The following is a 56,852-nucleotide window of genomic DNA, read 5'->3' as shown; positions in this document are numbered from 1 at the left end:
GTGCCGAGCCAGTTGCGCAGCAACGCCGCGCCGGTGTCGGCCGACTTCTCCGGGTGGAACTGGGCGGCCGACAACGCGCCCCGCTCGACCGCCGCGACGAAGTCGGCACCGTGGTGCGCGGTGGTCACCGCGGCGCCGGCGGCGGCCAGCGCCGCCGGGTCGGTGACCCCGTAGGAGTGCACGAAGTAGAACCGGGCGTCGGCCGGCAGGCCGGCGAAGAGCACCGAGCCGTCCGGGGCGTGCACCGTGTTCCAGCCCATGTGCGGCAGGCGCGGCGCCGGCAGCCGGGTCACCCCGCCGGGCAGCAGCCCCAGCCCCTTGGTGACCACGCCGTGCTCCTCGCCGTGCCCGAAGAGCACCTGCATGCCGACGCAGATCCCGAGCACCGGACGCCCGGCGGCGACCCGTTCGGCGATCACCGGCCCGGCGCCCAACTCCTCGATCCCGGCCATGCACGCGGCGAACGCGCCGACACCCGGCACCACCAGGCCGTCGGCGGCCGCGGCGGCGGCCAGGTCGGCGGTGACCGTCACGTCGGCGCCGGCCCGTTCCAGCGCGCGCTCGGCCGAGCGCAGGTTGCCCGAGCCGTAGTCGAGCACCACCACCCGCCGACCCATCAGCTCTCCCCCGGCAGCAGCCACAGCACGCCGCCGGCGGTGGCCAGCAGCGCCAGCAGGCCGGTGAGCACCACGGCGGCGCGGGGCGCGCCCTGCTTGTGCAGCGACCACGTCCCGCCGACCAGCACGCCGGCCAGGATCAGCAGCAGCGTCGGCAACACCCGCATCAGAGCCGCCCTCCCTTCGCGACCGCGGGACTCCGCTGCGCCGCGTTCCTCGCGCCCATCAGAGGGCGCCCTTCGTGGAGGGCACCACGCCGGCGCTGCGCGGGTCGATCGCGGTGGCCTCGCGCAACGCGCGGGAGACCGCCTTGAACTGGGCCTCGACCACGTGGTGCGCGTCCGGGTGACCGCCGGGACGGGCCGCCCGCAGCACGTCGACGTGCAGCGTGACCCGGGCCGACTGGCCGAACGACTCCCAGATGTGCCGGGTCATGCTGGTCGGGTAGACCGGCCCGATGTACGGCGACAGCGCCGGCTCGTCGTGCACCACGTAGGGCCGGCCGGACAGGTCGACCGCGGCGCGGACCAGCACCTCGTCCATCGGGACGGTGGCCGAGCCGTACCGCCGGATGCCGGCCTTGTCGCCCAGCGCCCGGTCGAAGGCCGCGCCCAGCGCGAGCGCGGTGTCCTCCATCGTGTGGTGCGCGTCGATCTCCAGGTCGCCGACCGTGTGCACGGTCAGGTCGAAGCCGCCGTGCCGGGCGATCTGGTGGAGCATGTGGTCGTAGAAGCCGACGCCGGTCTCGATGTCGGCCTTGCCGGTGCCGTCCAGGTCGATCTCGACAAGCACCTTGGTCTCGTTGGTGACCCGCTCGATCCGGGCGGTGCGGTTCATGGCAGCTTCTCCATCGCGGACAGGAAGGCGTCAATCTCGGCCGGGGTTCCGGCGGTGACCCGCAGCCAGCCGGGCAGGCCGACGTCGCGGACCAGCACGCCGGCGTCGAGCAGGGTACGCCAGGCGGCGCCCTGGTCGCCGCCGACGGCGAAGAGCACGAAGTTGGCGTCGCTGTCGGCCACCCGGTGACCCCGCGTGCGCAGCTCGGCGACGATCCGGTCGCGCTGCTCCATGATCGCGGTGACGGTGCCGAGCAACGCGTCCCGGTGGGCCAGCGCCGCCCGGGCGGCGGCCTGGGTCAGCGCGGAGAGGTGGTAGGGCAGCCGGACCAGCTGCACCGCCGCCACCACCGCCGGGTCGGCGGCCAGGTAGCCCAGCCGGCCGCCGGCGAAGCCGAACGCCTTGCTCATGGTGCGGGTGACCACCAGCCGCGGGTGGTCGGGCAGCACGGCGAGCGCGCTGACCGTGCCGGGGCGGGCGAACTCGGCGTACGCCTCGTCCACCACCACCATGCCCGGCGCCTCGTCCAGCACGGCGGCGACCACCGACGGGTCGAGCGCGGTGCCGGTCGGGTTGTTCGGCGAGCAGAGGAAGACCACGTCCGGCCGGTGCGCGCGCACCTGGGCGACCGCGTCGGCGGCGGTGAGCCCGAAGTCGGCGCCCCGGACGCCCGGGATCCAGCCGGTGCCGGTGCCGAGCGCCAGCAGCGGGTGCATCGAGTAGGCCGGGGTGAAGCCGAGCGCGGTGCGACCCGGGCCACCGAACGCCTGCAACAACTGCTGCTGGATCTCGTTGGAGCCGTTGGCCGCCCACACGTGGTCGACGGTCAGCCCGTGGCCCAGGTAGCCGGCCAGGTCGGCGCGGAGCGCCACGGCGTCCCGGTCCGGGTAGCGGTTGAGGTCGCGCAGCTCGGCCGCGACGGCCTTGCCGATCGCCTCCACCACCGGCTCCGGCACCGGGTAGGAGTTCTCGTTGGTGTTCAGCCGCACCGCCACGTCGAGCTGCGGCGCCCCGTACGGCGTGCGGCCCCGCAGGTCGTCGCGGATCGGCAGGTCGTCGAGCGTGGTCACGACACGCCCCCGGGGAAGCGGACGCTGACCGCCTGGCCGTGTGCCGGCAGGTCCTCCACGCCGGCCAGCGTGACCACGTGCGGGGCCACCTCGCGCAGCGCCTGCTCGGTGTATTCGACCAGGTGCACCCCGCGCAGGAAGGACTGCACGGACAGGCCCGAGGAGTGCCGGGCGCAGCCGCCGGTGGGCAGCACGTGGTTGGAGCCGGCGCAGTAGTCGCCGAGCGACACCGGCGACCAGGCGCCCACGAAGATCGCGCCGGCGTTGCGCACCCGCAACGCCCACTCGCGGGGGTTCTCGGTCTGGATCTCCAGGTGCTCGGCCGCGTACGCGTCGACCACCCGCAGCCCGGCCTCCAGGTCGTCGACGAGGACCACACCGCTCTGCTCGCCGCGCAGCGCGGTGCCGATCCGCTCGGCGTGCTTGGCGGCCGGCACCTGTCGGGCCAGCTCGGCGTCGACCGCGTCGGCCAGCTCGGCCGACGGGGTGACCAGCACGCTGGCCGCGAGCGGGTCGTGCTCGGCCTGGCTGACCAGGTCGGCGGCGACGTGCGCCGGGTCGGCGGTGTGGTCGGCCAGGATCGCGATCTCGGTCGGGCCGGCCTCGGCGTCGATGCCGACCACGCCGCGCAGCAGCCGCTTCGCGGCGGTGACCCAGATGTTGCCCGGGCCGGTGATCATGTCGACCGGGTCGCAGCGCTGCTCACCGGCCGGGTCGACGGTGGCCCCGTACGCGAGCATGGCCACCGCGTGGGCGCCGCCGACCGCGTACACCTCGTCGACGCCGAGCAGCGCGCAGGCCGCCAGGACCCGACGGTCCGGCAGGCCGCCGTTCTCCTTCTGCGGCGGGCTCACCACCACCAGCGAGCGCACCCCGGCCGCCTGCGCCGGGACGACGTTCATCACCACTGTCGACGGGTACATGGCCAGGCCGCCGGGGACGTAGAGACCGACCCGGTCGACCGGCAGCCACCGCTCGGTCACCGTGCCGCCGGCGACCACCCGGGTGGTGTGGTCGGTGCGGCGCTGGTCGTCGTGGACCTTGCGGGCCCGGGTGATCGACTCCAGCAGCGCGGCGCGGACCTGCGGGTCCAGCTCGCCCTCGGCCGCGCGGATCACCTCGACCGGCACCCGCAGGTGCTCCGGGGAGACGCCGTCGAACCGCTCGCTGGCCTCGCGGATCGCCGGGTATCCATGCTCCCGGACCGCCTCGACGAGGGGACGGATCCGCTCGACCGCCACGGAGACGTCGAGCTGGGCACGGGGCAGCAGGCGGCGCGGGTCGCGTACCCCGCCGCGCAGGTCGATCCGAGTCAGCACGACTGCGAGTCTAGGCCGCCGCCGACCGACCCGGCCGGGCGCGCCCGCTCGCCGGGACGGTGAGCCGGGACACGCCGGCCGGGCGCGAGGGGGATACGCTCGATCACGTGAGCGCACGGCTGCCGGTGTTCCCGCTCGGGACCGTCCTCTTTCCCGGGCTGGTCCTTCCCCTGCACATCTTCGAGGAGCGCTACCAGGCGCTGGTGCGTCACCTGGTGGGGCTCCCCGAGGGCGCGCCCCGCGAGTTCGGCGTGGTGGCGATCCAGGCCGGCTGGGAGGTGGCGCAGGCCGGGCCGCCGGGGCGGGCCGCCGCCGGGCTGGCCGGCGGCGAGGTCACCCTGCACGAGGTGGGCTGCACCGCCGAGCTGCGGCAGGTCACCGAGCTGACCGACGGCGGGTTCGACATCGTCACGGTGGGCCGGCGGCGGTTCCGCATCGCCGAGATCGACGACGCCGCGGAGCCCTATCTCACCGCCGAGGTGGAGTGGCTGCCCGAGCCGGACGGCCCGGACGAGGTGGCCGACATGCTGGCGGCGCGGGTGATCTCGGTGTTCCGGCACTACCTCGGCCTGATCCGACCCGAGCAGGAGGAGATCTCCGAGCAGCTCCCGGAGGATCCGACCGTGCTGTCGCACCTGGTCGCGGCGACCGCCGCGCTGACCGTCGCCGACCGGCAACGGCTGCTCGCCATCGACGACACCCCCGATCGGCTCCGCGCCGAGCTGCGCCTGCTCAACCGGGAGACGGCGCTGCTGCGCCACGTGCGGGCCGTGCCGATGCCGCTCAGCGAGCTGGCGGGTCTTCCGGCGCCGAACTGATCCCCGGCGGCGGCGTCCGCCCGCCCTCGGGCGCGGGCGGGCCGTAGCCGCCGACGCCCGGCGCGGGCCAGCCGCCCTGGCCGGGCGGCCAGTCGCCGTCGGGCTCCGGCTCCGGGCGCAGCGACGGCCACCGCGACCAGCCGGCCAACAGGGTGTACGTGACGGCCGCGCCGAACGCCGCGAGCAGCAGGTTGCCGTGCGGCAGGGGCAGCGGGCCGAACCAGTCGACGCCGCCGGCGCGCAGTTCGGCGGGCTTGGTGAAGTCGGTGCCCGGCGGCGCGGTGTCCACCAGCCGCTGGAACGTGGCCAGCCCGATCCGGCGGCCGACCTGCCAGGCCACCACGGCCGCCCCGAGGCCGCCCAGGGTGGCCGCGAGCAGGCTCAACGGGCCCCGTCCGCGGCGCAACAGCACCCACAGGGCGATGGCGGTCAGGACCCCGAAGCCGAGCGCGAGGAGGCTGAACCAACCGTCGGCCGCGATCGGCTGCTCCGGCTGCGGAACGGCGTAGACCGCGCCGTCCGGGGTCTGCCGCACCGGCGTGCCCGGCGCCAGCCACGCCCAGAGCAGCCCCAGCGGCACACCGAGCACGGTGAGCAGCGCCGTCACGCCGAGAGCCGTCGTCACCGCCCGGCCGCCGCCGCGACGCGCGACGGTCGTCCCCGGCGACGGCGCGAACGGGCCCGGCGGATGACCCGCCCACGGTTCGGCGCCGGGCGCCCGTCCCGTCGGACCCTGGTGACCGGCGGGCCCGTCCGTGCCGGTCGTCCCCTCCGTCGGGCGCGCGGGCGCGGCGGGCGGCCCGGCCGGGGTCGCCTCGGCGGGCGGGCGACCGGCGGTGCGGGGACGGTCGGCGGTCCGCTCGGGATCAGGGGTGTCCGGGCTCACCCGGTGATCCTCTCAGGCGCGGGCGCGGCGTGGGGCGGTGGTCGGCGGTCAGCGCGCGAACGGCTCCAGCATCATCGCGGCGGCCTTCAGCCAGGCGGCGCGGGTCTCCGCCTGGAGCTGGGGATACTCGATCGAGGAGCCGGTCTCCAGCGCCGGGTCGTAGGGCACCACGGCGACCGCCCGGGTGCGGGTGGCGAAGTGCCGCTCCAGGTCGTCCTGCAGCGCGCTGCGCCCCGGGGTCGGGCAGGAGATCAGCGTGACCGCGTTGTCGGCCAGCTCACCCATGCCCACCTCGTGCAGCAGGTCGAGCATCCAGTCGGCGCTGAAGGCGGCGTCCTCACGCGGCACGGTGGTGACCACGAGCTGGTCGGCCGCCTGCATGACGGTGCGCCAGTTCGGGCTCTCCACGTTGTTGCCGGTGTCCACGCAGACCACCTCGTGGGTGCGGCGCAGCAGCTCCAGCACCCGCTTGACGGTGAACTGGTCGAGCCGCTGGGCGAAGCGCGGGCTCTCCTCGCCGGCCAGCACGTCGTACGAGCCGTCGGAGGCGTGCCGCAGGTAGTCGTCGAGGTGCGACAGCAGCGTGTCGCCCTCGAGGATCTCGATCTGCGCGAGATCCTGCACCAGGTGCCGGATGGTGCGCGCGTGCCGGGCGCTGCCGGCGCGCAGGCCGAGGGTGCCCCGCAGCTCGTTGTCGTCCCAGGCGAGCACGCCACGCCCACGTACGCTGCCCACGCTGGCCGCGGCGAGCACGGTGGCGGTGGTCTTGTGCACGCCGCCCTTGGGGTTGGCGAAGGCGAGCACCCGGGGGGTGCCCAGCTCGCGGCGGAGCACCCCGGTGGCCCGTTCCAGCTCGGCGTCCGGTTCGGCGGCCCGCCATCGCGCCCGCGCCGCGTCGATCCGGCCCGGGCGGCCCTCCACCGGCCGGCGCGGGGCGGGCACCACCGGTTGCTCCGGCGTCGCCGGGATCTCCGGCCGGTACCGGCCGCGGTCCAGCAGGGCGTAGCGGGACTCCGGCGGGGGCGCCGCCGGGCGGTAGCCGCCGTCGAGAAGGGAGTATCGCGACTCGACCGGCGCCTCGACCCGCCCGCGCGGTTCCGGGTCGGCGCGCCAGGACGGCTCGACCGAGGGCTCCGCGGGGTAGGCCGGGTCGGCGCGCCAGGACGGCTCCGCCGACGGCTCCGCCGGGTAGGTCGGCTCGGCGCGCCACGACGGCTCGGCCCGGGGTTCCGGCGCGTAGCTCGGATCGGCGCGCCAGGACGGTTCGGCCGCCGGGTCCGGATCGGTGCGGTACGCCGGCTCGGCCCGGTAGGCCGGCTCGCCGTCGTAGCGGGGGTCGGCGCGGAAGGCCGGGTCGACCCGGAAGGTGGCCTCGGCCCGGTAGCCGGGCTCGGTGCCGTACGACCCGTCGGCGGCCCGACCGACCGCGGCGGCGCGCCCGGTCCAGCCGGTGCCGGCGCCACGGCGGGGCAGCGGGTCGGGGGGCGGCACCGGGCTCTCCTCGACGCGCCGGTCGGCGTCGGTGTGCTCCGCGCCGCGACCGCCGAGCCGGGCCCGGTCGAGCAGCGCCCGCCACCGCGGTGCCGGCTCGCCCTGCCGACCCCAGCCGGTCTCGCTGCCGTCCAAGGATTCGCCCCTCCCCCAGCCCATCGATCTCCGCCTGACAGGCTACGAACGAAACCCTATTCGGACCACTCCCCGCGCCGCACATCGCCCGGTGGCTCTGCTCACCGTGGCACCCGCCGGACGGCCGCGTGCCCGGGCGTCTCAGGAGGTGGGAGCGGGATTGGGCGGGACGGAACCGGCGACGCGCGGCCGACCGGGCGGTGAAGGCACGCTCACTGTCGGTGCAGCTTCCGACGAATCGCCCATTCCGCCGCCGGCGTCCGGCCCGGTGTCGGCCGGTGGCCGGGCCACGTCGCGCTGCTCGGGCAGCGGCGGGGTGAACACGCTCCGGTCCAACCGGATCACCTCCGGCGCCGGGTCCACCACCCGCACGCCCGAACGCGTGGCGAGCGCGCGCAACGCGTCCGGGGCGCCGCGCACCACGGCGGCGTAGACGCAGGAGCACCCGCTCCGGTAGCCGGCCGCCTCGCGTTCCGCGACCGACGCGTCGGTCTCGTACCGCCGCCGCAGCCCGGGATCGGCGGAGGCCGCCGGGGCGGCGGCGCGGGCCCGGTAGTCCGCGGCCTCCCGGTCCTTGCGCCCGGCCACCGCGACCATCCCGCCGACCACGTCGTCGGGCAGGCGCAGTGCGGCGATCCGGACGATCTCGGTCTGCCGCCCCGGCAGCGGCACCCGCGCGACCACCGCCGACACCGGCGTGCCGGCCAGCGTGGCCGACACCCGGGCCGGCGTCAGGTAGGCGCCGAACGAGACCAGGGCGTAGCCGTCCGGCGCGTCGAGCCGGGCCAACTCGTCGCCGGCGGCCCGCAGGTACGCCGGGACGGAACCGCCGTCGGCCACCCCGACGCGGGTCACCTCGCCGACCGTGCGGTCCCCCACCGGCCGGTCCCGCCGCTGCGCCACCGCGACCACCAGCACCACCAGCGCGCACCCGAGCGCGAGCCAGCTCAGCACGGCGGACCGGGAGCGGCGCGGCGGCACGGCGTCGTCGTCGCTCACGGTCAGTCGCGCAGGATCTCCAGCGCGCGGGCCAGGTCGTCCGGATAGTCGCTGACGAACGTGACCTCCTCGCCGGTGCGCGGGTGCCGGAAGCTCAGCGACCGGGCGTGCAGCCACTGCCGGGACAGCCCGAGCCGGGCCGAGAGGGTCGGGTCGGCGCCGTAGGTCAGGTCACCCACGCAGGGGTGCCGCAGCGTCGAGAGGTGCACCCGGATCTGGTGCGTCCGCCCGGTCTCCAACCGCACGTCGAGGAGGCTGGCCGACGGGAACGCCTCCATCGTGTCGTAGTGGGTGACGCTCGGCTTGCCGCCGGAGACCACCGCCCAGCGGTAGTCGTGGTGCGGGTGCCTGTCGATCGGCGCGTCGATGGTGCCGCGCAGCGGGTCCGGGTGGCCCTGCACCACGGCGTGGTAGCGCTTCTCCACCTCGCGTTCCTTGAACGCCCGCTTCAACGCGGTGTAGGCCAGCTCGCTCTTGGCCACCGCCATGATCCCGGTGGTGCCCACGTCGAGCCGGTGCACCACGCCCTGCCGCTCGGCGGCGCCGCTGGTGGAGATCCGGTGCCCGATGCCGGCCAGCCCGCCGATCACGGTCGGGCCGGTCCAGCCGGGGCTCGGGTGCGCCGCCACGCCGACCGGCTTGTCCACCACCACGATGTCGTCGTCGGCGTAGACCACGGTCAGGCCGGGCACGGCCTGCGGCACCACGGTCGGCGGGGCGGCCGGGGCGGGCAGCGTGACCTCCAGCCAGGCGCCGGCCTTGACCTTGTGCGAGTTGGCCCGGGCCACGCCGTCGACCAGCGCGTCGCCGGCGTCCACCAGCGCCGCCGCGGCGGTGCGGGACAGCCCGAAGAGCCGGGACACCGCCTGGTCCAGCCGCATGCCGTCGAGGCCGTCCGGGACCGGCAGGGAGCGCTGGTCGCCGCCGGTGGCGTACCCGGCGGTCACGCGCGCTCCCGCTCGTCGGCCGGGGCGTCGACGGCGGCGGCCTCGGCGCGGGCCCGGGAGCCGTCGCGCTGCCGGCCGGTCAACTCCAGGAAGACCGCGAGCACCACGCCGCAGCACAGCGAGCTGTCGGCCAGGTTGAACACCGGGTAGTGCTCGCCGTACGGGCCGAACAGGCTGATCATGTCGACCACGTGGCCGACGAAGTGCCCGGGCGCGCGGAAGATCCGGTCGGTGAGGTTGCCCAGCGCGCCGCCCAGCACCAGGCCCAGCGACACCGCCCAGGGCAGCGAGCGCAGCCGCAGCGCCATCCAGCCGATCCAGCCGATCACCGCGAACGTGATCAGCGGGAAGATCCAGGTGTGGTCGGCGCCGATGCTCCAGGCGGCGCCGCTGTTGCGGGTGAGGGTGAAGTAGACGGCACCGCCGAGCACCGACACCGGCTCCCGGCCGGGCAGCTCGGTGAGGGCGAGCTGCTTCGTGCCCAGGTCCGCCAGGAGCGAGACGAGGGAGATGCCGAGCAGCAGGCCGACCGCCCTGCGGCGGGGCGTGCCGGCGCCTGTCTCGGTGGTGCCGGGCCCGGCGGGCGGTGCTGCGGTCATCTGCTCCCCATCGACGCTCGCGACGGTGGCGGTCACCGTCTGCCGTTCGGCCGCCGGGGAGCGGACGTCAGCGCCGCTCCTCCAGCTGCTTGCAGGTCACGCAGAGGGTGGCCGACGGGAACGCGGCGAGCCGCTCCACCGGGATCGGGTTGCCGCACCGCTCGCACCAGCCGTAGCCACCCTCGTCGAGCCGCTCCAGCGCGCGCTCGACCTGCGTGATCCGCTCCTTGATGCTGTTGGCGAGTGAGATCTCCTGCTCGCGCTCGAACGTCTTGGTGCCGGTGTCGGCCTGGTCGTCCCCGGCCGAGTCGGTCAGCCGGTCGCGCTGCAGCTCGGTGATCTCGCTCAGCGTCTGATCGTACTCGGCGTTGAGCTCGTCCCGGCGGGCCGCCAGCGCGGCCCGGATCTTCTCGGTCTCCGCCGCGCTGCGGGTGGCCTTCGCCACCGGCTTGCGGCCGGCGGTACTGGTGTCGGCTGGCTTCGCCATCGTCAGCTCCCTCAGCCGCGTGGCGCGGCGGTAAACGGTACGTGGGCAGGGGGCAGCGGCGCGTCCCCCGCGAACGGAACGGGGCACACGGCGACCTCGCCGCGCACTCCGGAGGTTGGCAAGAATACGGAACGTACAGGCGTCCGACAACGTGCCGCACCGTCGCTCCGGGTTTCCGCCCCGAACTGCCAGTAATCGGGGCAAAGGGAACGCTAGCAGATCAGCCGGTGCGGTCCTCGCCGTACTCCCCAAACCACCGGGCCAGGCGACCCCGCCGGCTCACCGCCCGCAACCGGCGCTCCGCCGCGTCCCGCACCCCGGCCGTGGCGACGATGAGCAGGCTGTCCCCCACCTTCAACCGGGTGTCCGGACCGGGCACGAAACCGACCCCGTCGCGCAGCACCAGCGTGACCGCGGCGCCCACCGGCAGCCGCAGCTCGTCCACGTGCACCCCGGCCAGCCGGGAACCGGACGGCACCTCCAGCTGGAGCAGGTCGGCCCGCATCCGCTCCAGCGGGGCGGTCTCCAGCAGGATCTCGCTCGCCTCGGCCGGCGCGGTCACCCCCAGCCGGCGGGCCGCCGGGGCGAGCGTGCCGGCCTGGAGCAGCGTGAAGATCACCACCAGGACGAAGACCGCGTCGAAGAGCCGGTCCGCCCCCGGCACCCGCAGCGACAGCGGGATGGTGGCCAGCACGATCGGCACCGCGCCCCGCAGGCCGGCCCAGGAGAGGAAGAGCTGCTCGCGCAACCCGACGCGGAACGGCAACGCGGAAACCGCCACCGACAGCGGCCGGGCGAACAGCAGCAGGGCCAGCCCGGTGATCACCGCCGGCAGCACCGCGGCGTCCAGCCGGCTCGGCGAGACGAGCAGGCCCAGCAGCACGAACAGGCCGATCTGGGCCAACCAGGCCAGCCCGTCGGCGAAACCGAGGATCGCCTGGCGGTGCGGGAGGCGGGAGTTGCCCAGCAGCACCCCGGCCACGTAGACCGCGAGGAAGCCCGAGGCGTGCAGCGCCGAGCCCGCCGCGTAGGCCAGGACGGTGAAGCCGACCACCGCGATCGGGTAGAGCCCGGCCGACGGCAGCGCGGCGCTGCGCAGCGCGTACCGGCCGGCCAGGCCCGCGCCCACCCCGACCGCCGCGCCGACCCCCAGCTCGTAACCGAGCAGCAGCACCTCGTACCACCACGGATGGGCGGCCGCCACCCCGGCGCGGGACAGCAGCAGCACCAGCAGGACCACCGGGGCGTCGTTCATCCCGGACTCGGCCTCCAGCGTGGCCACCAGGCGCGGCGGCAGGCGCAGCCGGCGCAGGGTGGCGAAGACCGCGGCGGCGTCAGTGGAGGAGAGCACCGCGCCGTAGAGCAGCGCCAACCGCCAGTCCAGGCCGAGCAGCAGGTGCACCACCACGCCGACGACCGCGATGCTCACCACCACGCCCACCGTGGAGAGCACGGCGGACAGGCCGAGCACCGGCCGCAGCAGGCTCCACCGCGCGCTCAGCCCACCCTCGGCGATGATCACGATGAGCGCGCAGAAGCCGAGCACCCGGGTCAGCTCGACGTCGTCGAACTCGATGCCGAGGCCGGCCTCGCCGATGAGCACGCCGAGCGCCAGGTAGACCAGCAGGCTGGGCACGCCGAGCCGGGTGGAGAAGCGCACCGCGCCCACCGCGACCAGGAGCACGGCGGCGCCCACCAGCAGCGCGAGGTTCAGCCCCGGGGTCATCGCCGACCGGCCCGCCGGTCGGTCACCCGGCGCTGCCGTCGCGCAGCCGGCGCAGCGCCTCGGGCAGCCCGTCGGCCGGACGCTCGACCAGGAACAGCTTGTCGCGGCTGGCCGCGCCGGAGCGCAGGGACACCGCCGCCGGCCGGACGCCGAGCGCGGCGGCCAGCGCCCGCCGGACCGCCTCGGTGGCCCGGCCGTCCACCGCCGGCGCGTGCACGGCGACGACCAGGGCGGGACCGTACGGCCCGTCGAACCGGCCGCCGACCCGGGTGCGGGACGCGCCGGGCTTCACGCGCACCGCGACGGTGAGCGGGGTGGCCGCGATCGTCATGGTCAGCGGGGCCGGGCGTCGGCGAGCAGGGTGGTGGCGGCCGCGCAGTGGGCGCACGGCGTGAAACCGAGCCCGACCGCCTCGGCCACCGGCAACGGCTCGTCCGGCCGGCCCACCAGGTGCGGGCAGTCGTCCAGGTGGAAGCGTGGGTGGCCGTCGATCACCCGGACCTCGTCGGAGAGCCGCGCCAACCGGGCGACCTGCCCGGCGGAGAGGAACTCGGCCGGCGGATCACCGTCGAACGGGCCGTCCGGCGCCGGCGAGGTGGGCGCCGGCTCGGCCACCGGCGAGTACGCGCCGCCGTGCGGCGTGTCCGGCTCGTACGGCTCGGCCACCGGTGAGTACGCGGCGGCTGCCGCGTCGTACGGCTCGACCACCGGCGACCCGGGCGGTTGCCGCCACCCGGGTCCACCGGCGCCGACCGTGGACGTGTGGTGCGGGACCGGGCTGACCGGCTCGTCCGCGGACGGGCCGGCGGGTGCGGTCCGGAGACGCGGGCCGGCTTCCCGACCCGCCGCGGCCCGGTTCGCGGCCGCCTGGCGGGCGAACGCGATGAAGGCGACGGCGGACAGCAGGCTGGCCGCGATCGAGACGATCAGCAACGAGCTGGACCCACCGGCCAGCCCGACCACCAGCAGCACAACCGCGACGAGGATGAGCAGGACGCTGGCGGCTATCACGGCTCACCCCCGGCCGCGTCGTGTCGGTCTGGTGCGGTCGGTGGCCGCCGCGGGGACGGCCACCGACATGGCTCAGCGGCCGGACTCGAGCGAGCCGCCGCGGCCCCCGCCGAAGGAACCGGCGAGACCGGCGGTGGCGAGACCGTTGCTGCCGCCGGCGGCACGGTTGCCCTCGCGGTTCATCTCGACCTCGATGCCCTGGCCGCGACCGTCGAGGTCACGCAGCTGGCTCTCCAGGTAGGCCTTGAGGCGGGTGCGGTACTCGCGCTCGAACTGCTTGAGCTCCTCGATGTGCTTCGACAGCGCGGTGCGCTTGGCGTCCAGGCCGCCCATGGCCTCCTGGTGCCGCTGGCGGGCGTCCCGCTCGAGGGCGTCGGCCTTGGCCCGCGCCTCGCGGGTGACCTCCTCGGCCTTGGACCGCGCCTCGGAGAGCAGGCTGTCGGCCTCGCGCCGGGCGTCGGAGACGTGGTCGTCGGCGGTGCGCTGGGCCATCATGAGCACGCGCAGCGCCTGCTGCTCGCCGTCACCGGTCACCCCCGCCGGGCCGCCCTGGGAGCGGACCTGCTCGAGCTCGGACTGCATCGCCCGGGCCGCCTGCTCGGCGGCCGCCTTGTCGCGCTGCACCCGGTCGAGCTGGGCCTTGACGTCGTTGAGCTCCGCCGCGAGCCGGGCGTCGCCGCCGGGGCCGGCGGGTGCGCCACCCCGACCGCCGCGCTCCACCTGGGCGCGCAGCTCGTTGTTCTCCTCGATCAGACGGGCCAGCTCACGCTCGACCTCGTCCAGGAAGGCGTCAACCTCCTCCTCGTCATACCCCCGCTTGCCGATCGGCGGCTTTTTGAAGGCGACGTTGTGGACGTCGGCCGGGGTCAGCGGCATCGAAACTCCTCGGGTCAGTTGCGGCCGCGAAAGCGCTCTGGTCAGGCGAACGCCACGATCAGGCGCTGTAACACGAACTCCATCAGCACGAACAGGATAACCAGGAGCACAAGGGAGGCCAGGTCGATGCTCACGGTACCAATTCGCAGTGGTGGGATCACACGCCTCAACGCGCGCAGGGGCGGATCAGTGACGCTCCACACGACTTCCAGTCCGGCCGATGCCCCCCGCCCCGGTTGCCACCGGCGACCGTAGGCCAGCACGGCCCCCAGCACAAATCGGGCCAAAAGGACGAGAAGGAAGAAGTAGAGCAGTAGATACAGCACCTGGAACAGGATCGACAACACGGCAGGCGACGTCCCTCGGTCGTGCGTGGTCAGCTCAGACTGAAAAAGCCGCCCTCAGCGATCTTGGCCTTGTCCTCCGCGGTGACCTGGACATTGGCCGGTGAGAGCAGGAACACCCGGTTGGTCACGCGCTCGATCGTACCGCGCAGGCCGAACGCGAGCCCGGCGGCGAAGTCAACCAGTCGGCGGGCGTCCGCCTCGTCCATCTCGGTGAGATTGATGATCACCGGCACCCCGTCCCGGAAGTGCTCGCCGATGGTCCGCGCCTCGCGGTAGGTGGTCGGGTGCAGCGTGGTGATCTGGTAACGCTGCTCGTCCTCCGGGGCCACCGCCCGCTCGCGCGGCGGGGCCTGCGGCGCCAGGGCGAGATTGTCACGGGTGTGGTAGGTCAGCGCGCCGGACGTCTCGCCGGTCGAGGACCGGGTGATCGACCGCACGCTTGAGCGCTCGGCGCGCTCCGGGCGGTCGAGGCGCTCGACCTCCGAGCGGTCGGTGTCGACCGAGCGGCTCGAGGCGCGCTCGGACAGCCGACCCCGGTCGCCGGCCCGGGTCCGGGGCGCCGGCGGCTCCTCCGACTCCTCGTCGTCCTCGTCGGCGAACTCCTCGGCGTACCGGCTCGACCGGTAGCGCGAGTCACGGTAGCCACCCTTGTCGTAGCCACCGTCCTCGTACGCCCGCTCGTCGTCCTCCTCGACGAGACCGAGCCAGACCCCCGCCTTGCGCAGTGCACCCATCCCCGCGCCCTTCCGTCCGCCATGCGGCACGCGCCCCCGTGCCGTGTCGCCTGATCACGAGTGGACGATCATGCCCACCGGACCGGATCGGCAATCCCCTGGCGCGCGGTTCGCGGCCCGCCCGCCACGGCCCCCGGCTACGGGAACGCCGTCCTGAACAACACTGATGTAATTTGCTTCCGTCGCGGCCAGGCTACCCCAGCGTGGGACGCATTCCGAGCAACGCGCTGCCGACGCGGACATGTGTCGCGCCGTGAGCGATCGCGCTCTCCAGGTCGCCGCTCATCCCCGCCGACAACGCCGCCGCGCCCGGATGATCCGCCCGCAGTCGCGCCGCCACCTCGGCCAACCGGGCGAACGCCCGGACCGGTTCCCAACCCAGCGGGGCCACCGCCATCAGGCCCGCCAACCGCAGCCCCGCCGCGCCGGCGACCGCCGCGGCCACCCGGTCGAGGCCCCGCTGCGGGTCGGCCCCGCCCGGCAGCGCCCCGCCCCGGGCCGGGTCGCCGTCGATGCTGACCTGCACCAGCACGTCCAACGGCCGGTCCCGGACGTCGGACGCGGCGGCGTCCAGCGCGGCGGCCAGCCGGACGCTGTCCACCGACTGCACCACGTCGGCGTACCGGACGACCGAGCGGGCCTTGTTGCGCTGCAGCTGGCCGATGAAGTGCCAGCGCGGGGCCGCGCCGGCGGCGGCCACCGCCGCCGCCTTGGGCGCCGCCTCCTGGTCACGGTTCTCCCCCACGTCGGTGACCCCGAGCCCGGCCAGCGCGACCACGTCGGCGGCCGGGTAGGTCTTGGTCACCGCGATCAGGGTGACCCCGTCGGGGTCCCGGCCGGCGGCCGCGCAGGCGTCGGCGACCCGGGCCCGCACCCGGGCCAGGCCGGCCGCGAGTTCGGCGCGACGCTCGGGTCGCACCGCGGTGGGTGAGTCCGTCATCGGCGCGGCTCAGGACCCGTTCTTGAGGAAGTCGGGCACGTCGACGTCGTCGAAGAGCACCCGGCGCGACGGCTGCTGCGGGGCCGGCATGGTGGCCGGCGGGCTCACCGGCGCACTCGGCTGGGCGGGCGGGTTCTGGTTGCTCTTGCGCGGCGGCTCGACCGCCTTGTAGGCGGGCGTGCCGCCGTCGAAGCCGGCCGCGATCACGGTCACCCGCACCTCGTCGCCGAGCGCGTCGTCGATGACCGCACCGAAAATGATGTTGGCATCCGGGTGGGCCGCGTCGGTGACCAGCTGCGCCGCGTCGTTGATCTCGAACAGGCCGAGGTCCGAGCCACCGGCGATGGAGAGCAGCACGCCGCGCGCGCCGTCCATGCTCTGCTCCAGCAGCGGGCTGGAGATGGCCGCCTCGGCCGCCTCGACCGCGCGGTTCTCGCCGCGGGCGCTGCCGATGCCCATCAGCGCGCTGCCGGCGCCGCTCATCACGCTCTTCACGTCGGCGAAGTCCAGGTTGATCAGGCCCGGCGTGGTGATCAGGTCGGTGATGCCCTGGACACCGGAGAGGAGCACCTGGTCCGCGGTGCGGAAGGCGTCCATCATCGAGATGTTGCGGTCGCCGAGGGCGAGCAGCCGGTCGTTCGGGATCACGATGAGGGTGTCGCACTGGTTGCGCAGTTCCTCGATGCCCGCCTCGGCCTGCACCTGCCGGCGCTTGCCCTCGAACGAGAACGGCCGGGTGACCACACCGATGGTCAGCGCGCCGAGCTTGCGGGCGATGTTCGCCACCACCGGCGCCCCGCCGGTGCCGGTGCCGCCGCCCTCGCCGCAGGTGACGAAGACCATGTCGGCGCCCTTGAGCACCTCCTCGATCTCGTCGCGGTGGTCCTCGGCGGCGTTCTTGCCGACGTCCGGGTTGGCGCCGGCGCCCAGCCCGCGGGTCAGCTCCCGGCCCACGTCCAGCTTGACGTCGGCGTCGCTCATCAGCAGTGCCTGCGCGTCGGTGTTGATCGCGATGAACTCGACGCCCTTGAGCCCAACCTCGATCATCCGGTTGACGGCGTTCACGCCGCCGCCCCCGATGCCGACGACCTTGATGACCGCCAGGTAGTTGTGCGGAGGTGTCATCTCCGGTCCTTTCCCTTCGAGATTGGCATGGGCCGACCCCACACGGCTTGGCCGGACCAGAGGAGAACCCTCACCCTCTACTAGAGGCTTAGAGTTATGTCAACCACTGATCTCTTCGGGGCAACGTATGCGCCGCCGCGCCAGGAGCCAAGGACCCCCTCCGGCGTGTCGCCGTTCGAGCGGCCCGCGACACACCGGCCGGTCGCTGACTCGCGGGTCACTGGAACGTGACCACGTCCGGCGCGCTGACGTCGATCCGGTCGGCCTTGCGCGGCAGCAGGGCGGTGGCCACCGAGGACTTGTCCGGGCTGCGCGAGGCGTCACCCCAGAAGACCTGCCGCTCCCCACGCAGCACCACCGTGATCCGGGCCAGCCCGGCCACGTCCACCGCGACCAGCTCGGCCCGCAGCTTCGCACCGAGCGCGGCGAGCACCGTCAGCCCGGCCCGGGTGCCCGGGTCGTCCGGGCCCGGCGCGGCGACCCGGATCAGCGGCAGCCCCTCGGGCGCGGTGTCCGCGCGCTGGAAGACCACGCCGGCCGCGTCGACGACGGCGAACCGCTCGCCCTGCGGCACCGCGGCCACCGGCACCCGCTCGACCACCGTGACGACGAGCGCGCCCGGCCAGTCCCGCTCCACCGTGGCCCGGGCCACCGGCGGCAGCGCGCCGACCCGGCGGGCGGTCGCGGCCAGGTCCACCCGGGCCAACGGCGTGTCGTCCGGCACCGCCGCCGCGTCCCGGATCTCCACCGGCGTGACCAGCCGCGCGCCGACCACCCGCACCTCCCGGACGCCGAACAGGCCGGTGCCCAGCACCGTCCAGGCGACCAGGGCGGCGACCGTGACCACCGCCGCGGCGACCGCCCACGGCAACGCCGCCCGCATCCGCCGCTGCCGGGCCCGCGCCATGAAGCGTCGGGTCGACGGCGGCACCGCGTCCGCGCCGGCCCGCACCAGCTGCCAGCGCCGGACCGGGCTGCGCCGCCCCGCCCCGCCGTCCTGGCCGGGGGTACGACCGCGGGCCGGGCCGGGGCTCATCCGGCGGTGGTCGCCGCGCCGTCCGGGCCGACGCCGGCACCCAGGGCGGTGGGGCCACCGGCACGGGCCAGCAGCGCGTCCAGCAACTGGTCACCCATCAGCGAGATCGGCGGGGCGCCCATGGTCACCACCACGTCGCCGGCGCGGGCCCGGCGGGCGACCTCGGCCGGCACGTCGTCCCACGCGTCGACGAAGACCTTCCGCTCCGCCGGCAGCGGCACCGCCTCGATCAGCGCGGCCGACCCCTCGCCGGGCTTACGCAGCTCACCGGGGCCGAAGACCTCCAGCAGGACCAGCTCGTCGGCGATGCCGAGCGCGGCGGCGATCTCCGCCTGCAGATCCCGGGTGCGGTAGAGCCGGTAGGGCTGGAAGACCACGATCAGCCGGCCGTCCCCGGCCACCTCCCGCAGCGTCTGCAGCGCCAACGTCATCGAGGTCGGGTGGTAGGCGTACTCGTCGTAGACCAGCACGCCGTCCGCGACGCCCTTGCGCTCGAAGCGCCGGCGCACGCCGGGGAACGCGCCGAGCGCGGCCTCCGCCGCCGCCACCGGCAGCTCCAGCAGGTACGCGCCGAGCACCGCGGCGGCGCTGTTGAGCGCCATGTGCCGGCCCGGGACCGGCAGCCGGATCTCGCCCAGCGACCGGCCCTCGACCTCGGCCAGGTAGCGCACGCCCTGCGCGGACGAGGTCACGTCGCTCATCCGCAGGTCCGCGTCGGCGGACTCGCCGTACGTCCACACCCGACGCCCCTCGGCCCGCAGCGTCTCGGCGAGCCGCCGCCCACCCGCGTCGTCGGCGCAGGTGACGACGAAACCGTCCGGGTCGGTGAGCCGGGCGAACTCGGCGAACGCCGCCTCCAGGGTGGCCAGGTCGCCGTAGGTGTTGAGGTGGTCCGCCTCGACGTTCGTGATGATCGACACGTACGGGCGGTAGATGAGGAACGAGCGGTCGCTCTCGTCCGCCTCGACCACGAAGTGCTCACCGGTGCCGTGGTGCGCGCCGGAGCCGACCTCGGAGATCTCCCCGCCGATGACGAAGGACGGATCGGCGCCGGCCTGCTGGAGCACCATCGTCACCATCGACGTGGTGGACGTCTTGCCGTGCGTGCCGGCCACCGCCACCGTGCGGCGGCCGGTCATCGCGGCCGCCAGCGCCTCGGAACGGTGCAGCACCCGCAGGCCCCGCCGGCGCGCCTCGACCATCTCCAGGTGGTCCTGCGGGATGGCGGTGGAGTAGACGACCGTGTCCACGCCGTCGAGGTTCGCCGCCTCGTGGCTCATGTGGATCGTCCCGCCCAGCGCCCGCAGCCCGGCCAGGGACGGCCACTCCCGCAGCTCGCTGCCGGAGACCGGCAGGCCCCGGGTGAGGAAGAGGCGGGCCAGCCCGGCCATCCCGACCCCGCCCACCCCGATCAGGTGGATCCGGCCCAGATCCTCCGCGGTCGTCGTGCCGGCGGGCGTGAACTGCGCGGTGTTCATGAGAGGTACCTTCCCGTCGCGACGCCCGGCATCAGCGGGCCACCGCCTCGTAGACGAAGTTCAGCAGGGCCACGTCGCCGTCGCGGCGGCCGTAGCCGGCCGCGGCGTGACTCATCGCCCAGAGCCGCTGCGGGTCCCGGATCAGCGGGATCACCGTGTGCTCCACCCAGGCCGGGGTCACCTCGGCGTCGTCGACCAGCAGCCCGCCGCCGGCCTCCACCACCGGCAGCGCGTTGCGCTTCTGCTCCTGGTTGCTGTGCGGGTAGGGCACGTAGACCGTGGGCAGGCCGATCGCGGCCACCTCGGCGCAGGTCATCGCGCCGCCGCGGCCCAGCATCAGGTCGGCCGCCGCGTAGCCCAGCTCCATCTCGGACAGGTAGGGCAGGGTCACGTACGGCACCGGCAGGTCGGTGGGGACCGAGACCGGCTCGTTGCGGGCGCCGATCACGTGCAGCACCTGCACGCCGTTGCGGGCCAGCTCCTTGGCGGCGCCGGAGACGGCCAGGTTGATCGAGCGGGCGCCCTGCGAGCCGCCGGCCACGAAGAGCACCGGCAGGTCGGGGCGGAGCCCGAAGTGTGCCCGGGCGGCGTCGCGCAGGGCCGCGCGGTCCAGCCCGGCGATGCCCCGGCGCAGCGGCACCCCGACCACCCGGGCGTCACGCAACGCCTCGGCCTGCGCCGGCTGGTGCGGGAAACCCACCGCGACGTTCTTGGTGAACTTCATGCCGAGCCGGTTGGCCACCCCCGGCGGCACGTTCACCTCGTGGATGACGATCGGCAGGTCGCGGCGCCACGCGGCCAGGTAGCCGGGCACCGAGACGTACCCGCCGAAGCCGACCACGGCGTCGGCCTGGACCTCGTCGATCACCTTGCCCGCCGCGCGGGCCGCCTTCCACATCCGGTCCGGGGTGCGCACCAGGCCCATGTTGACCGAGCGGGGCAGCTGGTAGGCCGGGATCTGCCGCAGGTCGTAGCCGGCCGGCGGGATCAGCTCGTTCTCCAGCCCCTTCGGTGTGCCCAGGCAGGTGATGCGGACGCTCGGGTCGTGTCGGCGCAGGCAGTCGGCGAAGGCGAGCAGCGGGTAGATGTGCCCGCCCGTACCCCCTCCGCAGAGCACCACCGAACGCAGCGGACCCATCAGCGTCTCCTCTCGCTCGCCGAGCCGGCACGCGTCCGGTCGGACCGGACGCCGCGGGCCGCGGCCTGATCGTCCTGCCGACGCTGGCGGGACCGGGGCACGGGACCTCGGTCCGCCGGGGGCGACGCCGGTCGGCGGCGCCGGCCGGGAAGCGGCGGCAACGGGGCCCACACTAGTCGGACCCATCGGGCCGGCGGACGGGCGTGCAGGGCCCGGGCCGCGTCCGGCTCGGCGCGGGCGAAGGAGGCGAGCATGCCGATCGCGGCCAGCGTCACCACCAGGGCGCTGCCGCCGTCGGAGATGAACGGCAACGGTACGCCGGTGAGCGGCAGCAGCCCGGTCACGCCGCCGATGTTGATGACGGCCTGACCGACCAGCCAGGCGGTCACGCCGGCCGCGGCGAGCCGGCGGAACGGGTCCTCCACCCGGCGGGCGATCCGCATGCCGGTGTAGGCGAGCACGGCGAAGAGCACCAGGATCACGGTGCAGCCCACCACGCCCAACTCCTCGGCGACGATGGCGAAGATGAAGTCGTTGTGCGCCTCGGGCAGCCAGCCGTACTTGAAGCTGCTCTGCCCCAGCCCGACGCCGAACCAGCCGCCGTTGCCGATCGCGTAGCGGGCCTGGATGAGCTGGTAGCAGTTCTCCAGCTGCTGCTCGAAGCAGGTCTGCGGCGACGGCGGGTCGAGCCACATGGTCAGCCGGCCCAGCCGGTAGTTGTCGGCGTCGCGGGAGCCGGAACCGGCTCCCAGCGAGGCCACCGCGACCAGCAGGCCGACGCCGAGCAGGCCGACCGCGGAGAGCGAGGCGAACACCCGCCCCCGCACGCCGGCCGCCCAGAGCAGCCCGACCACCAGCGCCAGCAGGCAGAGCATGCTGCCCAGGTCGTTGTAGCCGACCAGGACGAAGAGCAGGCCGACCACCGGGAACAGCGGGGTGGCCAGCTCGCGCCACCAGCCCAGCGCGGCCCCCTTGCGGGCCAACACGTGCGCGCCCCACAGCACCAGCGCGAACTTGGCCACCTCGACCGGCTGGAGCGAGATCGGGCCGAGGTAGAGCCAGAGCAGCTTGGCCTTGAGCGGGCCGATGGACGTGACCCCGAACAGCGACTGGAGCGCCACCAGCAGGTTGAGCAGGAGCAGCAGCGACACCGCCACGCCGAGCGCGGGGCGGCTCACCGCCCGGAAGGTGCGCGCGGGCAGCCGCTGGCAGGCCCAGAACGCGCCCACCCCGATCACCGCGAACACGGCCTGCTTGGTCAGCGAGGCCGACGCGTTGCCGTCCAGCACGTAGTCGCGCACGCTGGTCGCGGAGAAGACCATGGTGAGGCCGATCAGCAGCAGCAGGCCGGCGCTGGAGAGCAGCAGATAGTACGAGGCCAGCGGCCGGGCCAGCAGGCCGCGCAGCGCGGCCAGGCCGCCGGCCGGGTCCCACCGCGCCGCCGCCGGCGGATCGGCCGGCGGCGTGGCCGCGGGCGCGCGGCGGGCCGGCGGGTCGCTGGTGACCTGGATGTCTCGTCCCTCCCCCACCCGCCCATCATGGCGGCTCGACCCGCCCGCCCGTGGCGCAACCGCCCGGTCGGCGTGTCGGATCTGAAGGAGGGGCCCCTTCTTAACAGACGTCTGTTAAGAAGGGGCCCCTCCTCACACCTAGCTCACCGCGGCGAGGAACTCGCTGTAGAACAGCCCCAGCGCGATGGCCACCCCGATGCCGGCGATGATCCAGAACCGGACCACGATGTTGACCTCGCTCCAGCCGGCCAACTCGAAGTGGTGCTGCAGCGGCGACATCCGGAACACCCGCTTCCCGGTGGTGCGGAACGAGATGATCTGGATGACCACCGACATCGTGATGATCACGAAGAGGCCGCCCAGGATCGGCAGCAGCAGGATGGTGCGGGTGGACATCGCCATGCCGGCGATCAGGCCGCCCAGCCCGAGCGCGCCGGTGTCGCCCATGAAGATCCGCGCGGGCGACGTGTTCCACCAGAGGAAGCCGACGCAGGCACCGGCCGCGGCGCCGGCGATCAGTGCGATCTCCAGCGGGTCGCGCACCGTGTAGCAGTAGGACTCGGTGTAGTTCGGGTCCGCACACCAGTGCCGGTACTGCCAGAACGCGATCAACGCGTACGCGGCGAGCACCATCACCGAGGCGCCGGTGGCCAGACCGTCCAGCCCGTCGGTGAGGTTGACGCCGTTGGTGGCCGCCATCACCACCATGATGATGACGATCACCGCGCCGATCTTGCCGATCTCCAGCGCCGGGATGTCCCGGATGAAGCTCAACGTGGTGCTGCCGACCGTCTCGGTGTTCGTCGCGTTGCCCCGTACGTCGGTCATGCTCGACGGGAAGTAGACCGCCACCGCGCCGAAGACGGCGCCGACCAGGATCTGCCCGGCCAGCTTGCCCCGCTTGTTGAGGCCGCCGCTGTGCCGCTTACGGACCTTCAGGAAGTCGTCGATGAAGCCGACCGCGCCGGAGAACACCATCAGCCCCAGCAGCACCAGCGCCGTGATGGTCGGCTCGACCTGCGCGATCTGCGCGTCGGGCAGCGTGGTCAGGGCCAGGTGCCCGGCGACGTACGCGATGACCGTGGCCAGGATGAAGACCACGCCGCCCATCGTCGGCGTGCCCTTCTTGCCCTCGTTGCTGGCGAGCCCGAGGTTCGATCGGATCGGCTGGCCGGCCTTCAGCCGGGCGAACACCTTGATCGCGATCGGGGTGCAGAACAGCGAGATCAGGAACGCGACGCCGATGGCGACGATGACCGCCCTCATGCGGCGCCGCCCTCCGTCGCCGCCTCCCGGGCGTCCGCGCGCAGCGCGTCGGCCACCTCCCAGGTCCGATACCGCGAGCCCTTCACCAGCACCACGTCCCCCGGACGCAGCTCGCTCCGCAGCACCTCGACGGCCGCCGCCTGATCGGTGAGCAGCACCGACTCTCCTCCCCAGTTGCCTACCGCTGTCGCGCCCTCGTGGATCGGCGCCGCCGGCTCGCCCACCACGAGCAGCCGGTCCACTCCCAACTCGGCCGCGAGCCGGCCGACCTGCTGATGACCCTCCCGCTCGAAGTCGCCCAGCTCGGCCATGTAGCCGAGCACCGCGACGGTACGCCCCTCGCCCCGCATGCTGGCCAACGCCCGCAGCGCCACGCCGGTGGACGCCGGGTTCGCGTTGTACGAGTCGTCGATCACGGTCACCCCGTCGGGGCGCTCGAACACGTCCATCCGCCGGGTGGAGACCAGGCCCAGCTCGCCCAGCGCGGCGGCCAGATCGGCCAACGGCAGGCCCAGCTCGCGGGCGACCGCCGCGGCCGCGAGCGAGTTGGACACCTGGTGCCGGCCGGTCAGCCCGAGCCGCACCGGGACGCTCCCCTCCGGCGTCACCAACGTGTACGCGGGCCGGCCCCGGCCGTCCAGCGTCACGTCGACCGCGCGCACGTCGGCCCGCGCCGACTCGCCGTAGCGGACCACCCGGGCCGACGTCCGCGTCGCCATCGCGTCGACCCGGGGGTCGTCGGCGTTCAGCACCGCCAGCCCGTCGGCGGGCAGCGCCTCGACCAGCTCCCCCTTGGCCAGCGCGATGGCGTCCACCGAACCGAACTCGCCGATGTGCGCCACCCCGACGTTGAGCACCACCGAGATCCGCGGCGGCACCACGTCGCACAGGTAGCGGACGTGCCCCACCCCGCGGGCGCCCTTCTCCATCACCAGGTAGCGGGTCTCCGGTGTGGCCTGCAACGCGGTGTACGGGTGCCCCAGCTCGTTGTTGAACGAGCCGGGCGGCGCCACGGTCGGGCCCAGGCGCACCGCGAGCTGGGCGATCAGGTCCTTGGTGGTGGTCTTGCCGGAGGAGCCGGTCAGGCCGATCACGGTCAGCCCGGGCAGCCGGTCGACCACCGCGCGGGCCAACCGACCCATCGCGTCGAGCGCGTCGTCGACGAGCACCGTCGGCACGCCCGGCACCTCGCGGGTGCCGAGCACGGCCACCGCGCCGGCGTCCACCGCGCCGGCGGCGTAGTCGTGGCCGTCCACCCGCTCGCCGGGAAACGCGACGAAGAGCCCGCCGGGGGCCACCTTGCGGGAGTCGAACTCGACGGTCCCGGTGACCCGGGCGTCCGGGTCGGCGCCGGCCAGCCGGCCACCGACCGCCGAGGCCACCTCGGCCAGCGTCAGCGGGATCACCGCTGCCCCACCAGGTCACCGAAGCGGGCGCGCAGCGCGGTCGCCAGCTCCACCCGGTCGTCGAACGGCAGCACCTCGCCGCCGACCTCCTGGCCGCGCTCCTGCCCCTTGCCCAGCACCGCCACCACGTCACCCGGTTCGGCCACCCGGACCGCCTCCTCGATCGCCGCCCGCCGGCCGGGCACCTCGATGATGCGGGCCGGCGTGGCGGCGGCGTACGCGCCGGCCAGCACCTCGGCCCGGATGGTGGCCGGGTCCTCGGTCCGCGGGTTGTCGTCGGTCACCAGCAGCACGTCGGCGCCCCGGGCGGCCACCTCGCCCATCACCGGGCGCTTGCCCCGGTCCCGGTCGCCGCCGGCGCCCACCACGCAGACCAGCCGGCCGTCGGTCAGGCCGCGCAGCGCGGTCAGCACCGCCTCGATCGCGTTCGCCTTGTGCGCGTAGTCGACCACGCCGCGCACCGGCGCGTCGCCGCTGACCAGCTCCAGCCGGCCGGGCACGCCGCCGCAGTCGGCCACGCCGGCCGCCGCGGTGCCCGGGTCGACGCCGGCGGCCACCAGCGTGGCGACGGCCAGCAGCGCGTTGGCGACGTTGTGTCGGCCGGGCAGCGCCACGCCGGTGGGCAGCGCCAGCGCGTCGGGGCCGTGCAGGGTGAAGCGCTGCGCGTAGCCCTCGCCGTCGATCTCCTCGGCCCACCAGGTCGCGGACGGGTCGCCGGCCGCGGAATAGGTGACCGTGGCGGGCTTGCGCAGCGGGCGCAACGCCGGGTCGTCGTGGTTGAGCACCTCGACCCGGCAGCGCCCGTCGAAGAGCCGGGCCTTGGCGGCGAAGTAGTCCGCCTCGTCGGCGTGGAAGTCGAGGTGGTCGGAGCCGAAGTTGGTGTAGCCGCCGACGTCGAACCGGACGCCGCCGACCCGGCCCATGGCGAGCGCGTGGCTGGACACCTCCATGACCACGGCGTCCACCCCGCGCTCCCGGGCCACCGCCAGCATGGCGTGCAGGTCGGTGGCCTCCGGGGTGGTCCGGACGCTGTCCACGACCAGGTCGCCGAGGCGGGTCTCCACGGTGCCGATCAGGCCGGTGGTGTGCCCGGCGGCGCGCAGTCCGGACTCGATCAGGTAGCTGGTGGAGGTCTTGCCGGCGGTGCCGGTCACCCCGATCACGGTCAGCCGCGCGGTCGGGTCGCCGTAGATCGTGGCGGCCACCTCGCCGAGCACGCCCCGGGCGTCGTCGACGACCAGCACGGGCAAACCCGCGTCCTCGGTCAGCGGCACACCGGCCGGGTCGGTCAGCACGGCCACCGCGCCGGCCTCGGCCGCGGCGGCGGCGAACTCCGCGCCGTGCCGGCGGGCACCGGGCAGGGCCGCGTACAGGTCGCCGGGGCGGACCTCCTGGCTGGCGTGGGTGACCCCGGTGACGGCCAGCTCGGCGGCCCCCTCCGGCGTCGGAACGGCCAGTCGGGCGGCGAGGTCACCGAGCCGGACGGGCAGCACGGTGGCGGGACGTGGATTGCCGGACACGGCGTCAGACCCTACCCGGTCGTCCGGTTCCGACCGCACAGCCGCCCCGGTGGTTCGTCGCCACTCACCGATGATGTCCCGCCGGGCCCGCTCAGCGCGGAAAGACCTCGAACTTCGGGGACTTGTCGGTCAGCGACGGCGGCACCCGGTAGTGGCGCAGCGTGAAGCCCATCATCTCGCGGAACGCCGGCGCGGCGACCGCGCCGCCCTCGCCGTCGGGGCTCCAGACGAAGACCGCCACCACGTAGCGGGGCTTCTCCGCCGGGGCCATCCCGATGAACGAGCCGACCTCGCCCGGCTGCTTCTTGCCGTTGTCGTAGCGCAGGCCGGTGCCGGTCTTGCCGGCCACCCGGTAGCCGGGCACGGCGGCGGCCAGGCCGGTGGCCCGCCCGTCCGGGCCGTCGACGGTGGTGACCGCCTCCAGCATCCGGCGCAGGGCGGCGGCGTTGGCCGGGCTGAGCACCGAGTGGGTGGCCGGGGCGGCCGACGGGGTCCGGGCGCCGTCCGGCCCGATCGTCTCCTTGATCAGGTGCGGCTGCACGTACGTGCCGTTGTTGGCGATGGCGTTGTACGCGGCGGCCATCTGCAGCGGCGTGGCGTCCACGCTGTGCCCGATCGGCACCGACCCGTACGACGAGCCGCTCCACTCGTCGGCCGGCAGCAGTCGGCCGGACGCCTCGCCGGGCAGGCCCTCGCCGGTGGGTTGGCCCAGCCCGAACCGCTTCTGGTAGTCGATCAGGCGGTCCTTGCCCAGTTTGCCGGCGACCTCGATGGTGCCGATGTTGGACGAGAACGCGAGCATCCCGGGGATGCTCATCACGCGGCCGTCCGCGTGGTGGGTGTCCTCGAACGGGACGCCACCCAGGACCATGGTGTTGGGCACCGGGAACGTGGAGTTCGGCGTGATCACGCCCTCCTGGAGCGCCGCGCCGAAGGTGATCGCCTTGTGGATCGAGCCGGGGTCCACCACGAAGCTGGTGGCCGCGTCGTCCCGGTCGGCCGGCGAGTTGACCTTCGTGGGGTCGGCCGCGTCGTAGGTGGGCTGGCTGGCCTGGGCCAGCACCTCCCCGGTGGGGACGTCCAGGATCACCGCCGCGGCGACGCTGCCCTTGGCCTGGGCCACCTGCTTGGCCAGGATCCGCTGCGTCATGAACTGCAGGTCCCGGTCGACGGTGAGCTGGAGCGAGCTGCCCGGCTTGGGCTGGGTGGTGCTGCTGAAGCCGCCCGGGATGGGCGCGGCCAGGTCGCCCAGGCCCGCTTCGTAGGTGCGCTTGCCCGGCTGGCCGCGCAGCAGGTCGTCGTACTTCGCCTCCAGGCCCTCCAGGCCGTTCATGTCCTGGCTGACGAAGCCGATCATGTTGGCGGCGAGGTCGCCGCCGGGCACCTCACGACGCTCGTCGCGGTGCACGCCGATGCCGGCCAGGTCGAGCGCCACGATCTGCTTGGCGGTGCCCATCTCCACGCCCCGGGCGAGGTAGACGAACTCGGTGTCGCGGGTGGTGCCGGGCTGCTTGCGCCGCTGCATCTTGTCGGCCAGCTCCGAGGCCGGCACACCGAGCAGCGGGGAGAGCGCGGAGGCGGTGGCGTTGCGGTCCTTGACCCGGGTCGGGTCGGCGAAGACGTAACGCGCCTCGACGCTGTGCGCCAGCGGCTCGCCGTCACGGTCGAGGATGGCGCCGCGCGGGGCCGGCAGCTCGATCACCTTGACCCGGTTGGGTAGCCCGCCGTCGGCGTACGCCGGGCTGTCCGCCGTCTGGAGATAGACCAGCCGGACGCCGATGCTGGCGAACAGCGTCAGGGCCAGCACCGTGGCCAGCCGCAGCCGCCGACGCGGGTCGCCCAGCCGGGGCGGCCGGCGGGGCTTGCGGACCGGCCGGCGGGCCGCCGGGCGGCGCGGGCCCGGCCGGCGGCGCGGCGGCGGGTCGTCCTCGTCGTCGAACGGCTCGTGCACCGGGCGCGCGGAGACGGTCCGCACCACGCCGGCGCGGCCGCCCGCGGTCCGGCGGCCGGCCCGGGCGCTCTCCCCGGCCGTGGCCGGCTCCCGGCGGCCGGCACGGGCGGCCCGGCCGCCGTCGACCACCTGCAACGCCGGCCGGAACGGGTCGCCGGAGCGGCTGCTGCGCGGGGTACGGCGCTGCTCGGCGCCACCCTCGCGGATGGTCCGCCCGCGCGGGGTGTACGCCCGCGCGTCGGAGATCCCGCCGATGCCCGGCTCGCGCGGCTCGGCCCCACGCGACGAGCCGCGCCGGGAGCCCGTGGCGTCCCGGCGCGGTTCGTCCGATCTCGGCGGCACTGCTCAGCCTCCGTTGCCCTGCTGACCGGCGCCGGCCGGCCCGCCCTCCGCGGGGTGCGGCACGCCGATGGTCCGCCCGTCGGGCAGCCGGATGTAGGCCGGGTCCGCGGACTCCACCAGCCCCAGCTTCCGGGCGTTGGCGGTGAGGTTGCCCGGCGCCTCCTGGTCGGCGATCTCCTTCTTCAGTTCCTGCTCGTCGACGTCGAGCTTGGCCTGCTGCTGCTGGAGGCGCTCCAGCCGGAAGGCGTTCTCGTTGATCTTGGTGTTGACCGCCAGGATGCCGAGCACCCCACCGACCACGAGCACCAGGATCATCCCGACGAAGGGCGCCCGCGGCACCCGGATCGGCGGCGGCGGGGCGACCCGCAGCCGCGGTGCGGCCGGCGGGGTGACCCTGGTCCGCTCGACCGGACGCAGTGCGGCGCTGCCCGCCGTCGGGTACTCGCCTGCCCCCCGGGCGCGGGTCCCCTCCCGGCGGTCGGCCGCGGTCGTCGTGGTGTCTCGCGTGGTGCGCGCCGTGGTCCGGCCCCCCGACCGCGGTGCGCGCTGCCCGACGGCCCCCCGGCCGTCGCGCTTCTCGACGTTCATGTCCCCTCCCCCTCCTCGTCCGTCCCGTTCCCCGGTTGGTGCATCGCCTTCACCCGGCGGCGGTACCGTTCGCGGTCGGTACGCCCCTGCCGGGTCGCCTCCGGATCGAGCCGTTCCGCGGCCCGCAGCCGCACCGAGGCGGACCGCGGGTTCGCGGCCACCTCCGCCTCCCCGGGAAGCTCGGCGCCCCGGCTCAACAGCCGGAACGTCGGGCCCGACCCGGGCAGTTCGACCGGAAGGTCGACCGGGCCCTTGCTGCGGACCCGGTCGGCGAGCGCCTGCTTGGTGAGCCGGTCCTCCAGCGAGTGGTAGGACAGGACCACCATGCGGCCGCCCACGGTGAGCTTGTCCAGAGCGGCCGGCAGCGCCGTCTCCAGCGCTGCCAGTTCTCTGTTTACCTCGATCCGTAAAGCCTGAAACGTTCTCTTTGCCGGGTGTCCGCCAGTTCGTCGGGCCGGCGCCGGGATCGCGTCCCGGACCAGCTCGGCCAGCCGGGCCGACGACGTGATCCGGGCCCGTTCGCGCTCCCGGATGATCGCCGAGGCGACCTTCCCGGCGAACTTCTCCTCGCCGTACACCCGCAGCAGGCGGGCCAGCTCCGGGTGGCCGTAGCTGTTGACCACCTCCTCGGCGGTCACCCCCCGGGTCTGGTCCATCCGCATGTCCAGCGGCGCGTCCTGCGCGTAGGCGAACCCGCGGTCGGGCGCGTCCAGTTGCAGCGACGAGACGCCGAGATCGAACAGCACGCCGTCGATCGCCGGGTAGCCGAGCCGGTCGAGCACCTCGGGCAGCTCGTCGTAGACGGCGTGCTCCAGGTGGATCCGGTCGGCGAACCGGGCCAACCTGACCCGCGCGTGGGCGAGTGCCTCGGTGTCCCGGTCCAGGCCGACGAGGACCGTCTCCGGGTGTGCCGTGAGCACCGCCTCGGCGTGCCCGGCCAGGCCGAGCGTGGCGTCGACGTGCACGGTCCGGCCGGGGCGGCCCAGCGCGGGGGCCAGCAGCTCGAGACACCGCTCGAGCAGCACCGGCACGTGCGTGCCGCGTAGCTCCCCCATGTCGACCCCCACTGCTCGAAAACCGTTTCCGTCCACGTGTCCGTCGTCGCCACGACGCCTCGCCATACCGCCAGATCCCCATCCGCTCCCCGCCCGCCGGAGGCCGCGGCCCTCCGTGTCGGATCGTGCGCCTGGCACCGGGGAAGGGGTGCCAGGAACTCGAAAGCGGCTGGAGATCTCGCAGTACGTCGGGCGCCGTCACGCCCTACAGACCGCCGGGCAGCACCCCCTCCTCGATGTCGGCGAAGTCGTCTTCGCTCTCCGCGAGGTAGGCCTCCCAGGCCGCCCTGTCCCAGATCTCCACCCGGGTGCTCGCGCCGATCACGACCAGTTCGCGGTCGAGGGCCGCGTAGGACCGCAGGTGCCCGGGAATCGTGACCCGCCCCTGCTTGTCCGGCACCTCGTCGTGCGCGCTGGCGAAGAAGACCCGGCTGTAGGCCCGGGCCGCCTTGCTGGTCATCGGTTGCGCGCGCAACTGGTCGGCGATGCGCTGGAACTCGGGCATCGGGAAGACGTAGAGGCAGCGCTCCTGCCCTTTGGTGATCACGACACCCCCCGCCAGCTCATCCCGGAACTTGGCCGGCAGGATCAACCGGCCTTTGTCGTCCAGGCGCGGAGTGTGGGTGCCGAGGAACATCGGCCCAACCCCCTCGCCCTGAGCGGCGTTCGCGGCGCCGCTGACCCCCCGGGCCGGTGTGGCCCTCCCGGCCTCACCATCGCGCCCCACTCTACTCCACTTCCCTCCACCTGCAACCAGAATCGCCGCTTCGGCGCGGCGTGTCCGCGCGCAAAACCGCACGTCAATGCGGGTGGGGCGGAGTGGAGGGCCGGGACGCCCCCGCCGGTGCGTCCGCTACCCGACATCGACCGCCGCCGTCCGGCGGAGCGCGCTCGGACCGTCCACCGCGCCGTCCCCGGCCGAACGGTTCACCGTCGGCGGCGATCTGGCGACGGTCGTGGTCCGGTAACCTCGCTCGGGTGACGGACGCGAAGATGCCCATGCGGGCAAAGGTGGCCAGCTCCGTGTCGCGCACCGCCGCGGCGCTGTCGCGGGCCGCGGGTCGTGGCGACGGCTCGGTGATCGGCGGCTGGATCGGCCTCAAGATCGACCCCGACCTGCTCGCCCACCTCTCGGCCGGGCGCGCCATCGCCCTGGTGTCCGGCACCAACGGCAAGACCACCACCACCCGGCTGACCACCGCCGCGGTCGGCGTGCTGGGCCGGGTGGCCTCCAACGCCTTCGGCGCCAACATGCCCACCGGGCACACCTCGGCGCTGGCCAAGGCCGGCAGCACGCCCTACGCCGTGCTGGAGGTGGACGAGCACTACCTGGCCCAGGTGCTGGAGGCGACCGAGCCGCACGTGGTGGCGCTGCTCAACCTCTCCCGCGACCAGCTCGACCGGGCCAAGGAGGTCGCCATGATGGCGCAGCTCTGGCGCGCCGCGCTGGTCCGGCACCCCAGGGTGCGGGTGGTCGCCAACGCCGACGACCCGATGGTGGTCTGGGCCGCGACGCCGCCGGGCGACCCGGCCCAGGGCCACGTGCCGCCGCACGTCACCTGGTTCAGCGCCGGCCAGCGCTGGCACGACGACTCGTGGGTCTGCCCGGAGTGCGGCTCCACCATCCAGCGCTCCGGCGGGCAGTGGTGGTGCACCGGCTGCCCGCTGCGCCGCCCGGAGCCGCAGTGGACGGTCGAGGACGACGGCGTGCTCGACCCCACCGGCGCCTGGCACAAGATCCAGCTCCAGCTCCCCGGCACGGTCAACCTCGGCAACGCGGCGACCGCGCTGGCGGTCGCCGCCGAGTTCGGCGTACGCCCGGTGGACGCGGTCTCCCGACTCGGCACGGTCACCTCGGTGGCCGGCCGCTACGCCCAGGTGGACCGGGACGGGCGCAACATCCGGCTGCTGCTGGCCAAGAACCCGGCGAGCTGGCTGGAGGCGTTCGACATGGCCGACGTCGCGCCGACGCTGCTCTCGATCAACGCCCGCGACCCCGACGGGCTGGACACCTCGTGGCTGTTCGACGTCGACTTCTCGCCGCTGGCCGGCCGGCAGGTGCTGATCACCGGCGACCGGGCGTACGACCTGGCGGTGCGACTCGACGTCAACGGCGTGCCGTTCCGGCACGTGCGCACGTTCGACGAGGCGGTCCGGGCGGTGCCGCCGGGCCGGCTGGAGGTCATCGCCAACTACACCGCCTTCCAGGACATCCGAGCGGAGCTGGACCGTGTCAACTGAGAGCCTGCGCATCGTCTGGGTCTATCCCGACCTGCTGTCCACCTACGGCGACCGGGGCAACGCGCTGATCCTGGCCCGCCGGGCCCAGCTGCGCGGCATGCCGGTCGAGGTGCTGGAGGTCCGCTCCGACCAGCGGCTGCCGGCCACCGCCGACATCTACCTGATCGGCGGCGGTGAGGACGGCCCGCAGGCGCTGGGCGCCCAACGCCTGCTCGCCGACGGCGGCCTGCACCGGGCGGTGGCCCAGGGTTCCGTGGTGTTCGGCGTCTGTGCCGGCTACCAGCTGCTCGGCACCTCCTTCTTCGCCAAGGGCACCCGCTGCGCCGGCCTGGAGCTGCTCGACCTCTCCTCCGACCGGGGCCCGACCCGGGCGGTCGGCGAGCTGGCCGGCGAGGTCGACCCGCGGCTGGGCATCCCGCACCTGACCGGGTTCGAGAACCACGGCGGGCGCACCCACCTCGGTCCGGGCGTGTCGCCGCTGGCCCGGGTGACCGCCGGCGTCGGCAACGACGGCGCCACCGAGGGCGCCTGGCGGGGCAAGCTGCTCGGCACCTACTCGCACGGTCCCGCGCTGGCCCGCAACCCCGACCTGGCCGACCTGCTGCTGCGCTGGGCCACCGGCATCCACCAGCTCCCACCGCTCGACGACACCTGGGCCGACCGGCTCCGGTCGGAGCGCCGCAACGCGGTGGCCGCCGCCGCCCGGGCATGACCGGCGCCGCCCGGCCAGGGCGGCGACCGGTGGTCCGCCGGCTCGCCGGGCTGCTCGGGCAGCCGTCGGCGCGCCGGTTCGGGCTGTTGCTCCTGCTCCTCGCCGGGTTCGCCGTCACGCTGCTACTGGTGCCCCGGCCGGACGCGGCGGACCTGCCCCGGCTCGCCGACGCGCTCGGCGGGTACGCCCCGGTCGCGGCCGTGGTCGGCGGTGCGCTGCTGCTGGTGGCCCTGGTGCCCCGGACGTTCGTCACGCTGGCCTCGGGTGCGATCTTCGGTCCGGTGCAGGGCGCCGCGTACGCGCTCGGCGCGGCGCTGCTCGCGGCGGCGCTCGGGTTCGCGGTCGGCCGGCTGCTCGGCCGCGACTTCGTGGCCGAGCGGGTCCGCGGCCGGCTGGCCCGGCTGGACGGCTGGTTCGCCCGGCAGAGCGTGTTCGGGGTGATCACCGTGCGACTCCTGCCGATCGCCGGCTTCGGGCTGGTCAGCTACGGCTACGGCACCACCGCGGCCCGGGTGCTGCCGTTCCTGGCCGGCAGCGTGATCGCCTCCGCCCCCACCGCCATCGGCTACGCCGCGATCGGCGCCGCGGTGAGCAGCCCCGGTTCGATCAACTGGTACGCGGCCGCGCCGGCCAGCCTCGGCCTGATCGCCAGCGTGCTCATCATCCACCGCTGGTGGCGGGCCGAACGGCAACGCCGGCTGGGCCCGAGCTGACGTGGCCGGCACCGAGGAGACCCTGCCCGGCGGGTTCATCGCCGAGGTGGTCCGGATCGGCGACACGGTCCGTCGCACGCCGCCCGCCGACGCCGACTTCGTCGCCGGGCTGCTGCGCCACCTGGCGGCGACCGCGCCCGGTGTCGCCCCCGCGTACCTGGGCATGGACGACCGGGGCCGGCAGGTGCTGTCGCACGTCGACGGGGTGGTGCCCTGGCGCGACCGGGAGGACCCGGCCTTCTTCGCCGACGCCGCGCTGTCGAGGCTGGCCGGCCTGATCCGGGCGGTGCACGACGCCTGCGCCGGGACCGGCCTGGCCGGCGGCGCGGAGACGGTCTGCCACCGGGACCTGTCACCGAAGAACACGGTCTACCGGATCGGACCGGCCGGCCCGGTGCCGGTGGCGCTGCTCGACTGGGACCTCGCCGGCCCCGGCCGACGGATCGAGGACGTGGCGTTCGCCGGCTGGCACTGGGCCGACCTCGGCGGCGACGCCGACCCGGCCGAGCTGGGCCGCCGCTGCCGGCTGCTCTGCGACGCCTACGAGGGGCCGAGCGGCGGGCTGCTCCCCCGGCCCGAGCTGGTCGCGGTGATGCTCGACCAGCTCGACGGCACCTGGCGCGGCATCGACGCCGGCGCCGACCGGGACCGACCCGGCATGCGCCGGTTGCGTGCCGCCGGGGCGGTCGAGGCGGTACGCGGCTGGCACGACTGGCTGCGCCGCCACCGCACGGCGGTCGAGGCGGCGTTCGGCACGGCGTGACCGACGTAGGCCTACCCCGCCCCGGGGGCCGGGCGTCCAGCCCTCATCGCCGCGGCCGTCCGCCCGGCCCCGCCCGACTCGGGTCAGCGGGGTGGGGTGACCAGGCCGGCCTCGTAGGCGGCGATCACCAGGTGCACCCGGTCCCGGGCGGCCAGCTTGGTGAATAGACGGGCCACGTGCGCCTTCGCGGTGGCCGGGCTGATCACCAGCTGGGCCGCGATCTCGGCGTTGGACAGGCCGCGCGCGACCAGGGTCAGCACCTCTCGCTCCCGCTCGGTGACGCCGGGCAGGGCACGGAGGCGGAGCGCCCGGTCGGGCCGGGCGGCGAACTCGGCGATCAGCCGCCGCGTCACCCCGGGCGCGATCAGCGCGTCGCCGGCCGCCACCACCCGCACCGCGCCGAGGATCTCCTCCAGTGCCATGTCCTTGACCAGGAATCCGCTCGCACCGGCGCGCAACGCGGCGTGCACGTGCTCGTCGTCGTCGAACGTGGTGAGCACGAGGACGCGGGTCGGTCCGCCGGCCGCGACGATCTCCCGGGTCGCCGCGATCCCGTCGGTGCCTGGCATCCGCAGGTCCATCAGCACCACGTCGGGTACGAGCTCCCGGGCCGACCGCACCGCCTCGGCGCCGGTGCCGGCCTCGCCGACGACCACCAGGTCCGCCGCGTCGGCGATGAGCACCCGCAGCCCGGCCCGGACCAGCGGTTGGTCGTCGACGAGGAGGACGCGGATGGTCACGCCGAAGCCGCCGGCAGCACGGCGGCCACCCGGAAGCCGCCCGCCGGCCGGGGCCCTGCTTCGAACCTGCCGCCGAGCAACACGGCCCGCTCCCGCATGCCGACGATCCCGTGCCCCTGGTCGCCGACCGGACCGCCGCGACCGTCGTCCACCACCTCGACGCGGACACCGTCCGGCGCGTGCCGCACGGCCACCCGGCACTCGGTGACACGCGCGTGTCGCACCACGTTCGTCAGCGCCTCCTGCACGATCCGGTAGGCGGCCAGTTCCACCTCGGTGGGCAGCGGTCCCGGCTCGCCGTCGACGGCGAGCGTCACCCGTACCCCGGCGTCGCCCGCCGCCTCGACCAGCCGGTCCAGGTCGCACAGTCCCGGTGTCGGGTCCAGCGAGGCCGTCGCGTCGTCGGGGCGGCGCAGCGCGCCGAGGGTACGGCGCAGCCCGGCCAGGGTCTCCCGGCTGGTGGACTCGATGGTGGCGAGCGCGGCGCGGGCCTGCCCGGGCTGGCTGTCGATCACCCGGGCGCCGACCCCGGCCTGGATGGCGATCACGCCGATGCTGTGCGCGACCAGGTCGTGCAACTCCCGGGCGATGCGTAGCCGTTCGGCGGCGACCGCCTCGGTGGCGGCGTGCGCCCGCAGTTGCTCGGCGTGCCGGCGACGGGCGAACGCGGAGTTGCCGACCACCCACGCGGCGAGGACCGCCGGCACCGAGAGGGTGGCCCGGTCCACCGGGCCGCTGGCCGGGCTCACGAAGGCCGCGGCGATCTGGATCAGCAGCACCATGACCGCCGCGGGCACCGACACCCGACGCGGCACCCGGGCCGCGACCAGGCCGAGCATCACGTCGATGGCGAGAAACTGCAGGTACCAGACGCCGGCCAGGTAGCCGTTGTCCCACCCGTTCGTCATGACGGTGACCGCCGATGCCCCGGCGAGCATCAGGCCGACGGCGAGCAGCGGGCGGCGGCGCAGCAGGCCGACCGGCAACAGCACCACCAGGAGCGGCGCGAGGTAGCGCACCGGCAACGCGGGCGCGCTGTGGTCGGGGGTGGGGACGGACAGCACCGGACCGCCCGCGCCGGTCGTCGACGCGAGCAGCACCACCACGGGCAGCAACGCGACCGCGAACCACACCAGTGCCGTCCGCGTCCGCCGGGCCCGGGTGTCTCGATCGACGGCCTCCATGGGGCCCACCGTAGCCATTGCTCGGCCACCCGGTCATCGGCCCGCGGGCGTACGCCCGGGGGCGGAGCCCCGACGGTCCGGTGTGGCCGCCCGCACGACGACCCGACGGCCCGGACACGGAAGCGTCGGAGCCATGATCGAGCTCAGGGACCTCACCAAACGGTACGGCGGAGTCACCGCCGTCGACCGGCTCACACTCACCGTCCGACCCGGACACGTCACCGGGTTCCTCGGCCCCAACGGCGCCGGCAAGTCCACCACGCTCCGGCTCGTCCTCGGCCTGCACCGGCCGACCGCCGGCACCGCGCTCGTCGACGGGCAGCCGTTCGCCGGACGGCGGCGGGGGTTGCGGTACGCCGGGGCGCTGCTGGACGCCGGCGACGTGCACGGCGGGCGCAGCGCACGGGCCCACCTGGCGGCGCTGGCCCGCAGCAACGGGATTCCTCGCGCCCGGGTGGGCGAGGTGCTGGACCAGGTGGGCCTGGCCGACGTGGCGCGGTGCCGGATCGGCGGCTTCTCCCTCGGCATGCGGCAGCGGCTCGGCATCGCCGCCGCACTGCTCGGCGACCCGCCGGTGCTGCTCTTCGACGAGCCGTTCAACGGCCTGGACCCGCACGGGGTGCGCTGGGTACGCGGGCTGTTCCGCCGGCTCGCCGCCGAGGGCCGCACCGTGCTCGTCTCCAGTCACCTGATGAGCGAGATGGAACAGACCGCCGACCACCTCGTGGTGATCGGCCGGGGTGAACTGCTCGTCGACGAGAGCCTCGCCGCGTTCACCGCCCGCGGGCGCGACAACGGCGCCACCTCGTTGGAGGAGGCGTTCATGGATCTCACCGCCGACCGCGTCGACTATCCCACCGGAGGCCGCTCGTGACCGCCCGTTTCCGTGACCTGCTCGCCGCCGAGTGGATCAAGCTCTGGTCGCTGCGCTCCACGTACGGGTCGATGGCGCTGATCGCGGTGTCGGCCGTGCTGTTCAGCGTCCGCGCCGCGCTCGCCGATCACCACAACTGGCCGGGCTACTCCGCCGAGCGTCGGGCCGCGTTCGACCCGATCCACGACGCGTTCCCGGAGGAGGGCTGGCTGTTCGTCATGCTCGCGGCCGGCACGGTGGGCGCGCTGATGATCGCCGGTGAGTACGCCAGCGGCCAGATCCGCACCACGCTTGTCGCGGTGCCGGACCGGCGCGCCGTGGCGGCCGCCAAGGTGGTGGTGCTGGCCGCCGTCATGCTGGTGGTCGGCGCGGTGGCCGCCGTCGCGTCGTTCGGGGTGTCCCAGGCGATCCTCGCCGACCGGGGGGCCGGCGCGTCGATCGGTGATCCCGACGCGCTGCGCGCCGTCGTGGCGTCGGCGCTGCTGTTGCCGATGTGCGCGCTGATCGGGTTCGGCGTCGGCGCCCTGGTGCGGCACACCGCGCCGGCCATCGTGGTCACCACGACGCTGCTGCTGCTCGCGCCGCTCGCCTTCGACATCACCAACAAGTGGACCGCCTCGGTCCACAACGCGCTGCCGGTGCCGGCGTGGGAACGGCTCGTCGGTAACCCGTACGTGCTGCCGAACCTGCACGTGGCGACCGTGCCCGGCTCCTGGGCGGTGTTCGTCGTCTGGCCGGTGGTCGCCGCGCTGCTCGCCGCGGTCGTCGTGCACCGCCGCGAGCCCTGACCGGTCGTGGGCGCGCCCGCACCGGGCGCGCCCACGAGCCGGGTCAGGCGACGACCGAGACCATCCGGCCCTTCACCACGATCACCTTGCGCGGCTCCTTGCCGGCCAACGCGCCGGCGACCGCCTCCAGCGCGGCCGCCCGCACCGTCTCCTCGGACGCGTCGGCCGCCACCTCGATCCGACCCCGGACCTTGCCGTTGACCTGCACCGGGTAGGTCACCGACTCGGCCACCAGCAGCGCCGGGTCGGCCACCGGGAAGTCGGCGTACGCCAGCGAGGTGTCGTGGCCCAGCCGGCGCCACAGCTCCTCGGCCAGGTGCGGGGCGAACGGGGCGACCATCAGCACCAGCGGCTCGGCCACCTCCCGGGGCGTCGCCGCCAGCTGGGTCAGGCCGTTGGTCAGCTCGATCAGCTTGGCGATCGCGGTGTTGAACCGGACCCCGTCCATGTCGGCGCGGACCCCGTCGATCACCTTGTGCAGCAGCCGTCGGGTCGCCTCGTCGGCCGGTGCATCGGTCACCCGCGAGTCACCGGTCTGCTCGTCCACCACCGTGCGCCAGACCCGCTGCAGGAACCGGTACGAGCCGACCACCGCCCGGGTCTCCCACGGGCGGGACACCTCCAGCGGCCCCATCGACATCTCGTACACCCGGAAGGTGTCGGCGCCGTACGCCGCGCACATGTCGTCCGGGGTGACCACGTTCTTCAGCGACTTGCCCATCTTGCCGTACTCGCGGCGGACCTCGGTCTCGCCGTGGAACCAGCGGCCGTCGACCTCGACGACCTCCTCGGCGGGCACGTAGGCGCCCCGGGCGTCGACGAACGCGTACGCCTGGATCATGCCCTGGTTGAACAGCCGGCGGAACGGCTCGAACGACGAGACGTGCCCCAGGTCGAACAGCACCTTGTGCCAGAAGCGGGCGTACAGCAGGTGCAGCACGGCGTGCTCGGCGCCGCCGACGTACAGGTCGGTGCCCCCGCAGTCGCCGGGCCGTCGCGGCCCCATCCAGTACGCCTCGTTCTCCGGGTCGGCGAAGCGCTGCGAGTCGGTCGGGTCCAGGTAGCGCAGCTCGTACCAGCAGGAGCCGGCCCACTGCGGCATCACGTTGGTCTCCCGGGTGTAGCGCTTCGGCCCGTCACCCAGGTCCAGCTCGACCTCGACCCAGTCGCGCCGCCGCGACAGCGGGGTCTCCGGGTTGCTCTGCGCGTCCTCCGGGTCGAACGTCTTCGGCGAGAAGTCGTCCACCTCGGGCAGTTCGACGGGCAGCATCGACTCCGGCAGCGCGATCGGCGCCCCGGTGGAGTCGTAGACGATCGGGAACGGCTCGCCCCAGTAGCGCTGCCGGGAGAACAGCCAGTCGCGCAGCCGCCAGGTCACCGCGCCCGCGCCGTGCCCGTTCGCCTCCAGCCACTCGATGATCCGGGCCTTGGCCTCGGCCACCCCCAGGCCGTCCAGGTCGACGCCCCGGTCCGGGGCGGCGCTGTTGATCGCCGGTCCGTCGCCGGTGAACGCCTTGCCGTCGAAGCCCTCCGGCGGTGCCACGGTGCGCACGATCGGCAGGTCGAAGACCTCGGCGAAGGCCCAGTCCCGCTCGTCCTGCGCGGGCACCGCCATGATCGCGCCGGTGCCGTAGCCGGCCAGCACGTAATCGGCGATGAAGATCGGGATCTGCCCGCCGGTCACCGGGTTGGTCGCCCAGGCGCCGACGAAGACGCCGGTCTTCTCCTTGCTGTCCGCCTGCCGCTCGACGTCCGTCTTGGCCGCGGCGGCCTTCCGGTACGCCTCGACGGCCTCACGGGGACCGGCGTGCCCGCCGGTCCACGCGTCCTTCGTCCCCTCCGGCCAGGCGACCGGCGTCAGCACGTCGACCAGCTCGTGCTCGGGCGCCAGCACCATGTAGGTGGCGCCGAAGATCGTGTCCGGCCGGGTCGTGAACACCCGCACCGGGGCGGCGGCGGTCGGAAAGTCGATGTGCGCGCCGGTCGACCGGCCGATCCAGTTGCGCTGCTGCAGCTTGATCGGCTCGGGCCAGTCCAATGTGTCCAGGTCGTCCAGCAGCCGGTCGCCGTACGCGGTGATGCGCATCATCCACTGCTTCAGGTTGCGCTTGAAGACCGGGAAGTTGCCCCGCTCGGAGCGGCCGTCGGCGGTGACCTCCTCGTTGGCCAGCACGGTGCCCAGCCCCGGGCACCAGTTCACCGGCGCCTCCGAGACGTACGCCAGCCGGTGGTCGTCGACGACGCGGCGGCGCTCGGCCACGGTCAGCTCGGCCCACGGGCGGCCGTCCGGGGTCGGGCGGTTCCCGCCCTCGAACTCGGCGATCAGCTCGGCGACCGGCCGGGCCTTCCGCGCGTCCGCGTCGTACCAGGAGTTGAAGATCTGCAGGAAGATCCACTGCGTCCAGCGGTAGAAGTCGGTGTCGATGGTCGCCACCGAGCGCCGCTCGTCGTGGCCCAGCCCCAACCGGCGCAGCTGCGCCTTGTACCGCTCGATGTTGGCGACCGTGGTGGTCCGCGGGTGGGTGCCGGTCTGCACCGCGTACTGCTCGGCCGGCAGGCCGAACGCGTCGAAGCCCATCGCGTGCAGCACGTTGCGCCCGGTCATCCGCTGGTAGCGGGCGTAGCAGTCGGTGCCGATGTAGCCCAGCGGGTGCCCGACGTGCAGGCCGGCGCCCGACGGGTAGGGGAACATGTCCAGCACGTACAGCTTCTCCGCGCCGGCGCGGGGGTGGCCCGGGTCGGCCAGCGGGCCGGTCGGGTTCGGCGCGTGGAAGGTGCCCTCCCGCTCCCAGGTGTCCTGCCAGCGGTTCTCGATCTCGTCGGCCAGGGCGGCGGTGTACCGGAACGGGGGAATGTCGGTGGCCGGTGCGGCTGCCTCACTCATGGCGTCTCCTCGGCGCGGGTCATGTCGGGTGGATGGAGATCTGCTTCGGGCACAAAAAAGCCCCTCGCGCAGGAGGGGCGGCCGTGCTGTCGCGCGTTCAGCGCATCAGCACGGCTCGGTAAGAAGCAGGAAGACTCCGGCCATGCGTCGCAGTGTACCCCGGTCCCCCGTCCGGCGAATATTCGGGGCGTAACCGACCGACCACCTGCGGGAGTCGGCGATAGCGACAAACATGGTTAGCCTGAGAGGCCAGTGAGATGCGTGCGGCAGACGAGGCTCGGCGTCGCGAACCCAACGGCGGGTCCAGGTGCTCTATACAGAGCTGCCGTTCCGGCGACGAGGAGGAGGCCCGTGACACAACAGACCTGGGACGAGGTGGGCGGTCTGCTGCCGCACGACGAGTTCCGTGCCGCAAGCGAGGCCATCGTGGCCAACATCGAGCAGGTCATCGCGGGTAAGACGGCCACCGTCCGGCTCGCCCTGGCGGTGCTGCTCGCCGAGGGTCACCTGCTCATCGAGGACGTGCCCGGCGTCGGCAAGACCAAGCTCGCCAAGTCGATGGCCCGGTCCATCGACTGCTCGGTCCGCCGCATCCAGTTCACCCCCGACCTCCTGCCCAGCGACGTCACCGGCGTCAGCGTCTACAACCAGGAGACCCACGACTTCGAGTTCCGTCCGGGCGCGGTCTTCGCCAACCTGGTCGTCGGCGACGAGATCAACCGGGCCTCGCCGAAGACCCAGTCGGCGCTGCTCGAGTGCATGGAGGAGCGGCAGGTCACGGTCGACGGGGTGACCTACCAGCTCCAGACGCCGTTCATGGTGATCGCGACGCAGAACCCGATCGAGATGGAGGGCACCTACCCGCTGCCCGAGGCGCAGCGGGACCGGTTCACCGCCCGCATCGCGATGGGCTATCCGGACCCGAACGCCGAGCTGGCCATGCTCGACGGGCACGGGGCCACCGACCCGCTGGCGGGGCTGCGCCCGGTCTCCGACGCGGCGACCGTACGCCGGCTGATCGGCCACGTGCGGCAGGTGCACGTCGCCGACGCCGTCAAGCAGTACGCGATCGCCCTGGTGACCGCCACCCGTGAGGCACCCGACCTGCGGCTCGGCGCATCCCCGCGGGCCACCCTGCAACTGCTGCGCACCGCCCGCGCGGTGGCCGCCCTGGAGGGCCGCGACTACGTCCTCCCGGACGACCTGCAGACCCTCGCGGTGCCGGTGCTGGCGCACCGGATCATCCCGACGGCGGACGCGCAGCTCGCCCGGCGCACCACCGACGCGATCGTCGCCGAGCTGGTGCACCGCCTGCCGTTGCCGCACGACCGGCAGCGTTCCCCGTACGACACCCGACCCGGCCACGGGACCGGCAACGGCCGCGGGCCGTACGAGCCACGGAGGCCATGACGTGCGTGACGGCCTGCGCGGGCTGACCACCCGCGGCCGCTCCTTCCTGGCGGCCGCGGTCGCGGCCGCGATCTCCGCCGCCATCCTCGGCGAGAAGGACCTGCTCCGGGTGGCCGTCCTGCTGGCCGTCCTGCCGCTGCTCGCCGCCGCGTACGTGGGGCGCAGCCGATACAAGCTGGCCTGTCACCGCACGCTCGAGCCGCACCGGGTGCCGGTCGGCGCCAGCTCCCGGGTGGTGCTGCGGTTGCAGAACCTGTCCCGGCTGCCCACCGGCACCCTGCTGCTGGAGGACCGGCTGCCCTACGCGCTGGGCAGCCGGCCCCGGGTGGTGCTGGAACGGCTCGGCGCGCACCAGGCCAGCTCCGTGGCGTACACGGTCCGCGCCGACGTGCGCGGCCGCTACGACGTGGGTCCGCTGGTGATCCGGCTGACCGACCCGTTCGGGCTGTGCGAGCTGACCCGGTCGTTCCCCAGCACCGACCACCTCACCGTGATCCCGCAGGTCACCCCGCTGCCCTCGGTGCGGCTGCCGGGCGAGTACGCCGGCAGCGGCGACAGCCGGGCCCGCTCGGTCGCGGTGCACGGCGAGGACGACGCCGCCACCCGGGAGTACCGGATGGGCGACGACCTGCGCCGGGTGCACTGGAAGTCGACCGCCCGCACCGGTGAGCTGATGGTGCGCCGCGAGGAGCAACCGTGGGAGAGCCGGGCCACCGTGGTGCTGGACACCCGCGCCGCCGGCCACCGGGGCGAGGGACCGACGGCCAGCTTCGAGTGGGCCGTCTCGGCCGCCGCCAGCATCGCCGTGCACCTGCGCCAGGCCGGTTACAAGCTGCGCCTGGTCACCGGCAACGGCGTGGACGTCGGCGCCACCGAGGCCGGTGGTGAGGGCCTGCTCCTCGACCATCTCGCCGAGGTGCACCTGGACCGGCGCGGCGAGATCACCACGCTGGTGCAGCAGGTCCGGCAGCGGGCCGACGGCGGCCTGATCATCGCGTTGTTCGGCACGCTCGGTGACGCCGAGGCGGAGCTGCTGGCCGGGCTGCGTGGCAACGGCGCCACCTGCGTGGCGTTCCTGCTCGACAGCAACACCTGGTTGAACCTGCCGCCCAAGGCCCGGGTCGAGGCGGAGCGGGCGCACGGCAGCTCCGCCCTCGCCCTGCTGCAGAGCGGCTGGCGGGTCATCGGGGTGGAGCACGGCAACCGGCTGCCGGCACTGTGGCCGCAGGCCGGCCGCGGCTCGCAGGGCTTCGCCCTGCGGGCGGCGCTGGCCGAGACGGTCGCCGGCGGCATGCGATGACCGGAAGGACGATTCGGTGACCCCGCACCGCAACATCGGTTTCGTCGCCGCGGCGGCGACCCTGCTGGCGGCGGCCCCGCTGTCGGCGATCTTCGAGCGCTGGACGTGGCTGGTCCAGGCGGCCATCGTGGTCTCCGTGGTGGCCGGCGCGGCGGCGCTGAGCCGGTTGGGCCGGGCCCCGCTGTGGGGTCAGCTGCTGGCCATGCTGGCCGGCCTGACCCTGGGCCTGACGTGGGTCTTTCCCGGCGGCACCGAGCTGCTCGCGTTCGTGCCGACCCCGGCCACCTTCGCCCACTTCGGCGACCTGCTCCAGACCTCGTTGCAGGACATGCGCGCGTACGGTGTCAAGGTTCCCGACGTCGACTCGCTGCTCTTCCTCGCCGTGCTCGGCATCGGCGCGGTGGCGGTGGTGGTCGACGTGCTCGCGGTCGGGCTGCGCCGGCCGGCGCTGGCCGGGCTGCCGATGCTCGCCATCTACTCGGTGCCGGTGGCGGTCTACGTGGACAGTGTCCCCGCCACCCCGTTCGTGGTGGGCGCCGCGGGCTACCTGTGGTTGCTGGTGACCGACAACGTCGACCGGGTGCGCCGGTTCGGCCGCCGGTTCACCGGCGAGGGACGCGACGTCGACGTGTGGGAGGCGTCGCCGCTCGCCGCGGCCGGCCGCCGGCTGGCCGTGGTCGGGGTGCTGGTGGCGGTGGCGCTGCCGCTGGCCGTGCCCGGGATGACCGGCGGCCTGCTGAACAACGTCGGCGCCGGCCCCGGCGACGGCACCGGGCGGCCCGGTCAGGGCGGCACCAGCGGCCGGATCGACCTGTTCGCCGCGCTGAGCGGCCAGCTCAACCAGAGTGAGCGGTTCGACCTGGTCAAGGTCACCACCAACGAGCCGAACCCGTTCTACCTGCGCCTGGGCGTGGTGGACGACCTGCGGCCGAGCGGCTTCCAGGCCCGCGTGCCGACCGGGGACCAGGTCACCCGCGAGCTGCCCGACCCGTCCGAACGCGCGCCCCGGGGGGTCGAGCAGCGGACCTACCGGGCCACGGTCGAGGTGACGAAGAACCTGAACATGCCGCTGCTGCCGGTCTACGCCGAGCCGGTCCGGACCGAGGACCTCAACGGCAACTGGCGCTACGACGCCAACCAGCAGGTCGTCTTCTCCAACCGGGAGAACGCGCGCGGCAAGCGCTACTCGTTCGAGTACGTGCGGTCGACGTTCAACCCGGACGCGCTGCGCGCCGCGCCGGCCCCGCCGTCGGAGAGCGCGGTGATGCGGCAGGGCACCACCAGGCCGACGGTCCCGGACGTGGAGCGACTGGTCACCCGTCTCACCGAGGGCCGGAAGACCAACTACGACAAGGTCCGGGCGATCTACGACTACTTCTCGGTGGAGAACGGCTTCACCTACGCGCTCTCCACCCGCAACGGCAGCAGCGGCGCGGACATCACCGACTTCCTCGCCACCAAGGTCGGCTACTGCCAGCAGTACGCCGCGGCGATGGCCTGGCTGGTCCGGGCCGCCGGCGTGCCGGCCCGGGTGGCGGTCGGGTTCACCAACGGCAGCAACACCGACGGCGGCACCTACGTGCTGACCAACCAGAACCTGCACGCCTGGACCGAGGTCTACTTCAGCCGGATCGGCTGGGTGCCGTTCGACGCCACCCCGGCGGCCAGCATCCCCGGTTCGGTCCGGTCCGCCTGGGCTCCGGACACCGACGCGCCGGAGGAGATCACCCCGTCGCCGGGCAGCAGCGCCGCTCCCGGCGCGGCGAACCCGTCGGCCGGCCCGGACGAACCGGACCGTCTCGACAAGGACGCCGACCAGGGCCTGGCGGTCGGCGAGAGCGGGCCGGCCCGGCAGGACACGGTCTGGCCGTGGTGGCTGGCCGGGGCGCTCGCCCTGCTGGCGCTGCTCGCCCTGCCGGCCCTGCGCCGTTCGGCGCTGCGCCGCCGACGCCGGGTCCGGGCGGCCCCGCCGACGGCCACCGCGGTGGCCGTGCCCGGTCAGCGGGGCGAAACCCGACAGATCGTGGTCGGGGTGGACGCCGAGGCGGCTCGCGCCGACGCGCACGCCGCCTGGGACGAGCTGCTGGACACGCTCGTCGACTTCCACGTCCCGGTCGACGGCACCGAGACGCCGCGGGCGACCGCCGAGCGGTTGACCCGGGAGGCGCTGGCCGAGGACGCCGGCGCGGCGACCGGGGTCCGGCTGCTGGGTCGGGCCGAGGAGCGGGCCCGTTACGCCCGTGACCCGCTCACCGACGCCGAGCTGCAACCGGCGCTGGGAACGGTACGCGGGGCGCTGGCCGCGCGGGCGAACCGGCGTACCCGGTTGCTGGCCGCGGTGCTGCCGCCGTCGGTGCTGATGCGTTGGCGCACCGCCCTGGCCGAGCGGTCGGCCCGGCTGGTCACCACCACCGGGCAGGCGCGGCAGTGGATGGTGCGCTGGAGCCCGCGCCGGCTGTTGGCGGGTCGCCCGGCCCGCTGACCCTCCGCCGCCGGCCGGCACCCACGCCGGTCCCCCGTCGATCAAGGAGTTCGCGTCGGCGCGGAACGAATCCGTGACGCGAACCCCTTGATCACGCGGGTGGGGGTCGACCGGTCGGGCGGCGCGACGGATCTGGCGCGCTCGCCGGCGGGTGTCGGCGAGCGCGGGCCTGGCGCACCCGCCCGGTCAGGGGCGGCGCGTGGTCAGCGGTGGCCCTCCGGGCGCTGCCGCCAGCGGTCCTCCATCCGGTCGAGGAAGGAGCCCCGGCGACCGCCGCTGCGGCCACGGGGACGACGCCGGCTCGTTGTGGTGCCGCCGACCACGTGCAGGTCGGGCGACTGGGATCGGCGGTGCGACTGCACCGCGTAGCCCAACGAGGCCAGCATGACGACGAAGCCCGCCACGGCCACCGCGGGAATCTTGATCACGGCACCGTAGATCAACAGGGCCAGACCAACGACGACCACGCCGGCAGCGACGAGCACGCGACGCCGCGCGTGGAAACGCGGGTCGCTGGCGCGCACGGCCGAGGCGAACTTGGGATCCTCGGCAAGCGACTGCTCGATCTGCTCGAACAGCCGCTGCTCGTGCTCCGAGAGCGGCACGGCACTCCTCCCCGGTCACGTTGGTCGGCCCGGTCGGGCCGACAGACCGTGGCAGCCAACCGGCTGCTTACCCGCAAGTCTACGAGGGTGCTCGCGCGTCGGAAAGCGGGACGACCTACGGCCGGGTCGGTTTTTCGACTGGGCGCGGATCACGCCGGCCGAGAAGACTGGCCGGACCTATGACGGACCGCCCGAATCGGGCAGCCGCCGCGTCCGCCGCCGCCTCCGCCTCCCGCCAGCCCCGCTCCGGCTCACCCAGGGTGAGCTGCCGCGGCGTCTCCTCCGCCGGGGCGAGCCCCTCCATCCGGACGCCGACCAGCCGGACCGGCTCGCCCGGGGCGAGAACCCCCCAGAGCGCCCAGGCCGTGTCGAACATCTCCCGGGCGGTGTCGGTCGGCACGGCGAGGGTGCGGGCGCGACTCACCGTGCGGAAGTCGGCGAACCGGACCTTCAGCGACACCGTGCGACCCACCTGCCCGGCCGCCCGCAGCCGGGCCCCGGCCTTGTCGGCGAGGGCGAGCAGGGCCCGCCGGATCTCGCCCGGGTCGGTCACGTCGGTCTCGAACGTGGTCTCCGCGCCGATCGACTTCTCCACGTGCTCCGGGGACACGCCGCGCGGGTCCCGCCCCCAGGCCAACTCGTGCAGGTGCGCGGCGGAGGCCTCGCCCACCGCCCGACGCAGCAGGCCGGGTGGCGCCTCGGCCAGGTCACGCACGGTGCGCAGGCCGAGGCGGCGCAGCGCCTCCGCCGACCGCTCCCCCACCCCCCACAACGCCGACACCGGCAGCGGGTGCAGGAAGTCGAGCACCCGGTCGGCGGGCACCACGAGCATCCCGTCCGGCTTGGCCCGGGTCGAGCCGAGCTTGGCCACGAACTTGCTCGACGCCACCCCGACCGAGCAGGTCAACCGCTGCTCCTCGGCCACCCGTCGACGGATCAGCGCGGCGATGGCCGCCGGCCGGCCGAACAACCGCCGGGCACCGGCCACGTCGAGGAACGCCTCGTCCAACGAGAGCGGCTCGACCAGCGGGGTGACGTCGCGGAAGATCTGCATGACCGCCCGGGACGCCTCCGAGTAGGCGCCGAAGTCGGGCGGCAGGTAGACCGCGCCCGGGCAGAGCGCGCGGGCCCGGGCGGTGGGCATCGCGCTGCGCACCCCGAACCGGCGGGCCTCGTAGCTGGCCGAGCTGACCACCCCGCGCGGGCCGACGCCGCCCACCACCACCGGCCGGCCGCGCAGTTCGGGGCGACGGCGCACCTCCACCGAGGCGAAGAACGCGTCCATGTCGACGTGCAGGATCGAAGAGCCGGTGTCGTCGGCGTCCGGCCCGAAGCGCGGATCACCGCCCCGGGGCAACGACTGGCTGCGGCCCATGACCCGCAGGCTAGCCCGCCGGTCCGACACCCGCGCCGGTCAGCCCCGGACCACCAGCAGCGGCACGGTCATCTCGGCGGCGGTGTCCGCGCCGTGGTACGCCACCAACCGCGACACCATCGGCGGCTCGGACCGGGTGGCGACCACCGCGTACGTGTCGCGGCAGACCACCACCACGTCGCCGATCCGGGCCAGGTGCGCCTCCGGCACCGGCCCGAACCAGCCGGTCGCCACCGCCTCCGCCCGGGTCAGCACGTCGGCCGCGCCGTCCAGCACCGCCGTCCAGGCGGCCACCACGTCGGCCTCCGCGCCCGGCTCGACGTGCAGGTAGCGGACCCGGGGCTCACCGGCCAGCACCCGCACCCCGGCCCGCAGCCGGGGATCGGCGTCCAGGTCGATCCGGTGCCCGGCGGGGATGTCGAGCTGGCCGTGGTCGGCGGTGACCAGCAGCGCGGCGTCCGGCGGCAGGCCGTCGACCAGCCGGGCCAGCAACGTGTCCACCGCCGCGGCGGCCGACCGCCACGGGGCGGAGTCGACGCCGCTGAGGTGCCCGTGCCGGTCCAGGTCGGGGTGGTAGCCGGAAACCAGGGTCGGCCCGGTGCCGGCGGCCAGCGCGGCCAGCATCCGCGCGGCGAGCGCGTCGACCCCGGTCGCGCCGCGGTAGTCGCCCCCGCGGTTGGCGGCCACGGTGAGGCCGCTGCCGGCGAACTCGGGTCGGCTGACCACGGTCACCGCCACCCCGGCGGCACGGGCCCGCTCGTACCAGGTGGGGACCGGCTGCCAGCGGGACGGGTCGGGGTCGCCGGCCCAGTCGACGTGGGTGAGGACCCGGTCGGTGCCGGGCACCCGGACCGTGAAGCCGAGCACGCCGTGCGCGCCGGACGCGACGCCGGTGCCGAGGCCGACCAGGCTGGTCGGGGTGGTGGAGGGGAAGCCCGCGGTGAGCGGGAAGCCGGTGGTGGCGGCCAGCCCGGCCAGCGTCGGCGCGTACCGGGCGGCGGTGGGGATCTGGTACCACCCGAGCCCGTCGACGAGCAGCACGGCGAGCCGGCGTACCCCGGTCAGCCGGTGCGCCAGGCCGAGGCTGTCGACCGCGCCGGGGACACCGAACAGCGACAGCGCGCTGGGCAGCACGTCGACCAGGCTGCCCCCGCCGTAGCGGGGCGCGACCCGCGCCAGCGGCCCCGGGCCCGGGCCGGTCATGCCGGGCGGCGGGCGAACAGGTGCAGCTGGGCGGCGAGGTCACGGTACGGCGGCTTCGCCGCCAGGGCGCGCTCCAACTCGAGCAACGCGGCGGGCTGGCCGTCCGCCACGGCGGCCGGAAGCAGGTCGGCGAGCACGCGTACGCCGTGGATCTCCTCGACGGCGAGCCCGGCGGCGGTGAGCAGCGCGGTCGCGCCCTCGGCGTCGTAGCGGCGGCGCAGGGTGTCCCGGCCGCCCGCGGTGCCGTGCGGGTCGGTGGCGAGCGCGGCGGCGGCGTCCAGCTGGCCGTTGATCGCCCGGCCCAGCACGGCGGCGGCCCGCGCGGCCACCAGCACGCTCGCCGCCCCGCCGGGACGCAGCGCGCCGGCCAGCGCCGTGATCACCGGCTCCGGCGCGTCGACCACCTCCAGGACGGAGTGGCAGAGCACCAGGTCCACGGAGGCCGGCTCGACCAGCCCGGTGAGCGCGTCGGCGTCGCCCTGCGTCGCGCGTACCCGATCGGCGACCCCGGCCTCGGCGGCCCGGCGGGTCAGCGCGGCGAGCGCGTCGGGACTGGCGTCGACCACGGTGACCCGGTGGCCGGCCTCGGCGAGCGGGACGGCGAAGCCGCCGGTCCCGCCGCCGACGTCGAGCACGGAGAGCCGCTCGCCGGCCCGCCGGTCCAGCTCGGCCCGGAGCACCGCCCAGATCACGGCGGTGCGGGGGGTGAGGGTTCGGGTCTGCTCCACGCCGCCGAGCCTAGCCAGGGTCAGGACTCGCCGCCGCCCGCCGGGTCCTCCTCCGCGCGGGACCGCTGGGCGTTGGCCACCGGGCCGTCGGTCACCTGGTGCTCCCGCGGCTCGATCTCGTGGGTGGGCGCCCACCCGGCGCCGAGCCGGGTCCGTCGGGCGTTGGCCACGCCACCGGGGTACGTGCTGTGAAAGGTCATCGTTCATCCCCCATACCGGGGTGGGCGACTCTGCCCACCCGCGTCCGGGAGTCTCCCGTGTCCGGCTTCCGGAAACCGTAATGTGGATCACTGCCATCAACGGAAATCCCGGGACGCCGGCGTGACGGGCGGCTCGATCGCGTCCAGCCGGTCCGCGGTGAGGTTCGTGACGCCCTCGTGCCGCTGCAACCGACCCCGCACCACCAGTGCTCCGCTGGTGCGGGCGATTCGACGGTAGCGCTGCCAGAGCCCCGGCGAACACGTGACGTTGAGCATGCCGGTCTCGTCCTCCAGGTTGAGGAACGTGACCCCGCCGGCGGTCGCCGGCCGCTGCCGGTGGGTGACGATCCCGCCGACCCGGATCCGCTGCCCGGGAGGCACCTGGCCGAGCCGGGCGATCGGCACCGCGCCCAGCGCGTCGAGCCGGTCCCGGAGAAACCGGGCCGGGTGGCTCTCCGGGGACAGGCCGGTGGCCCAGACGTCGGCGACCAACCGGTCCACCGCCGCCATGCCGGGCAGGGTGGGCGGCTCCACGCCGGTCACCGTGCCGGGCAGCCGGCCGGGCCGGTCCTGGGCCGCCGCGCCGGCGGCCCAGAGGGCCTGCCGCCGGGTCAGCCCGAAACCGGCGAAGGCGTCCGCGGTGGCCAGCGCCTCCAGCTGCGCCGCGGTGAGACCGACGCGGCGGGCCAGGTCCGGCATGTCCCGGTACGGCCCGTGCGCGGCCCGCTCCGCCTCGATCCGCTCGGCCACGCCGTCGCCGAGGGTACGGACGCTGCCCAGCCCGAGCCGGACCGCCGGGCCGCCCAGCCCCCAGGCGTGCGGCGGCTCGCCCGGCACGCTGCCCCACCGGGTCTCCGGACCGGACTCCAGCACCGCCTGGGCGCCGCTGGCGTTGATGTCCGGCCGGCGCACCTCCACCCCGTGCCGGCGGGCGTCGTCGGCGAGCGTCTGCGGCGAGTAGAAACCCATCGGCTGGGCGTTGAGCAGCGCGGCCAGGAACGGGCCCGGGTGGTAGCGCTTGAGCCACGAGCTGGCGTAGACCAGGTAGGCGAAGCTCATCGCGTGGCTCTCCGGGAAGCCGTAGCTGGCGAACGCGGTCAGCTTGCGGTAGACGTCGTCGGCCAGCTCGCCGGTGATGCCCCGCTCGGCCATCCCGGCGTAGAGCCGGTCGGCGATCTGCGCCATCCGCTCCACCGAACGTTTCGCCCCCATGGCCCGGCGCAGCTGGTCCGCCCCGGCCGCGTCGAACCCGGCCAGGTCGATGGCGAGCTGCATGAGCTGCTCCTGGAACAGCGGCACGCCGAGCGTCTTCTCCAGCGCGTTGCGCATCAGCGGGTGCGCGTACGTCACCGGCTCCTGGCCGTTCTTGCGCCGGATGAAGGGATGCACCGAGCCGCCCTGGATCGGGCCGGGCCGGATCAGCGCCACCTCCACCACCAGGTCGTAGAACTCGCGGGGCTTGAGCCGGGGCAGGGTGGCCATCTGGGCCCGGCTCTCCACCTGGAACACCCCGACCGAGTCGGCCCGGCAGAGCATGTCGTAGACCTCGGGGTCGTCCAGCGTCATCTCGCCCAGGTCGAGGCTGGACCCGATCAGGTCGTAGCCGTAGTGCAGCGCCGACAGCATGCCCAGGCCGAGCAGGTCGAACTTGACCAGGCCGACGGCGGCGCAGTCGTCCTTGTCCCACTGGAGCACGCTGCGGCCGGGCATCCGGCCCCACTCCACCGGGCAGACCTCGATCACCGGCCGGTCGCAGATCACCATGCCACCGGAGTGGATGCCCAGGTGCCGGGGGAACGTCTGCAGCTCGTTCGCGTACGCGACCACCTGCTCCGGGATGTCCGCCACGTCGACCGCGGCGACCGAACCCCACCTGTCGATCTGCTTGCTCCAGGCGTCCTGCTGGCCGGGCGAGAACCCGAACGCCTTGGCCACGTCCCGCACCGCCGACCGCGGCCGGTACGAGATGACGTTGGCGACCTGGGCGGTGTGCTCCCGGCCGTAGCGGGCGTAGACGTGCTGGATCACCTCCTCCCGGCGGTCGGACTCGATGTCCACGTCGATGTCGGGCGGACCGTCCCGCTCCGGGGCGAGGAAGCGTTCGAACAGCAGCCGGTGCCGGACCGCGTCCACGTTGGTGATGCGCAGCGCGTAGCAGACCGCCGAGTTGGCCGCCGACCCCCGGCCCTGGCAGTAGATGTCCTGCTCGCGGCAGAACGTGACGATGTCGTAGACCACCAGGAAGTAGCCCGGGAAACCCAGCTCGTCGATCATCCGCAGCTCGTGCTCCAACTGCGCGTACGCCTCCGGGTGCGCCTGCGGCGGGCCGTAGCGCTCCCGGGCGCCGTCCATGGTCAGCCGGCGCAGCCAGCTCATCTCGGTGTGCCCGGCCGGCACCGGGTACGCCGGCAACTGCGGCGCGACCAGGTGCAGGTCGAACGCGAGTTCCGCGCCGAACTCGGCGGCCCGCGCCACCGCACCCGGGTACGCGGCGAACCGTGCCGCCATCTCCGCGCCGCTGCGCAGGTGGGCGGTGGCCGCGGCGGGCAGCCAGCCGTCGATCTCGTCGAGGCTGCGCCGGGCCCGGACCGCGGCCACCGTGGTGGCCAGCCGCCGCCGCCCGGGGGTGGCGTAGTGCACGTTGTTCGTGGCCACCGTGGGCAGCCCGGCCGCGCCGGCCAGCTCGGCGAGCGCGTCGTTGCGGTCGGCGTCGACCGGATGCCCGTGGTCGGTCAGCTCCACCGCCACCGTCTCCGCGCCGAACAACGCGGTGAGCCGGTCCAGCTCCCGGGCCGCCGCGTCGACCCCCTCGGTGAGCAGCGCGGCGGGCACGTGCCCCTTGCGGCAGCCGGTGAGCACCAGCACGTGGTCGCGCAGCTCGGCGGCGATCTGCTCCAGCTCGCCGTAGACCGGGCGGCCCTTCTCCCCGCCGCGCAGCTGGGCCCGGGAGATGGTGGCGGCGAGGCGCGCGTACCCCTCGTGCCCGTGGGCGAGCACCAGCAGGTGCCGGCCGAGCGGATCGGGCTCGCCGTTCTGCGGGCCGGGCAGCCCGAGGGAGAGTTCCGCTCCGAAGATCGTCGGCAGCCGCAGCGCGCGGGCCGCCTCGGCGAAGCGCACCACGCCGTAGAAGCCGTCGTGGTCGGTGACGGCGAGCGCGGTGAGCCCCAGCCGGGCGGCCTCCTCGGCCATCTCCTCGGGGTGGCTGGCCCCGTCGAGGAAACTGAAGTTGGAGTGCGCGTGCAGCTCCGCGTAGGGCACCGTGCCGTCCGGGCGGTCCAGCTCGGGCGGTCGATATTCCTGGCGCTTGCGGCTCCAGGCCGGGGAGTCGCCGCCGTCGGCGTCGACCGCGAGCGGGTCCACCACGTGCAGGTGGCGCCCGCCCCTGGCTCCCGCACCCCTGGCTCCCGCACCCCTGGCTCCCTCGCCCTTCGCCCGGCTGGAGAGCACCTGTTCCAGCTTCGACCAGGGCATCTTCGGGTTGTGGAAGCTCATCCCGCGCTCCCCCACCCGGCATCGGCCGAGCCGATCGGCCGAAGGCCGGTCTGCGGTCGCCTACAAACTTGATGGCACGGATGAGTCATGGCTCCGGCTCCGGCTACGACTACGGCAGCGGCGGCGGCGGTTCGGCGCGGTGAGCCGTTTACGTCATCAAGTTCGTAGGCTCCGCCGGGTGGAAGCCGGCGCGGCACGTCGGCACGCCGCGGCGCCGAGGCACTTCGCTCAGTCATAGATCGCCTCCACCAGCCACTGCCCACCCTCGACCGCGAGCAGCAGGGCGGTGCCGTCGGCCAGGCAGACCTGGAACCGGGCCCGGCGACGCGCCTCGGCCGGCGCCCACCAGCGCTCGTCCACCGGCCACGGGCCGGCCCATCCGGAGATCCCGGACGGGCGGCCGGTGCCCACGATCAGCCGGGCCGGCGCCGCGCTGACCACCAGCCGGGCGCTCACCACGACCGGCTCCCCCGTCGCGTCGCGCACCTCGGCCGGCAGCGGGGTGGGCAGCACCACGGCCGGCGCCGGCGGCGGGATCCGCCCCGGCCACGGCGGCTCGGCCACCGCCCGCCCCCGACCGGCCCGGGCCCGTCCCGCCACCTCCCCGTCCGAGCCTGCGGCCGACGCGGAGGCCGAACCAGCAGGCACGACCGGCAGCGCCGGCGGGCCGGGGCGGGCGGGTGCCCGTTCGTCGCCCCACGGGACCAGGCGCACCTGGTCGGCCGGGGAGCGCCCGCCACCGAGCACGGCGGTGACCACCGCCTCGGGGCCGAGAATGCCCTGGACCCGGCTCAGCGCGCGGTGCGCCCGTTCCCGCTCCGCGCCGGTCTCTCCCCACAGGCCGGGTTGCAGGCCGGCCTGGGCGAGCACGCCGTCCGGCACCAGCCGCAGCCGGACGATGCCGGCGGTCGGTCGGGTCGGGCGGGCGCCACCCCGGCCGTTGCTGCCGGAGAGCCAGCCGTCGAGCTGCCAGCGGACCCGGTCGGCGATGGCCGCGGCGGTGAGCAGGCCGTCGTGCCGCCACACCCGGTGCAGCTCCTGACCGTGCGCGGTGACCGCCTCGATGCCGAGCCGGGTGCAGGCCAGCCCGTACGCGGCGAGCCGCTCGTGCAGGCGCTCGGCCAGCGTCCGGGCGACGAACGCGGCGGCGTCGACCCGGCCGATCGGCTCGTCGTGCTCGGCGGTGACGGTCAGGTCGGCGGGCGGCCGGCGGACCGCGAGCGGACGGTCGTCCCGCCCGGCGGCGAGCCGGTGCGCCAGCGCCCCGTCGGAGCCGAACCGGGCCAGCACGTCCCCGGCGGACAACGCGGCGAAGTCGCCGAGGGTGCGGATGCCGAGCCGGCGCAACAGGTCGGCCAGGGCGGGCCGGCCGAGCGCCTCGATCGGACGGCCGGCCAGGAACTCCGCGGTGCCGCCGGCCGGCACGATCCGCCCCTCCCGGGCGGCCAGCCCGGCCGCGAAGACCCCGTCGGCGATGCCGACCTGGCTCTCCACCACGCAACTCTGGGCGACGTGCTCGACGATCCGCTCGGCCGCCGCCTCCTCGCCACCGAGGTAGCGGCTCGGCCCCCGGGCGGCGGTCGCGCACGCGCCGGGCCGAATCACCTCGACGCCGGCGACCACCTCCTCGACGGCGGCCACCACCGGCTCGAACGCCCGCGCGTCCCGGCCCGGGTCGTGGTCGACGACGGTGAGCCCGGGGCAGCGGCCCTGCGCTTCCCGCCGGCGCAGCCCGCGCCGGATCCCCTCGGCCCGGGCCCGCTCGGAGCAGGCGACCACCCGGTTGGCGTGCAGCACCACGACCGGGTCGGTGGCGGGCACCCCGTCGACGATCTCGGCGGCGAGGACCGGCCAGTCCGGGCACCAGAGCAGCAGGGCCCGCGGCGGCGCGCTCACGGGTTCGCCACCGGGGTCACCACGCGCAGCCGGCGGGTCGAGGCGGCGGGGACGCCGGACCCGGCGGCGCGGGGGATCACCCGGGTCAGCTCGTCGCCGGGCAGCCACACCTTGATCTCCTTGGGCCGGGCGGCGGCACCCCGCCCGCGGGCCGAGACGGTCACCTCCCGCCGGCGCAGCCGCCCGCGGCCCGGCCCGAGCCCCTGCCAGACGCCGCGGACCACCTGGAGCGTCACGTCCGCGCCGTCCCACCGCCCGTACGGCACCAGCACGCTGCCACGCTGCCGGGCCCGGGCGGCCAGCCGGGCGGAGACCGAGGCGGAGACCGAGGTCGGCACGGCGGTGACCACCACGTCGACCCCGTCGATGAGCGCGGCCACCACGGTGGGCCACTCCGGCCCGGGGTCGGGCACCAGGGCGAGCCGGTCCAGGGCGATCCCGGCCTCCGCCGCCGCGCCGGCCCCGAAGGTGGGTACGCCGACCACGGCGCACCACGAGCCGGCCCGGGACGCCTCGGCGAGCAGTGCCAGGATCAGTGAGGTGGCCCCGCTGTGCCGGGGTTGGCCGAGGCCGACCGCGACGGTGCTGCCGCGACGCAGCCCCCGGTTGGGCAGCAGCCCGGTCAGCTCGGCCCGGACGGGGAGCACCCGATGGCCGCCGGCCGGGTCGGGTGCGCTCGCCGGGCGCACCAGCTCGGCCAGGGCGGCGGAACCGACCACCATGCGGCCCGCCATCGGACCAACCCCCCGTCGTGTTTCGCCACGGGCCCCGGCCCGTGGGTGGTGCTGTGGATCATGTGGTGCGGTGGGAGCGGCGCCCGGCCACCCGGGTCCCGCCGATGGCGGCCGGGCGCCACGACTCAGGCCGCGGCCGCCCCGGGACGCGACGCGGCGGCCGAACCGGGACGCGACGGGGCGTCGGACCCACCGAGCCGGAGCGGCCGGTGCAGGCCGTCGAGCGCCGGTTGGTGCGCCAGCCCGAGCGCGGTCTCCACCACGGTCACGAAC

At 74.8% G+C, this 56,852-nt stretch carries 51 protein-coding genes and 1 pseudogene (2 of these 52 only partly in view); 10 read left to right on the top strand and 42 right to left on the bottom strand.

Translation table 11 applies throughout. The annotated features are described in order from the left end of the window. The 5 genes in view from hisH to hisD are tightly spaced (at most 58 nt apart) and all read right to left on the bottom strand, a layout consistent with a single transcriptional unit that may run on beyond the window. Positions 1 to 617: the 5' portion of an imidazole glycerol phosphate synthase subunit HisH gene (gene hisH / locus GA0070213_RS07770; RefSeq protein WP_091059673.1), read on the bottom strand. The gene continues 10 nt to the left of window position 1, outside the view; 617 of the gene's 627 nt are visible here — the first part of the coding sequence; the start codon lies at positions 615 to 617; its stop codon lies off the left edge, out of view. Beyond that, positions 617 to 784, bottom strand: coding sequence for a hypothetical protein (locus tag GA0070213_RS31455; RefSeq protein WP_175441247.1), 168 nt, complete (start codon positions 782 to 784; stop codon positions 617 to 619). Before GA0070213_RS31455 ends, hisH begins: the two co-directional genes overlap by 1 nt. A gap of 58 nt (positions 785 to 842) precedes the next feature. Then, a complete protein-coding gene (gene hisB / locus GA0070213_RS07765) occupies positions 843 to 1,454 on the bottom strand; it encodes an imidazoleglycerol-phosphate dehydratase HisB (protein WP_091059669.1) in 612 nt (203 codons plus the stop codon). Continuing rightward, on the bottom strand, positions 1,451 to 2,524 hold the full coding sequence (locus GA0070213_RS07760; RefSeq protein WP_091059664.1) for a histidinol-phosphate transaminase: 1,074 nt from the start codon (positions 2,522 to 2,524) through the stop codon (positions 1,451 to 1,453). The genes hisB and GA0070213_RS07760 overlap by 4 nt, the downstream gene beginning before the upstream one ends. Next, positions 2,521 to 3,843 (bottom strand): histidinol dehydrogenase, encoded by a 1,323-nt coding sequence (gene hisD, locus GA0070213_RS07755; protein ID WP_091059661.1) that lies wholly within the window; start codon positions 3,841 to 3,843, stop codon positions 2,521 to 2,523. Before hisD ends, GA0070213_RS07760 begins: the two co-directional genes overlap by 4 nt. Before the next feature lie 107 nt (positions 3,844 to 3,950). On the opposite strand from hisD, the gene GA0070213_RS07750 reads away from it, so the two are divergent. Then, a complete protein-coding gene (locus tag GA0070213_RS07750; RefSeq protein WP_091059658.1) occupies positions 3,951 to 4,661 on the top strand; it encodes an LON peptidase substrate-binding domain-containing protein in 711 nt (236 codons plus the stop codon). On the opposite strand, the gene GA0070213_RS07745 is transcribed toward GA0070213_RS07750, so the two are convergent. From GA0070213_RS07745 to mraZ, 25 genes are all read right to left on the bottom strand, one after another. After that, positions 4,627 to 5,547: a DUF2567 domain-containing protein gene (locus GA0070213_RS07745; RefSeq protein ID WP_091059656.1), complete on the bottom strand. Its 921-nt coding sequence runs from the start codon at positions 5,545 to 5,547 to the stop codon at positions 4,627 to 4,629. The genes GA0070213_RS07750 and GA0070213_RS07745 overlap by 35 nt on opposite strands. A gap of 48 nt (positions 5,548 to 5,595) precedes the next feature. Then, positions 5,596 to 7,173, bottom strand: coding sequence for a MinD/ParA family ATP-binding protein (locus GA0070213_RS07740; protein ID WP_091059653.1), 1,578 nt, complete (start codon positions 7,171 to 7,173; stop codon positions 5,596 to 5,598). 141 nt (positions 7,174 to 7,314) lie between these two features. Continuing rightward, the gene (locus GA0070213_RS07735) at positions 7,315 to 8,172 is read right to left on the bottom strand and encodes a hypothetical protein (protein ID WP_091059650.1); all 858 of its coding nucleotides are present in this window, start codon (positions 8,170 to 8,172) and stop codon (positions 7,315 to 7,317) included. Positions 8,173 to 8,174: 2 nt separating this feature from the next. Further along, positions 8,175 to 9,119 carry an RluA family pseudouridine synthase gene (locus tag GA0070213_RS07730; protein WP_091059647.1) on the bottom strand — a complete coding sequence of 315 codons (945 nt, stop codon included), beginning with the start codon at positions 9,117 to 9,119 and terminating at the stop codon, positions 8,175 to 8,177. Further along, on the bottom strand, positions 9,116 to 9,718 hold the full coding sequence (gene lspA / locus GA0070213_RS07725; RefSeq protein ID WP_091060165.1) for a signal peptidase II: 603 nt from the start codon (positions 9,716 to 9,718) through the stop codon (positions 9,116 to 9,118). Before lspA ends, GA0070213_RS07730 begins: the two co-directional genes overlap by 4 nt. A 67-nt stretch (positions 9,719 to 9,785) precedes the next feature. Beyond that, positions 9,786 to 10,205, bottom strand: a complete 420-nt coding sequence (locus GA0070213_RS07720) for a TraR/DksA family transcriptional regulator (protein ID WP_091059644.1) — start codon at positions 10,203 to 10,205, stop codon at positions 9,786 to 9,788. Between the two features lie 220 nt (positions 10,206 to 10,425). Beyond that, positions 10,426 to 11,931 carry a potassium/proton antiporter gene (locus GA0070213_RS07715; protein ID WP_091059641.1) on the bottom strand — a complete coding sequence of 502 codons (1,506 nt, stop codon included), beginning with the start codon at positions 11,929 to 11,931 and terminating at the stop codon, positions 10,426 to 10,428. 22 nt (positions 11,932 to 11,953) lie between these two features. Next, positions 11,954 to 12,262, bottom strand: coding sequence for a DUF167 domain-containing protein (locus GA0070213_RS07710; protein ID WP_091059638.1), 309 nt, complete (start codon positions 12,260 to 12,262; stop codon positions 11,954 to 11,956). Between the two features lie 2 nt (positions 12,263 to 12,264). Continuing rightward, a complete protein-coding gene (locus GA0070213_RS07705) occupies positions 12,265 to 12,942 on the bottom strand; it encodes a hypothetical protein (protein WP_091059635.1) in 678 nt (225 codons plus the stop codon). Between the two features lie 72 nt (positions 12,943 to 13,014). Next, positions 13,015 to 13,818 (bottom strand): DivIVA domain-containing protein, encoded by an 804-nt coding sequence (locus GA0070213_RS07700; RefSeq protein ID WP_091059631.1) that lies wholly within the window; start codon positions 13,816 to 13,818, stop codon positions 13,015 to 13,017. 41 nt (positions 13,819 to 13,859) lie between these two features. After that, the gene (locus GA0070213_RS07695) at positions 13,860 to 14,165 is read right to left on the bottom strand and encodes a YggT family protein (RefSeq protein WP_091059628.1); all 306 of its coding nucleotides are present in this window, start codon (positions 14,163 to 14,165) and stop codon (positions 13,860 to 13,862) included. A 29-nt stretch (positions 14,166 to 14,194) separates the two neighbouring features. After that, entirely contained in the window at positions 14,195 to 14,899 is a 705-nt protein-coding gene (locus GA0070213_RS07690; RefSeq protein ID WP_091059623.1) for a cell division protein SepF, read from the bottom strand. 193 nt (positions 14,900 to 15,092) lie between these two features. Beyond that, positions 15,093 to 15,839: a YggS family pyridoxal phosphate-dependent enzyme gene (locus GA0070213_RS07685; protein WP_091059620.1), complete on the bottom strand. Its 747-nt coding sequence runs from the start codon at positions 15,837 to 15,839 to the stop codon at positions 15,093 to 15,095. Positions 15,840 to 15,848: 9 nt separating this feature from the next. Continuing rightward, positions 15,849 to 16,964 (bottom strand): cell division protein FtsZ, encoded by a 1,116-nt coding sequence (gene ftsZ, locus GA0070213_RS07680; RefSeq protein ID WP_091059616.1) that lies wholly within the window; start codon positions 16,962 to 16,964, stop codon positions 15,849 to 15,851. A gap of 217 nt (positions 16,965 to 17,181) precedes the next feature. Beyond that, positions 17,182 to 18,000 carry a cell division protein FtsQ/DivIB gene (locus GA0070213_RS07675; protein WP_091059613.1) on the bottom strand — a complete coding sequence of 273 codons (819 nt, stop codon included), beginning with the start codon at positions 17,998 to 18,000 and terminating at the stop codon, positions 17,182 to 17,184. Then, positions 17,997 to 19,478 (bottom strand): UDP-N-acetylmuramate--L-alanine ligase, encoded by a 1,482-nt coding sequence (gene murC, locus GA0070213_RS07670; protein WP_091059610.1) that lies wholly within the window; start codon positions 19,476 to 19,478, stop codon positions 17,997 to 17,999. The genes GA0070213_RS07675 and murC overlap by 4 nt, the downstream gene beginning before the upstream one ends. A 31-nt stretch (positions 19,479 to 19,509) precedes the next feature. Then, complete coding sequence (murG, locus tag GA0070213_RS07665) at positions 19,510 to 20,616, bottom strand: undecaprenyldiphospho-muramoylpentapeptide beta-N-acetylglucosaminyltransferase (protein WP_091059606.1); 1,107 nt, start codon at positions 20,614 to 20,616, stop codon at positions 19,510 to 19,512. Next, positions 20,616 to 22,031, bottom strand: coding sequence for an FtsW/RodA/SpoVE family cell cycle protein (locus tag GA0070213_RS07660; RefSeq protein WP_175441260.1), 1,416 nt, complete (start codon positions 22,029 to 22,031; stop codon positions 20,616 to 20,618). Before GA0070213_RS07660 ends, murG begins: the two co-directional genes overlap by 1 nt. A gap of 234 nt (positions 22,032 to 22,265) precedes the next feature. Next, positions 22,266 to 23,393: a phospho-N-acetylmuramoyl-pentapeptide-transferase gene (gene mraY / locus GA0070213_RS07655; protein WP_091059603.1), complete on the bottom strand. Its 1,128-nt coding sequence runs from the start codon at positions 23,391 to 23,393 to the stop codon at positions 22,266 to 22,268. Further along, positions 23,390 to 24,799, bottom strand: a complete 1,410-nt coding sequence (locus GA0070213_RS07650; protein ID WP_091059600.1) for a UDP-N-acetylmuramoyl-tripeptide--D-alanyl-D-alanine ligase — start codon at positions 24,797 to 24,799, stop codon at positions 23,390 to 23,392. The genes mraY and GA0070213_RS07650 overlap by 4 nt, the downstream gene beginning before the upstream one ends. Next, the gene (locus GA0070213_RS07645; RefSeq protein WP_175441245.1) at positions 24,796 to 26,358 is read right to left on the bottom strand and encodes a UDP-N-acetylmuramoyl-L-alanyl-D-glutamate--2,6-diaminopimelate ligase; all 1,563 of its coding nucleotides are present in this window, start codon (positions 26,356 to 26,358) and stop codon (positions 24,796 to 24,798) included. The genes GA0070213_RS07650 and GA0070213_RS07645 overlap by 4 nt, the downstream gene beginning before the upstream one ends. Before the next feature lie 52 nt (positions 26,359 to 26,410). Then, positions 26,411 to 28,612: a peptidoglycan D,D-transpeptidase FtsI family protein gene (locus GA0070213_RS07640; protein WP_091059593.1), complete on the bottom strand. Its 2,202-nt coding sequence runs from the start codon at positions 28,610 to 28,612 to the stop codon at positions 26,411 to 26,413. 3 nt (positions 28,613 to 28,615) lie between these two features. After that, positions 28,616 to 29,200 carry a cell division protein FtsL gene (gene ftsL, locus GA0070213_RS07635; RefSeq protein WP_091059590.1) on the bottom strand — a complete coding sequence of 195 codons (585 nt, stop codon included), beginning with the start codon at positions 29,198 to 29,200 and terminating at the stop codon, positions 28,616 to 28,618. Next, a complete protein-coding gene (gene rsmH, locus GA0070213_RS07630; protein WP_091060157.1) occupies positions 29,197 to 30,255 on the bottom strand; it encodes a 16S rRNA (cytosine(1402)-N(4))-methyltransferase RsmH in 1,059 nt (352 codons plus the stop codon). The genes ftsL and rsmH overlap by 4 nt, the downstream gene beginning before the upstream one ends. Before the next feature lie 205 nt (positions 30,256 to 30,460). Next, positions 30,461 to 30,892, bottom strand: coding sequence for a division/cell wall cluster transcriptional repressor MraZ (mraZ, locus tag GA0070213_RS07625; protein ID WP_091060154.1), 432 nt, complete (start codon positions 30,890 to 30,892; stop codon positions 30,461 to 30,463). Between the two features lie 356 nt (positions 30,893 to 31,248). Here mraZ and GA0070213_RS07620 point away from each other — a divergent pair, with 356 nt between their 5' ends. The 4 genes from GA0070213_RS07620 to GA0070213_RS07605 are packed head-to-tail and all read left to right on the top strand — an operon-like array spanning position 31,249 to position 34,684. Continuing rightward, entirely contained in the window at positions 31,249 to 32,496 is a 1,248-nt protein-coding gene (locus GA0070213_RS07620) for a MurT ligase domain-containing protein (protein ID WP_091060150.1), read from the top strand. Further along, a complete protein-coding gene (locus tag GA0070213_RS07615) occupies positions 32,486 to 33,208 on the top strand; it encodes a type 1 glutamine amidotransferase (protein WP_091059587.1) in 723 nt (240 codons plus the stop codon). Before GA0070213_RS07620 ends, GA0070213_RS07615 begins: the two co-directional genes overlap by 11 nt. Next, the gene (locus GA0070213_RS07610) at positions 33,205 to 33,921 is read left to right on the top strand and encodes a TVP38/TMEM64 family protein (protein ID WP_091059583.1); all 717 of its coding nucleotides are present in this window, start codon (positions 33,205 to 33,207) and stop codon (positions 33,919 to 33,921) included. Before GA0070213_RS07615 ends, GA0070213_RS07610 begins: the two co-directional genes overlap by 4 nt. A gap of 1 nt (position 33,922) precedes the next feature. Continuing rightward, a complete protein-coding gene (locus tag GA0070213_RS07605; RefSeq protein ID WP_091059580.1) occupies positions 33,923 to 34,684 on the top strand; it encodes a phosphotransferase in 762 nt (253 codons plus the stop codon). An 83-nt stretch (positions 34,685 to 34,767) separates the two neighbouring features. Here GA0070213_RS07605 and GA0070213_RS31830 read toward each other — a convergent pair whose 3' ends face one another. Both GA0070213_RS31830 and GA0070213_RS31825 read right to left on the bottom strand, forming a co-directional pair. Then, entirely contained in the window at positions 34,768 to 35,424 is a 657-nt protein-coding gene (locus tag GA0070213_RS31830; protein WP_091059577.1) for a response regulator, read from the bottom strand. Beyond that, positions 35,421 to 36,608, bottom strand: coding sequence for a sensor histidine kinase (locus tag GA0070213_RS31825; RefSeq protein WP_091059574.1), 1,188 nt, complete (start codon positions 36,606 to 36,608; stop codon positions 35,421 to 35,423). Before GA0070213_RS31825 ends, GA0070213_RS31830 begins: the two co-directional genes overlap by 4 nt. A gap of 133 nt (positions 36,609 to 36,741) precedes the next feature. Here GA0070213_RS31825 and GA0070213_RS07590 point away from each other — a divergent pair. Together GA0070213_RS07590 and GA0070213_RS07585 are read left to right on the top strand one after the other, a co-directional pair. Continuing rightward, positions 36,742 to 37,398: pseudogene (locus GA0070213_RS07590) on the top strand (ABC transporter ATP-binding protein); the annotation flags it as partial. An 80-nt stretch (positions 37,399 to 37,478) separates the two neighbouring features. Then, positions 37,479 to 38,270 carry an ABC transporter permease gene (locus tag GA0070213_RS07585; RefSeq protein ID WP_091059567.1) on the top strand — a complete coding sequence of 264 codons (792 nt, stop codon included), beginning with the start codon at positions 37,479 to 37,481 and terminating at the stop codon, positions 38,268 to 38,270. Positions 38,271 to 38,313: 43 nt separating this feature from the next. On the opposite strand, the gene leuS is transcribed toward GA0070213_RS07585, so the two are convergent. Then, positions 38,314 to 41,154 (bottom strand): leucine--tRNA ligase, encoded by a 2,841-nt coding sequence (gene leuS, locus GA0070213_RS07580; protein ID WP_091059564.1) that lies wholly within the window; start codon positions 41,152 to 41,154, stop codon positions 38,314 to 38,316. Positions 41,155 to 41,505: 351 nt separating this feature from the next. Here leuS and GA0070213_RS07575 point away from each other — a divergent pair, with 351 nt between their 5' ends. From GA0070213_RS07575 to GA0070213_RS07565, 3 genes are read left to right on the top strand one after another with little or no spacing between them, the layout of a single operon-like run. Next, positions 41,506 to 42,564: an AAA family ATPase gene (locus tag GA0070213_RS07575; protein ID WP_091059560.1), complete on the top strand. Its 1,059-nt coding sequence runs from the start codon at positions 41,506 to 41,508 to the stop codon at positions 42,562 to 42,564. A 1-nt stretch (position 42,565) separates the two neighbouring features. Continuing rightward, positions 42,566 to 43,864, top strand: coding sequence for a DUF58 domain-containing protein (locus GA0070213_RS07570; protein WP_091059557.1), 1,299 nt, complete (start codon positions 42,566 to 42,568; stop codon positions 43,862 to 43,864). A gap of 16 nt (positions 43,865 to 43,880) precedes the next feature. Further along, complete coding sequence (locus tag GA0070213_RS07565; protein ID WP_091059554.1) at positions 43,881 to 46,346, top strand: transglutaminase TgpA family protein; 2,466 nt, start codon at positions 43,881 to 43,883, stop codon at positions 46,344 to 46,346. A 203-nt stretch (positions 46,347 to 46,549) separates the two neighbouring features. Here GA0070213_RS07565 and GA0070213_RS07560 read toward each other — a convergent pair whose 3' ends face one another. The 9 genes from GA0070213_RS07560 to GA0070213_RS07520 form a co-directional block, all read right to left on the bottom strand. Continuing rightward, positions 46,550 to 46,951 (bottom strand): DUF3040 domain-containing protein, encoded by a 402-nt coding sequence (locus GA0070213_RS07560; RefSeq protein ID WP_091059550.1) that lies wholly within the window; start codon positions 46,949 to 46,951, stop codon positions 46,550 to 46,552. A 115-nt stretch (positions 46,952 to 47,066) separates the two neighbouring features. Beyond that, positions 47,067 to 48,326 carry a DNA polymerase IV gene (locus tag GA0070213_RS07555; protein ID WP_091059546.1) on the bottom strand — a complete coding sequence of 420 codons (1,260 nt, stop codon included), beginning with the start codon at positions 48,324 to 48,326 and terminating at the stop codon, positions 47,067 to 47,069. A gap of 39 nt (positions 48,327 to 48,365) precedes the next feature. Beyond that, positions 48,366 to 49,529, bottom strand: coding sequence for an alkaline phosphatase family protein (locus GA0070213_RS07550; RefSeq protein ID WP_091059543.1), 1,164 nt, complete (start codon positions 49,527 to 49,529; stop codon positions 48,366 to 48,368). Beyond that, the gene (locus tag GA0070213_RS07545; RefSeq protein WP_425412808.1) at positions 49,526 to 50,275 is read right to left on the bottom strand and encodes a methyltransferase domain-containing protein; all 750 of its coding nucleotides are present in this window, start codon (positions 50,273 to 50,275) and stop codon (positions 49,526 to 49,528) included. The genes GA0070213_RS07550 and GA0070213_RS07545 overlap by 4 nt, the downstream gene beginning before the upstream one ends. A gap of 2 nt (positions 50,276 to 50,277) precedes the next feature. Then, positions 50,278 to 50,457 carry a hypothetical protein gene (locus GA0070213_RS07540; RefSeq protein ID WP_089157237.1) on the bottom strand — a complete coding sequence of 60 codons (180 nt, stop codon included), beginning with the start codon at positions 50,455 to 50,457 and terminating at the stop codon, positions 50,278 to 50,280. A 96-nt stretch (positions 50,458 to 50,553) separates the two neighbouring features. Beyond that, positions 50,554 to 53,949, bottom strand: a complete 3,396-nt coding sequence (locus GA0070213_RS07535) for an error-prone DNA polymerase (RefSeq protein ID WP_091059538.1) — start codon at positions 53,947 to 53,949, stop codon at positions 50,554 to 50,556. A 228-nt stretch (positions 53,950 to 54,177) separates the two neighbouring features. Continuing rightward, positions 54,178 to 55,845 carry a DNA polymerase Y family protein gene (locus GA0070213_RS07530; protein WP_091059535.1) on the bottom strand — a complete coding sequence of 556 codons (1,668 nt, stop codon included), beginning with the start codon at positions 55,843 to 55,845 and terminating at the stop codon, positions 54,178 to 54,180. Further along, on the bottom strand, positions 55,842 to 56,579 hold the full coding sequence (locus GA0070213_RS07525; protein WP_091059532.1) for a hypothetical protein: 738 nt from the start codon (positions 56,577 to 56,579) through the stop codon (positions 55,842 to 55,844). The genes GA0070213_RS07530 and GA0070213_RS07525 overlap by 4 nt, the downstream gene beginning before the upstream one ends. A gap of 125 nt (positions 56,580 to 56,704) precedes the next feature. After that, positions 56,705 to 56,852: the final stretch of an SAV_6107 family HEPN domain-containing protein gene (locus GA0070213_RS07520; RefSeq protein WP_091059528.1), read on the bottom strand. The gene runs 380 nt beyond the window's last position; the window shows 148 of its 528 coding nt (coding positions 381-528); its start codon lies off the right edge, out of view; it ends in the stop codon at positions 56,705 to 56,707.

It is taken from the genome of Micromonospora humi, from assembly GCF_900090105.1.
In the GTDB taxonomy this organism is placed as follows: Bacteria; Actinomycetota; Actinomycetes; order Mycobacteriales; family Micromonosporaceae; genus Micromonospora; species Micromonospora humi.
This window is presented reverse-complemented; position numbering and strand designations above follow the sequence as displayed.

Excerpts from the sequence above, each read along its gene's own strand:
- GA0070213_RS31455 (WP_175441247.1), bottom strand. The coding sequence starts at position 784 with ATGCGGGTGTTGCCGACGCTGCTGCTGATCCTGGCCGGCGTGCTGGTC.
- hisB (WP_091059669.1), bottom strand. The coding sequence starts at position 1,454 with ATGAACCGCACCGCCCGGATCGAGCGGGTCACCAACGAGACCAAGGTG.
- lspA (WP_091060165.1), bottom strand. The coding sequence starts at position 9,718 with ATGACCGCAGCACCGCCCGCCGGGCCCGGCACCACCGAGACAGGCGCC.
- GA0070213_RS07720 (WP_091059644.1), bottom strand. The coding sequence starts at position 10,205 with ATGGCGAAGCCAGCCGACACCAGTACCGCCGGCCGCAAGCCGGTGGCG.
- GA0070213_RS07715 (WP_091059641.1), bottom strand. The coding sequence starts at position 11,931 with ATGACCCCGGGGCTGAACCTCGCGCTGCTGGTGGGCGCCGCCGTGCTC.
- GA0070213_RS07710 (WP_091059638.1), bottom strand. The coding sequence starts at position 12,262 with ATGACGATCGCGGCCACCCCGCTCACCGTCGCGGTGCGCGTGAAGCCC.
- GA0070213_RS07700 (WP_091059631.1), bottom strand. The coding sequence starts at position 13,818 with ATGCCGCTGACCCCGGCCGACGTCCACAACGTCGCCTTCAAAAAGCCG.
- GA0070213_RS07690 (WP_091059623.1), bottom strand. The coding sequence starts at position 14,899 with ATGGGTGCACTGCGCAAGGCGGGGGTCTGGCTCGGTCTCGTCGAGGAG.
- GA0070213_RS07685 (WP_091059620.1), bottom strand. The coding sequence starts at position 15,839 with ATGACGGACTCACCCACCGCGGTGCGACCCGAGCGTCGCGCCGAACTC.
- ftsZ (WP_091059616.1), bottom strand. The coding sequence starts at position 16,964 with ATGACACCTCCGCACAACTACCTGGCGGTCATCAAGGTCGTCGGCATC.
- GA0070213_RS07675 (WP_091059613.1), bottom strand. The coding sequence starts at position 18,000 with ATGAGCCCCGGCCCGGCCCGCGGTCGTACCCCCGGCCAGGACGGCGGG.
- murC (WP_091059610.1), bottom strand. The coding sequence starts at position 19,478 with ATGAACACCGCGCAGTTCACGCCCGCCGGCACGACGACCGCGGAGGAT.
- murG (WP_091059606.1), bottom strand. The coding sequence starts at position 20,616 with ATGGGTCCGCTGCGTTCGGTGGTGCTCTGCGGAGGGGGTACGGGCGGG.
- mraY (WP_091059603.1), bottom strand. The coding sequence starts at position 23,393 with ATGAGGGCGGTCATCGTCGCCATCGGCGTCGCGTTCCTGATCTCGCTG.
- ftsL (WP_091059590.1), bottom strand. The coding sequence starts at position 29,200 with ATGAACGTCGAGAAGCGCGACGGCCGGGGGGCCGTCGGGCAGCGCGCA.
- rsmH (WP_091060157.1), bottom strand. The coding sequence starts at position 30,255 with ATGGGGGAGCTACGCGGCACGCACGTGCCGGTGCTGCTCGAGCGGTGT.
- mraZ (WP_091060154.1), bottom strand. The coding sequence starts at position 30,892 with ATGTTCCTCGGCACCCACACTCCGCGCCTGGACGACAAAGGCCGGTTG.
- GA0070213_RS07620 (WP_091060150.1), top strand. The coding sequence starts at position 31,249 with ATGCCCATGCGGGCAAAGGTGGCCAGCTCCGTGTCGCGCACCGCCGCG.
- GA0070213_RS07610 (WP_091059583.1), top strand. The coding sequence starts at position 33,205 with ATGACCGGCGCCGCCCGGCCAGGGCGGCGACCGGTGGTCCGCCGGCTC.
- GA0070213_RS31825 (WP_091059574.1), bottom strand. The coding sequence starts at position 36,608 with ATGGAGGCCGTCGATCGAGACACCCGGGCCCGGCGGACGCGGACGGCA.
- leuS (WP_091059564.1), bottom strand. The coding sequence starts at position 41,154 with ATGAGTGAGGCAGCCGCACCGGCCACCGACATTCCCCCGTTCCGGTAC.
- GA0070213_RS07555 (WP_091059546.1), bottom strand. The coding sequence starts at position 48,326 with ATGGGCCGCAGCCAGTCGTTGCCCCGGGGCGGTGATCCGCGCTTCGGG.
- GA0070213_RS07550 (WP_091059543.1), bottom strand. The coding sequence starts at position 49,529 with ATGACCGGCCCGGGCCCGGGGCCGCTGGCGCGGGTCGCGCCCCGCTAC.
- GA0070213_RS07540 (WP_089157237.1), bottom strand. The coding sequence starts at position 50,457 with ATGACCTTTCACAGCACGTACCCCGGTGGCGTGGCCAACGCCCGACGG.
- GA0070213_RS07535 (WP_091059538.1), bottom strand. The coding sequence starts at position 53,949 with ATGAGCTTCCACAACCCGAAGATGCCCTGGTCGAAGCTGGAACAGGTG.
- GA0070213_RS07525 (WP_091059532.1), bottom strand. The coding sequence starts at position 56,579 with ATGGCGGGCCGCATGGTGGTCGGTTCCGCCGCCCTGGCCGAGCTGGTG.